The sequence below is a fragment of the Drouetiella sp. genome (assembly GCF_059504425.1).
This window is the reverse complement of sequence record NZ_JCACIN010000019.1, coordinates 27,018-76,178: the sequence shown is the minus strand read 5'-3', so window position 1 is coordinate 76,178 and position 49,161 is coordinate 27,018. Positions and strand designations below refer to the sequence as shown.

The following is a 49,161-nucleotide window of genomic DNA, read 5'->3' as shown; positions in this document are numbered from 1 at the left end:
TGAAATCCAGCTTTTAGGGTTTTGTGGCGCGCTCCGCGCGCCACAAAACCCTAATCGGTGATCTACTAAATACATCTTGAATATATCTGGGAAGCAATTTCTCGACTGTCCCCTGCTGCGCTAAGCTAATTAAGCAGATAGATCTGCCTCCCACTCAACATTTCGACGTTTTTCTAAACATCGCTTCACAAATGGTTGCTAGTCCTCCCCGCCCCATTCGCATTGGTTCTCGCAAAAGCCAGCTTGCCCTAGTACAAACCCATTGGGTGCAAGCACAGCTGCAAAAACATTTTGCCGATCGCACCTTTGAAGTCCATGCTATGAGCACGCAGGGCGACAAGATTCTGGACGTGGCGCTAGCCAAAATTGGCGACAAGGGTCTATTTACCAAAGAGCTAGAAACAGGAATGCTGAAGGGTGAAACAGATTTTGCCGTTCACTCTCTTAAGGATTTGCCCACCCACCTGCCTGAAGGACTGATGCTGGGCTGTGTGACCGAGCGAGAAGATCCGGCGGATGCCTTAGTAGTCCATGCCAAACATCAGGACAAGCAGCTTGAAACACTGCCAGAGGGAGCCGTGATTGGCACCTCCTCTCTACGGCGACTGGCGCAGCTTCGGCACCATTTTCCCCATTTCAGCTTCAAAGATATTCGCGGCAATTTGAACACGCGGCTGCAAAAGCTGGATTCTGGCGAATATGACGCGATTATTTTAGCGGCAGCGGGTTTGCATCGGCTAGAGATGAGCGATCGCATCCACCAGATCATCTCCCCAGAGATTTCGCTGCATGCGGTAGGTCAGGGTGCATTGGGAATCGAGTGTCGCACCGAAGATCCCGAAATTCTGGCGTTGCTGAAGGTCTTGGAACATCAGCCTACGGCGCAACGCTGCTATGCCGAGCGATCGTTCTTGCGGGAGCTAGAAGGCGGCTGTCAGGTGCCAATCGGCGTGAATACAACCCTAGAGGGTGATTCACTGACCTTAGTAGGCATGGTTTCTAGTGTGGATGGTCAGAAGTTTGTGAAAGGTACGCTCACCGGGCTGGCTGTCAATGCTGAGGCGATCGGCATTCAGCTTGCCCAGCAGCTTCGAGCTGAGGGAGCTACCGAAATTCTGGAGCAAATTTTTACCGAAGTTCAGCGCTAGGGGCGATCGTCGGATTCCGAGTCGTAATAGTTCGATCAAGCAGTAGAGAACGTCAACTTTTGTTCCAACTTTGCTGTAGATTGATTAAAGATTGGACAGGAACCTCAGCTCTAGGCAAGGTTAATCGTTCAGGCTTGATCCATTGCGGGGCACGGAGAGATTAGTATGCGAATTCTGTTTGTTGCGGCAGAAGCAGTTCCTGTCGCCAAAGTAGGCGGTATGGGAGATGTGGTTGGCGCTTTACCCAAAGTGCTGCGAGCCATGGGACATGATGTCCGGATCTTCATGCCCTACTATGGCTTTCTGCCAGACAAGATGAAGATCCCCAAGCTGCCTGTCTGGGAAGGCTCGGCAATGTTTCAAGAGATTAGCGTCTTTGAAGGCGTTCTGCCTGGAACCGATGTTCCTCTCTACTTATTCAGCCATCCTTCCTTTGCACCTCGACGTGTCTATTCTGGAGAAGGTGAAGATTGGCGGTTCACGCTATTTGCTAATGGCGCAACTGAGTTTTGCCGTACCTATTCCTGGCGGCCTGAGATTGTACATTGCCACGATTGGCACACGGGCATGATTCCAGTCTGGATGCACGAAACACCGGATATTGCTACGGTCTTTACGATCCATAACCTAGCGTATCAAGGTCCTTGGCGGTGGCGACTGGAACAGATCACCTGGTGCCCCTGGTATATGCAGGGACATAACACAATGGCGGCTGCCGTGCAGTTTGCCGATCTGGTAACGACCGTATCGCCTACCTATGCCGAGCAGATTCGCACCCCCGCCTATGGTGAAAATTTAGATGGCTTGCTGTCTTTCATCAGCGGCAAAACGGTGGGTATTCTGAATGGTATCGATCGCGATCTGTATGATCCCGCAACCGATCGCGGCATCCCTTACAACTACACCGCAGAGACTCTGGATATCAGGGCCAACAATAAAATCGCTCTTCAAGAAGAGCTGGGGCTGGAGGTAAACTCCGGCGCTTTCTTAATTGGCATGGTGTCGCGGTTGGTCGAGCAAAAGGGTTTAGACCTCGTACTCCAGATGATCGATCGCTTCATTGCCTACACAGACGCTCAGTTTGTGGTGCTGGGTACAGGCGATCGTTACTACGAAACCGAATTGTGGCAGTTGGCATCTCGCTATCCAGGTCGAGTGTCAGCCTACCTGCTGCACAACGATACACTTGCCCGCCGCATCTACGCCGGGACAGATGCCTTCTTGATGCCTTCTCGGTTTGAACCTTGCGGCATTAGCCAGCTTTTGGCGTTGCGCTATGGCTGTGTGCCCATTGTGCGGCGAACGGGCGGTCTGGTGGATACCGTTAAGCACTTTGTTCCTGTTACCGATAGCGGCACGGGTTACTGCTTCGATCGCTATGAGCCGCTAGATTTGTATACCTGCATGGTACGAGCTTGGGAAGGGTTCCAGTTTAAGGCAGACTGGCGTAAGCTCCAGCAGCGCGGCATGGCTAAAAACTTTGGTTGGGATCAGTCGGCAGCAGAGTATGTCAAAACCTATCGACGGCTCTTGGGTTTGCCCGAAGTCGCTATACCATCTCAGGACGCTGGAGAGCAAGGGATCGCCGATACGGGCAGCAAATTTCCTGAATTAGTTTAAGCGCACCTATGCCGCTATCTGTCGTTTGGTCTGCCACCTGTCCCACGGACTTGAATCACCCGTTGCAGCAGGTCATACCAGAAAGAGGCACCCATAGATAGCGCAACTCCGGTGACACCCCAGCCGATCGCCCGCTGCAGGAATGGAATTGACCATTGGCGATCGGCAATTTCTTGTTGTTGGGTATTGACAGTATCCCAGCCGATCGGTAGCGGGATTTCATCCAGAGCTTTGTTTACGGAATTCTTGACGCTTTCTAATTTAGCTCCGCTTGCATCCGCAGCTTGCTCAGGCGGTAAGTTGTTTGGTACCGTAGCGGTTTGAACGGTTTGGTTTGCTGCTTGAGCAATGGTTTCACGCAACAGGCTGTCTTTAGATAGACGACTCATCATGTGCAGAGTGTCGGCATTGATCAGCAGAGCCACCAGCAGACCAATGAGCAGAGCCACCCCTTTGGCATTGCGCTTATAAACGCCAGAAGCACGTTCCATGGACTGATCGAACCAATTTGCTACCTCAGTTTCTAGCTGCCGCACCTCAGCTTCAAGACTTTCTGCCTTTAGCCGAGATTGCTCTGCCAGAGACAACAGATTTTGCTTCAAATGTTCGGGCAAATCGCTCACCTGCTTGATCAGTTCAGGCGATTCTCGGTCTAAACTATCGATAATTTTGTTTAGACAAGGAGATGCTTTGAGGGAGCTTCTGCTTGCGCCCATACTTTTCTCGCTCATATTTTTGTCGAATATGAGGCGAAGAACTTCTGTTACTGTTGGCTCCGGTTGCCGCCGCAAAATCATTTGCTTTACGTAAGGCAGACGCTTACGAATAATTTCTTGACAAGGATGATCCTGCTCTAGCAAGGTTTCAGTATTGTTAATAAATTGAATTAATTGTTCTGAAACCTGCTCGATATTGCTAGACAGCGTGGCTCTGCCGCTGATGAAATCATCCATACTTTCTTGGAGGCAGTTCTGCAAGTGTCTGAACTCATTTTCTAAAAGCGCATTATCGCCCAGGCTATTTCTCAGATCGTTCAAGATATTTCTTAGCAGTAGCAGCCGTTCTTCACTAAATTTTCGGGCTGTTAGCTCACTTACTTTCTGGCTAAGTTGTTCAATATTTAGCTTTTGCAAAAGCGCTACTGAAAAAGTCTCTGCGGGGATATAAGAGGGGGCACTTTTCTGTTGACCAAATATGTTTCGAGTGCCTGTAGTTGAGTGATAGAGACGGCTCAGGCTATAGGTTATTTGGCGAAAAGCGTTTGCGAAAAGCCCTTTTGCCTCTTGATTAAGCGATCGCAGTAGTGGGCTATCGTACAGCTCATCTACAAATTTTTGATGGAGCGGATCATCAATATTTTCTCCTGTTAGTAAATTCTCAACTGATTTTCTGAGATGTTCGGCTCGCCACTGAAGCAAGATAGCAATCAGTTCTTGAATTTCTGATGTTAATAAACTGAGGGTGAGATAGATAAATACTAAACCGATCGCAATCTCAATTACCACAGGCAGATTCATCCTTCAACAAGCTCCTCAGCTTCAAAAAATGGTAGTGATACTTAGGTAGGGCTTTTTTGTTGCATAGGCAACACCCACGCAACAAAAAAGCCTTACCCCTCAAGGACTACCCAAAAATAAGCAGCAAGTCCATAATATTACCGACCTAGGCAATGTTATGTAGCTGTCACCAGTTTGCTTAGGACATTTATGGTGGGGCGCGAAGCGCCCCACCATAAATGTCCCTGTCCTAGCCGCCTTGGCGGTTGCTATAAATATCCTACGAGTACAAAGATAGCTCAATCAAAAAAAATCCCCCTAGTTTAGGAGGATTTTTTTTGATTTTGTAGCGCTTGCGTGGGAAGAATGAACCAGAATTCGCTGACACGCGATCTAATTCCATCCCATTTAAGGTCATACCCGATCGAGTAATTCTGTCAAACTGTCTAGCTGTTTGGCTTTAGAGCGGGCATGAGCGATCGCCGATCTCAAGTTAGGCATCTCTCGATGGCAATGAGAGCAAAACCAGTAAATATGTCCATGGCGCGCGTGACGAAGCAGCATATCAGAACAGCAGGGACAGACATCTAGAGTATTCATATGCTTTGTTGCACCAAATAAATTATGAAAAAGTTTTGCGAGTAGAGTATTTAAACAACAAAAATTATGCGTCGGAAATGAGGTTTGAGGAGTCCGACCACAGAGCCAAAATTGCAAATCTGTTGTAAATCCAGAGAATTATATTTGCATCAAGGTTATGAATGATTCAAAATTGCACCTGTAAATCTAAACTTTTTAAAACAGCGGAAGCCGCAGTTTTCCTTATCTCCTCTCAATCCTAAAATAATCCTAAAACAGTACAAATAGACTTTTATCCATCCAAGGATTGATCTCCATAGGTAAATCTCTGTAGCTCGATTCTCCAACTTGATCCCTAAATAACTGTTTCAATGTTCACAGTTTAGAAAACAAAAAATTACTAGCGATCAGAGAAAATTCATTTTTAACAATTGTTTTGAAATGCTTTTATTTAAGTGTTTAAGATTACTTTTGAACAATTAAAAACAAGTTTTGCTAAGTCAAATAAAGTTTTCTAACACTTCTAATTTTCACAAGCTTCAATTCACTTTTTTCATTGCTACATGAGTTATCCCAGCTTCGTCAAATTCTTCACCATAGGGTTCAAATCCCAGCTTTCTATAGAACTCCTTAGCATGGACTTGGGCGTTTAAGTGAATCTCAGAAATGTTTTGAGCTTTGGCAAAAGCGATCGCGGCCTGTACTAGCGCTTTGCCAATCCCCTGACCTCGGTAAGCTGACAGAACCGCCATTCGCTCTAGCTTGACTTTGTGGAGCTCAAGGCTACGAATCCGAGCTGTCCCCACGGGTTCATTCTGGTAATAGGCAATGAGATGAGGCACGATATCATCTAGCCCGTCAAAGTCCAAGTCTGGTTCAACGTTTTGCTCCTGCTGAAATACCTGATGGCGAATTGTCTGGATAGCCGCCTTTGCCTCTGAGAACGAAACAACCTGTACACAATTGCTCACCCTATTCTCCACACTCTTGCCTATTCTCCACATCCCAAGCAGCTTCTCGATCTTAGCCTCTCAATCTTAGACAATGGCTCAACCCTTTAGACACTGAGAATGCCGCACTCTCTGAGTACGGCATTCTCCACTCGCTCACAAGCGAGGCGCTAGAAGTTAAATCACGCTGCTAAATACGGTTTTGATAATTTGCCTTACAGGTAGACAGAATGCGTTGATCGTTACTGCTAAGGTTTTCTAGCCGATGAAATCCCTCTAGGGTAACGGGAGATGCGATCTCGCCACCCGCCATAGCAATCGGCTCGCCAGATTCTAACGCCACAGCGTAAGGGTGCGGACTTTGCGCATAGCTATCTACTACCGTCAGCGCCATGCGATCGGCTTCCAAGTTGCCATAGAAACAGTCGAACGAAGAGCGAGGCATGTAGAAAGCACCCAGCAGCTTGCCTTGGTTCACTTCAAATACCATGTATGCCGAGCCGAGCTGCTCAGTAGCTTGCGCCTGACCATACAAATATGTACCATCTGCAAGAGCATGAGAAGACTGGAGGGGGACTGCTCCGTCTTGAGTTGCCGGAGTATTAGCGTTGGCAGGAAAGGCGCTCAACCCGGCGATCGCAAATCCTGCGCCCAAAACTAAACTAGCCACCGATCGCTTGATTAGCTGCGCTGCTGATTGTTTGAATCGCCCTGCTGGGGTGTGCGAGGCTCTGGAAGGGTTGATAGATGGATGAAGCACCGCAGTTTCCTCCGTTGGTATCAGAAACAACTAAAACAAGTGAATAAGTTCACTTTACTGGGGAGACTGTATCCCCTAGCACATCTGCTTAAAAGACTTCACAAAGACCGTTACATGCCGTTTCAATTGATGAAACTCAATCGATAAGGGGAAGCCAGTTTATTCTTCCCTTGGCTTTATGTAACTACACTGAACGCAGGTGAGATTCCAGAAAAAGATTCGACTCTCTTCAAATAGGCTGGAACTTTCAACAGGGTCGAGCTGTTGGGGTGAAGAGGTAGATGCAGCTTGCTAAATCAACTTATCTGCATATTCTAGGTAAAGTCATCACTACTCTGCCTCCACCTTCAGTCTGAATCGATCGGGCGATCTCTCCTCCTGAGCAACATTTTCTGAAGTAATGATGTGAAAGAGTCGTCGTTCAAATCTAAAGTCTAAGACCCAAAACGGCACGGGTTGGGAAACCTCACCAAAAGAGGTACAGTTCCCCTCACTGTCTCTCTGCTATGGCTGCGGCACCATAAAAACATGAACATGAACCACAGACAACAGTCGAAAGGGAGAGACGCAATGATTATTCGTTACTGGCAACCCTGGCGTGAAATGGAAACCCTACGTCAACAAGTCGATCGCCTGTTTGATGATTTAGTCGAGAATAGCGATCGCCCCACATGGACTCCAGCGATCGAGCTTAAGGATACTGGCGATACCTTCGTATTACGCGCTCAGATCCCAGGCGTAGATGCTAAAGATGTCAACGTAGAAGTGACGAAGGCAGCGGTTTCCATCTCAGGTGAGCACCGTTATGAACCGCAAAATCAGGAAAATGGACAGTATCGATCGGAATTTCGCTATGGCAAGTTTCATCGCGTAGTGTCTTTACCTGCTGCCGTTCAGAACGATCGGGTGCAAGCTGAGTACAAAGATGGTATTCTCAACTTAACATTGCCAAAGGTGACTGAAGTTCTTAACAAAGTGGTCAAGATCAACTTGGCTGAGTTGCATTCAGTAGATGACTCTAAGCCCTCTGTTGATAGCCCTGCCCCAGAAACTTCGGATAGCAGCACTTCAGCGAGTAGCGATGTTTCTGCTGACGCTTGGAATAACTAGCTTTGGCTGAATATTGGAACCCTTAGCCTCAAGTATCGTCGTTAGGAGAAATATCTCCGATCGATCTTTGCTTGAAGCATGAGTCAAAAGATTTGAGTTGATGAGATAGCTCCTTGGATGGCGAGGTAAGTAGTAATGCTTACCCCGCTTTTTTATGCTTGCTAATCATTTACATTGGGCAGAGGATGGTGAAGCTATGATGAGCTACCTCTGCTCAGAAACAGTGAACCAGTCGCTTCAGAAACCCCAGCCAAAGAACCCCAGCCAAAGGGCAGAAGCTCTGGATAAAGTGACAAGAACTTATACCAATTTATTGGTGTAAAGCGACATAAAACGTAGGGTAGCCATCGTGCTGACTACGATCGATAATGTGCAGCCTCTCATAAATTTGGCATCAACCCGCTGAAATCTTATTTTGAGGGTACAAAAGTGATAGTGCTGTTATGGCGCTAAGCGCTTAGATCCAATAAGTTATTTTTTGAGAGCTGCGCTCCGCGCAGCTCTCAAAAAATAACTTGTCCTAACTCGATTACATAGTGCTATACCCGTCAGCTAGGACAGAATTATGCTAAATCAGACGACACTCTTGGGATCGACGTTGTTTATTCCCCACGGGCATTGCTACCTCTGGAAGCCAGAGCTTGTGGGACTGCATATTCTGTCTGATGGGCTGATTGGTCTTGCCTACTACTCCATTCCGCTAACGCTATTTTATTTTGTCCGTAGACGGCAAGATCTTCCCTTTACCTGGGTTTTTCTGCTGTTTAGCGCCTTCATTGTTGCCTGTGGCACCACGCATCTGCTGGAGATCTGGACGCTATGGTATCCGACCTACTGGCTGTCTGGTGTCGTGAAGCTGATCACAGCGGCAATTTCGCTGGCAACAGCAGTGGTGCTGGTACTGATTGTGCCCAAAGCGCTGGCGTTGCCCAGTCCAGCGCAGCTAGAAGCCGCAAACCAGTCATTATCTCGATTGGCAGCGATCGTAGAATCATCGGGTGATGCCATTATCGGCAAGTCTTTAGAAGGTGTGATTACAAGCTGGAATGCGAGTGCTGAGAGGCTTTTTGGCTACACCGCAGCGGAGGCAATCGGACAACCGATCGCTATCCTCTTTCCGCCAGACCATGTAGATGAATTGTCGCAAGTTTTAGAGCAGATCAAACAGGGCGAAACCATCGAAAGTTATGAAGCCGTGCGGGTACGAAAAGATGGACAGCGTATTGATATTGCGGCAACAATTTCGCCGATTAAAGATGCAGCCGGACGGGTCATAGGTGCAGCGAAGATTGCCCATGACATTACCCCTCGCAAACAGGCTGAAGCGGCGCTCCAGGAAAGCGAAGCTCGTTTCCAGTCTATCGTGACGAATATGGCAGGAATGATTTATCGATACTTCCCTGGCGAAGATGGGGCTGGGAAGTTTACCTATGTCAGTCTTGGAGCTTACGAGTTACTGGAGCTAGAACCCGATCAAATTCTCCAAAATGCAAACTCTGTCTGGACTTTGATCCATCCAGAGGATCTATTATCTTTGCAAACCTCTGTTGCCACTGCCGTTCAGAACCGTGCCCATTGGCACTGGGAAGGTCAATTGACTACTCCATCGGGACAGCTCAAATGGATTCAAGGGAATTCTCGGCCGCAAACTACCTCGGATGGATTAGTTTGGGATGGCTTGCTAATCGATATTAGCGATCGCAAACAGGCTGAAGAAGCCTTAAGAGAGAGCGATCATCGCTTTCGAGCCATCTTCAACACTATGTTCCAATTTATGGGACTGCTCACCCCTGAAGGCATTCTCCTAGAAGCCAATCAGGCGGCGCTGGAGTTCGCTGGATTAATGCCTGAAGATGTGGTCGGCCGACCGTTTTGGGAAATCCGCTGGTGGACAATTTCAGCCGCCACGCAAGCCCAGCTTCAAGACGCGATCGCCCAAGCTGCAACCGGACAATTTATTCGCTATGAAGTGGATGTGTTAGGGATAGGAGATACGGTTATTACCATCGATTTTTCGTTGAAACCCATCCGAGATGAGGCAGGTCAGGTGGTGCTACTCATTCCTGAAGGACGCGATATCAGCGATCGCAAACGGACTGAAGCAGCCTTACGCTACAGCGAAGCGACCAATCGAGCCATTATCAGCGCCATTCCAGATTTTCTGTTTCAGCTAAATCGAGACGGCAACTATCTGCATCTGATCAACACAAACCACGTCCCAGGACTCTGTGTAGGAGATATGGTGCCAGGGGTGAATATTTATGACGTTCTGCCATTCGACAAAGCTCAAGAGCGCATGGGTTACGTCGAACGCGCACTAGAAACCAGAAAACTGCAAATTTATGACTATGAGTTTGCAGTTGAAGGAGAAGTTTACTGCGAGGAAGCTCGAATTTCACCCATTAGCGAGCAAGAAGTATTGATTATGGTGCGCGATATCACCGATCGCCGTCGGGCAGAAGTGGAGATAGAGCTGCAAAGCATCATAGTCAGGAACATGGCTGAGGGTGTTTGCATGGTCAAAGTAAGCGATGGGCTGTTTGTTTACACCAATCCCAAATTTGAGCGGATGTTTGGTTATGAGACTGACGAACTCATCGGTCAACATGTGGCGATCGTCAATTACGAAGACAAAAACACCCACACCACAGCGCTTTATGAAAAACTCGCCAAAGTCATTCTGGCTCAGGGCGAAGCCATCTATGAAATTCGCAATGTCAGAAAAGATGGAACTTCCTTCTGGTGTCAAGCCACCGCCACTGTCTTTGAGCATCCCAATCACGGTGCCGTCTTTGTTGTGGTGCAACAGGACATTACCGAGCGCAAGCAGGCAGAAAGTATGGTTCAAGCCTCTCTGAAAGAAAAAGAAGTGCTGCTCAAAGAAATTCATCACCGGGTGAAGAATAATCTGGGTGTGGTGGATGGACTGCTGCAAATGCAGGCGCGGCGATCGCCCCATCCTCAAGTGGTCGAAACTCTGAAAGAAAGCCAGAACCGGATTGCCTCGATCGCCCTAGTGCACGAAAAGCTTTATGGCTCTAAAGATCTGGCAAATATTGACTTTGCTCAATATATTGCCGATCTGACTGCCCACCTGTTTGACTCTTACAACACGCATTCCAGCCAGATTAAGCTAATCACTCAAATTGATGACATTCCGCTCGATATTGACACCGCGATTCCCTGTGGCTTAATCATCAATGAACTGGTGTCCAATGCCCTGAAGTATGCCTTCCCCAAGGCTCAGGGTGAAATCCACGTTACATTTCGTCAACATGAGGATCAATTGATATCCCTAACGGTGCGAGATAATGGAATTGGTCTCCCTTCAGGCTTCAACCTCAAGCAAACAAAAACTCTCGGAATGTCTTTAATTCGAGGCTTGGTAAAGCAGATTCAGGGCACATTAGAGATTAGTGGTGGTTCGGGAACTACGGTTACACTAAGATTTGCAAGAGGTAAATAGTGAACGCAATTAGCACAGACTTTTCAGGCACCATCCCCTCCGAAACGATTCAAATTCTGATTGCTGAGGATGAGTACGTCATTGCTGCCAATTTACAGGAAAATCTGGAGACTTTAGGCTATGGCGTTGCAGATATCGCTAGCTCGGCGGTGGAAGCCGTTGAAAAAGCGGCGGAACTACGCCCAGACTTGGTGCTGATGGATATTCAGCTAAGAGGCGAAATGGACGGAATTCAGGCGGCAGAACAGATCTGGAACCAACTGCAAATCCCTGTAATTTACGTGACCGGACATTCTGACAAAAGCACCCTAGATCGGGCAAAAGTCACCTTTCCCTTTGGCTACATCCTCAAGCCCGTCAAAGGCAAGGAACTGTATGTAGCGATCGAAACTGCGCTGAGCCGCTACAAACGCGATGAGATGATGACGACCGCCTTCAGAAGTATCGGTGATGGCATGATTGTCACCAATACCCAAGGTCAAATTCTGTCTCTCAACCGCGCCGCCGAGTTGCTGACGGGTTGGCAGCAAGCGGAAGCGATCGATCGGGAATTGACCGAAGTGTTCAATGTGGTAGATGAAGAGACCCATCTGCCGATCGGCAATGTGGCTGTGACTGCCGTTCAGCAAAACGCCATCATTTCCCTAGGCGATCGCGTCCTGCTGATCACCAAAGCGGGGACATCCCTGCCCATTACAGAGAGTATTGCGCCCATCCAGAACTCTAAAGGATTGACCACTGGAGCCGTGTTGATTTTTCGAGATGATACCCAACGCAGCCTCCAGGAAGCGTATAATCAGACGCTTGAATATGCCCAACTTGTGATGCTGCAAAAGGAAGAACTTCAGCGTCTAAACCAACTTAAAGATGATTTTCTGAGTACGGTTTCCCATGAACTGCGATCGCCGTTAAACAATATCAAAATGGCGATTCGGATGTTAGAAGTGACGCTCGATCAACAGCAAGGCGGACTCGACACAGAAACGAATCCTGAACCCAATCGCCTGACTCGCTACATGAATATCCTGCGCGACCAGTGCAATCAGGAATTGGCTTTGGTCAACAACTTGCTAGAACTATTGCAGCTTGAGGCAGGCGAGCATCTAGTGGAATGGGTCTCTATTCCCCTCAGCGAGTGGGTTTTTCAAGTCGTCGCTACTTTTCAGGAACGTGCTCAAAGCCGTCAGCAACAGTTACGGGTCGTTACGCCAGTCGTTACGCCAGCGGATCTTCCAGTGCTGGTTTCTGATCGATCGATTCTGACCCACATTCTCACAGAATTACTGACGAATGCCTGTAAATACACGCCTTCGGGTGGAGAAATTGCAGTGACTGTTCACCTTCAGCCTGAAAATCGGATGCAGATCGTGGTTTGCAACAGTGGAAACGAAATTCCGGCTGATGAGCTAACGCGCATTTTTGACAAGTTCTATCGAATGCCGACGAGCGATCGCTGGAAGCATGGCGGAACCGGATTAGGCTTAGCCTTGATCAAAAAACAGTCTGCCTACTTGGGGGGAACTATTCGGGCTGAAAGCACTGCTGGACAGAACCGCTTCATCGTTGAGCTACCTCTCTCGCCGCCCAGTGAGTTTGGTTAGAGTGCAATCTGCAAAGGCTGAAAATGAGGGGAGTCCTTACCTAAATACCACTACCCCTCTCTGAAAGTGAATAAAGTGCAACTGTATCTAGTAACTGTATCTAGTAAAAGTAGAGAGAACTATCCCTGTACGAATCCAGTAAACTCTGGCAGGATAACGGGCATCTCAAGCTTTTCAATTTAGATTGCACCCACTCATGAATCCTGATAAAAGAATCGTTTTCCTGCTTGCCCTTTGTCAGGCGCTCGCCATGGCTGGCAGTATCATTCTGTTTACTATTGCGGCACTGATCGGTTCGACAATTGCCGCAGATAAATCTCTTGCCACCTTGCCCTTGGCACTCTTGCAATTGGCAACGATGCTGACTACTATTCCAGCTGCATTCATTCTGAAGCGAGGACGTAAGCTCGGCTTCATGACAGGGGCGTTAATCGGGCTGATGGGATCATGCTTGGGCATCTATGCCGTCCTTATGGGAAATTTTGCTCTGTTTAGCCTCTCGACGATCCTCTATGGCATCTCTAACGGATTTGTTGGCTATTACCGCTTTACTGCTGCGGATGTAGCAACAGAAGCGTTCCGTTCGCGCGCCATTTCTTTCGTGATTGCAGGCGGCATCCTAGCTGCCCTGATTGGGCCTGAACTCGCTACCTGGACAAAGGACTGGCTGCCAGTCACCTTTGCAGGGGGCTTCGTGGCGATCGCCCTTCTCCAGCTTCTGACGCTGCTAGTCTTGAGCGCACTCAATCTGCCACCGCTTTTACAGCAAAAATATCAAGAGCATGGACGTGAATTGGGATCAATCATGCAACAGCCTGTGTTTATCGTCGCAGTGCTGGGCAGTATGATCGGCTATGGTGTGATGGCGCTGTTGATGACGGCAACACCCTTGGCGATGGTTGCAGTTCACCATCCTTTTCACACCGCTGCTTCAGTGATTCAGTGGCATGTATTGGGCATGTTTACTCCATCGCTGTTTACAGGCTATTTGATTGCTCGATTTGGAGTGCTAACCATTATCTCAACGGGTATCTTTCTCAACGGGCTATGTATCGCTGTCAATCTTGCGGGCACAAGTGCACCCCACTTTTTTGGAGCTTTACTGCTATTGGGGATTGGCTGGAACTTTATGTTTATTGGCTCTACCACATTGCTAACTCAAACCTATACACCTGCTGAACGGGCCAAAACCCAGGCAGCTCACGACTTTCTCATGCTTAGCTTTGTGGCGTTCACCACATTTCTATCGGGTCGGTTGCTGAATGATTGGGGGTGGACAGTCGTTAACTACACAGCACTTGCCCTGATCGGAGTCGCTTTAGTTGCAGTCCTGTATTTGGGGCAACGACGATCGGCTTTACAGCCAAAACCGATGGAGTGAATGTACGCGAGAATTCTTAGCAGCATTCCTACGGAATGCTGCTAAGAACAATCTCAAGTGATATTGCAGTTGCTTCTTAATCTCTTAAGCGATGACGCTGCCTAGTCCCCAATCGACGACTACCGTTTTTGGCGCAAAGGAGTTATCAAACCAGCTTACAACCTTCTGTAAATCACTTTTACTGGTTACACCAATACACCCAGCGGTTCCCGGCGAGTAGCTAGCGTTGCTGTCAAGGTGAATCCCAATCGCCGATCGCGACGTACTCATAGTGGGTTCCATACCCATCCAAACAGAGCCTAGCCCTTCTCCCCAGCTAGAGCTATAGTTGCCCTTTCCGCCTGCCCATTCGGGCGAACCCAGCGTCCACTTCCCTTCTGGCAAAGGCTCCATAGACCCTGACTTGCTTTGATTGGGCAACTTGAAGGCTTGCTTTCCGGGCTGACCTGAAATTGTCACGACTTTATCAACTGACTTGTTACCTTTCATCAGCTCTAACTGGAGTTCTACCAAACCATTAGCATTGACGCGGTTGGTTTTAGAAAGGCGTAAATAGGGGGTTGTGCTACTTGAACTACTGCCACTACTAGATCCACTACTAGATCCAGAAGTAGAGCTAGAGCTAGATCCAGAAGAACCGGAGCCAGAAGAATTAGATCCGGAAGAACTAGAGCCATTGTTTGAACTTGAGCCAGATCCGGAATTAGAGCCATTGTTAGAGCTGGAGTTAGAGCCGGAATTAGCTGGGCTAACGACTCCAGTATTCATTTCCAAGGCATAGCGCATACTGCTCCTAGATGCAGTTGCAATTTTGACGTAGTAAGTGCCTACTCCTAGTTGTTTGGTGATTGATTCACCTGCATTGCCGTCAGAATCAGACAGGTCAATCTCATTGCCTCTGCCATCTAGAAGTTGCAGACTTGCATCATTTTTGAGGCTGCCCAACGCTAGCTCTACATTGCTTTTTTCACTCAGATCAAAGCGATAGACATCTACTGAATCCTTGCCCCCAATTATCCGCCGAAACGTGCGATTCGTTCGGGTCAAATTACCTGCATCTAGCGCCGATCGCGTTGCGTTACCCGCATCATTTGCCTGCCCTGTTCCCTTCATGTTCAGAGAATAGGTGGCATCGTTTGAAGAAACCTGCACATAGTAGGTGCCCGATCGCAAGCTGCTGCTAATGCTGCTCCCAACTGACTGCTTGATTTGCGTACCGTTGGCTTTGAGCAACCGCAGATTAGCGCTACCCTGCAAATTATCCAGTGAAAGCGCTACTCGCTGCCCGTTAGACAGACTGAACTTAAAGAAGTCATCTGGGTTGTTAGAGTTCAGCGCATCGCTCCAGCCATAGCTGGTTTTGCCGCTAAAATCCCCAATGTTGTGAGCGCTATTCAGCGTGTTCTTGATAAAGTTGGACGAACCGTTAAGAGACTGAATCTGGGTGTCTAGAGACGATCCTGAATTGCCGAGGCGTAGAAATTGAAAGTTGCCCTTGGTGGATTTGGCGGATTTAGATGCGGCAGATGAGATGCGGGTCGAGAGATTTTGATTAGATTTTTTGAGCGGATTCTGGAAATGCCCCTGATTTGCCTGTAGTCGTAGTTGAGGCTGAGTTTGCAATGTGCGGGATTGCCCTACAGCTACGAAATCTTGCGACATATTGATCCTCCTGATACCTAAGCCAGTTTGTAAGCCAAGCAAACTTGAGCAAACCAGGTGGGCGTAATCCCAATTCCTGCAGGGTTGCTCTATGTTTGCTATGTGACAGTTGAATCTATTGACACAAGGTTGGTCAATTAGTTCCAGTAAATTCAGCCTGATCAAAAAGTTCCGTAAATACCGAAAATTTGGCTCTTAAACTAGGAGCGATCGCTACCTTCCATAACGCTACACGCTGAGATCCAATCCGTTATTTTTAAGAGCCGCGCGGCTCTCAAAAACAATGCGTCCTCACTCAGGTAGGTAGTGCCATACACCTAATTTTTCAATCTGCTGGATCTGGAGAAACTCAAGAGGCATTAAGATCATCTTCAAAGCCTTTCCTTATCGTTTCCCATGCTTCCTGTTCGCCCTAAGCAAACCCTGTCCATGCAGACTCGTGATGGCGTACGGCTTGATGCTGACGTCTATTACCCCGATCGCGAGGACGAATTCCCGGTGCTGCTCATGCGACAGCCTTACGGCAGAGCGATCGCCTCCACCGTTGTCTATGCCCATCCTATTTGGTATGCGGCACAGGGATATATTGTTGTGATTCAAGACGTGCGGGGTCGAGGCTCATCGCAGGGTGAGTTTGAACTGTTTGCTCACGAAGTTGAGGATGGTTTTGACACCGTGCAATGGGCAGCAAGTTTACCCCAAAGCAATGGACAAGTGGGTATGTACGGTTTTTCTTACCAAGGCATGACACAACTTTATGCCGCGATCGCCCAACCCTCTGCCCTCAAGGTGCTTGCCCCTAGCATGGTGGGCTACGACTTGTATCACGACTGGGCATACGAAGGCGGCGCTTTCTGCTATCAGCTCAATTTAGGCTGGGCAATGCAGCTTGCCGCAGAGACAGCACGACGCAAAGGAGACGCAGAAGCTTACCAAACGCTCTACTCTGCTGCTCGCAATCCGCCCTTACATGATCCGGTCTGCCCGCAGTCAGGAATTTTGCGGCAGCTTGCGCCTGATTCTCATTATCATGCTTGGCTCAGTCATGCTGACCCCAGTGATGATTATTGGCAGATCTCGCCCCATTTTCATATGCAGAAGGTTGATCTGCCCATGCTGCATATTGGCGGCTGGTTTGACCCCTATCTACGGGGCACAATGCGGCTCTATAGAGCAATGGCAGCCCGTAGCCAGTTCCCACAGCATCTCATGGTGGCACCCTGGGCGCATTTGCCTTGGGGTCGCAGAACAGGAGCGATCGACTACGGCGCTAACGCCAATAGCGCGATCGATCGCCTACAAATTCAGTGGTTTGATTACTTTCTCAAAGGTGTAGGAGCGCTAGAAGAACTCCCCGTCAGCCTCTTTGAAATGGGGACAAACCGCTGGCGCAAATTTAAACACCTTCCGGCTCACCCCTCAGAAGCTTACTTTCTCTCCAGCACTGGGCTTTCGGCACTGGGCGATCGCGAAGGCTCCCTTACCCCTCACGTTCCACGTCCCACCTTCCCTGATCTACTCATCCATGACCCTTGGCGACCTGTCCCCTCTCTCGGTGGACATGCCACTCTGCCTGCTGGAGCATTCGATCGCGCTGCTTTAGACTGCCGCACTGATATCCTCACCTACACCTCAGAACCCCTAGAGGCAGATTTACACATCGCTGGAGAATCGAGGGTTCAAATCTACTGTACCGCTGACACTCCTAGCTTTGACCTCTGCGCTATTCTCTCTGAGGTCAAGTTCAACAGCAGCGTTTTCAACTTTACCCAAGGCTATCTGCATATTCCCACATCCTCTGCCCTGCCTGCCTCCTATCTCATTACTCTTCAACCCACCTGCATCTGCATTCCCTCAGGCAGTCGCATTCGTCTCAGCATCAGTGCCGCCTCTTTCCCTGCCTACCCCATAAACCCAGGCGCAGAAATGCCCGCTGAGCGTAAGTTAATCAATGCACAGGTCATTACCGTGACGGTGTATGCGGGAGGCGATCGCCCCTCTCAACTCCTATTAGCGATCGAAGAATCCAAAGAACCTGAAGTACCGTACAGATGATCTCTTTCCAGCTCTGAGATCCCTGGATAGGTTACGGAGCATCCCTTTCACAAAAATTCATTCCTAAAATTGGTAACGTTTGGCTTCTATCTATGCCTTAGGGTAGCGACAGCGATCGACAACTAATGTTATGAATTTAGGGTTAAGGGTCTGCCGATAAATATAGATTTTCAACTCGATTCAAACGCGGTGATTACCATGCCTCAAGATACTGAACCTGCTCAAAAAACGGAATATATTAGGGGTCATGCTCAGTCGCTGAGATATACACTAAATCGGATTCTGGTGATGGTCGCGCAACTTATCCTTGCAGGACTATTGCTCAACTTAATTATTCAAGCTTTTAGCCTTAGTTCAGAAGCGGGGGTTAAGAGCTTAGCGGCAACGGCGCTACCGCTATTGATCACGGGGTTTATCTCTTTTTCTAATCGATCGCCGGATAAGCCTAAGAATAATCTCAGTTTGCCCCATGGAATGCTCAATGTCATTCCTTTTGTGCTGTCTGGAATCTGGATTATTTTCCTGATGTTGTTCACACGCTATACCGTTCTCTACTTCAACCGAGGAATTCCTCTGGGAGAAGTTGCGCTATCTATCACCCTCAGCGCTTTCATCTGGATTTCCGGGCAGATTCCCTTTAAATCTCTAGTAGGCTGCGCTTACGGCATTATTTCCGGTTTGCTCATCTACATCTTGATTTTTGGGCTGTCCTTCTAGCGCAGGATTGTGCTTGGGGGCGGAAGTCATTGGGTTTGCTCGATGACCTGCTCGATGACCTGTCTGAGCGCAGGATCGAGATTAGCGATCGCTCTCAAGTTGACACCAAAAACATCCTCAAGCACAGCACGCAATTCTGCAACCGTTGAAAGACTACGTTGTTCGGTGCGACCACTCAAATAATGTGTCCTCAACTGATTGTTGCGCAGTGCATAACGACAATCTGAATCAGGTCTTGCCGCTATGAGGTTTGTCACGAAAAGCGAGTTCGGATGGGTTGAGACATACCAATTACTTGCCTCATAGTCAGGCAGCTTTTGCTCCTGAAGATCGAAGTAATAAAGGGGTTTCCAGACATGAGCCATCATGACCTGCATGGTGTAGGTATTGTTCGCAGCTATCAAGCGAAACTGTTCATGGGGCGTATTTTGCTCAATGTCTGGTATCAAAGCTAGCGGCGCAGTCAGCGTTATTCCTCCAAATCCAACGTCCACAATATGCGGCTCTTTGTCAATTTTCACGCAGAGCAACATATGACTCCGAGGCGTGATTGTCCCTTCTGGAAGATTCCACAGCACTCTAGCCGCCAAATTTGTAACCTTAAAGCCGAGAGCCAGTAAAACCGATCGCAGCAGCAAGTTTTGCTCGAAACAATAGCCCCCACGACCCTCATGAACCAATTTTTGCTGCAACGTAGCTAAATCAAGGAACACAGGTTGTTTGAGCAATGGGCTAAGGTTTTCAAACGGAATGGTCTGGGCGTGCTGTTGATGAATGGCTCGTAAAGTATCGAGTGTTGGACGGCGATCGCCCCCGTAGCCAATGCGTTGAAAATAAGAATCCAGGTCTATCGCATCTGATGTTTGTGGTTTCATAGCGCTAATCCAAACCTAAAGTGTCGCTCGGTTGCCTATTCCGAGCTTACCGCTTTGAATGAAATCAATTATTTTAGATTCAACCCCAGCGGTGTAGGCAGTCCGTCAATACTGATGCAGTTTTTCTGTTGTTGATAGGTGTGAATTCCAGCTTCACCTTTTTTAGCCGCCCATTGCACCATTTCATCGCGCTGCTGCTGATATTCAAATAAGGGCACACCCGTCCCGCAGGAGGTTTGAATGCGATCGATCGTCGCCACAAAAATCTGTCGCGTTCCCGGTAGGTTTGGGAATAGAGCGTAAAATGTTTCCCAATCGGGGGAACCAGGGAGAACCGTGTGTCCTTGCCCAAAAAGGCGCAAAATCATCGGCTTACCGTGAAAGGCGCAAAACATGAAGGTGATGCGCCCATTTTCCTGAAGATGGGCAGAGGTTTCGTTGCCGCTGCCTGTTAGATCCAGATAGGCGACTTGGTGGGGCGAAAAGATACGAAAGCTATCTAGTCCCTTGGGAGAAAGGTTGATGTGCCCGGTGGCGCTCAGGGGTGAGGTGGCGACAAAAAAGACCTGCTGCGCAGCAATAAATTTCTGAAGCTCGTCGGTGATGTGGTCAAAGACTTTAGCCATAAAAGTCAATTTGTGATGTGGGCTACAAGACTGCGGACTATAAACGGGTGGATAAACGAGTAAATTTCAGTTTAAGAGCTAATTTGCAAGAGAGCCAAAGTAGATCTCATGTTTTGACCTTCAAAAGATTGCAATATTAGAAAACAGCCCTTGTAAATCACACTCGTTATGAGTATGACAAGCCTCACGTACTCATAATGAGTATGAATTGAGCTAGCCGATTCAAATATCACTCAGATATCACTAGATATTATTAAGGACTAATCCCTATGAGCGAACGGAAAATCTTGACCACCGCAGACGGCTGCCCGATCGCAGACAACAGAAATTCGCTGACGGCAGGTGAGCGCGGCCCGCTGCTGATGCAGGATGTGCAGCTTCTAGAGCAGATGCAGCACTTTAATCGGGAGCGCACCCCAGAGCGAGTGGTTCATGCCAAAGGTTCTGGAGCCTACGGCACCTTCACCGTGACTCATGCCATTCCTGAGTATACCAAAGCAAAATTTCTCTCGGAAGTCGGCAAACAGACCGAAGTGTTTCTCCGCTTTTCCACCGTTGCTGGAGAGCGGGGTGCAGCGGATGCAGAGCGAGATGTGCGCGGTTTTGCCGTGAAGTTTTACACCGAAGAAGGCAACTGGGATTTGGTGGGAAACAACACCCCTGTTTTCTTTGTGCGCGATCCTTACAAGTTTCAGCAGTTTATTCATACTCAAAAGCGTCACCCACAGACAAACCTGCGCGATCCTAATATGCAGTGGGATTTCTGGTCGCTCAATCCAGAATCGCTGCACCAAGTGACGATTTTGTTTAGCGATCGCGGTATCCCTCTCAGCTACCGTCACATGGATGGGTTTGGTAGCCACACCTTTTCGTTTATCAACGCTCAGGGAGAACGCGTCTGGTGCAAGTTTCACTTCAAAACCCACCAGGGAATCCAATGCATGACGAGCGAAGAATCTGCCCAGCTCATCGGCACAGACCGAGAATCGCACCAGCGGGATTTGTTTGAGGCGATCGATCGGGGCGACTATCCCAAGTGGACGGTGAAGGTGCAGATCATGACGGAAGAACAGGCAAAAACCTTCCGATGGAATCCGTTTGATCTGACCAAAATCTGGCCCCACAGCGAGTATCCGCTGATGGAGGTCGGCGTTTTAGAGCTAAATCGCAATCCTGAAAACTACTTTGCTGAAGTAGAAGAAGCAACCTTTAGCCCCTCAGCTTTCGTTCCAGGCATTTCTGCTAGCCCTGACAAAGTGTTGCAAGCTCGCTTGATGTCCTATGCCGATGCCCATCTTCACCGTGTGGGGACTAACCACAAGCAGCTTCCGGTCAATAAGCCGCGCTGCCCCGTGATGCATTACCAGCGCGATGGCGCAATGTCGGTCGGCTACGGCGGCAGCAGCCCCAACTATTTTCCCAACAGTGATGACAATGCGCCTAAAGAAGCGCCGGAGTACAGAGATCCGGGACTGCCTCTGGGAGATGTCGTTGCCGATCGCTACAACACCCAAGATGACGACAACTATACCCAAGCTGGGATGCTGTGGCGGATTCTAGACGAGGGTCAGAAAGATCGCACGGCAAAGGCGATCGCAACGGCATTGGGCGGCGCAAGACAGGATCTGCAAATGCGCCAACTCTGTCATTTCTTTCGGGCAGATAGGGATTACGGTCAGCGAGTTGCCAAGGCATTGGGCATTGAAATCGATCCAGCTATGCTGGAGCCTCAGACTGTTCATGCCTAGGGAGTCGTTCCTTTATAGCTGTCGCCAGTCTGCCTATGGCATTTAGGGTGGGGCGCTTCGCGCCCCACCCTAAATGTCTTCATCCTAACCACCAAGGCGGTTGCCATAGCTGAAATCAGCTCCAACTATTAAGCGGTCAGAATCGATGATTCTGACCGCTTTTTTCATCTACCCAGCCGTTCCCGAAACATTAGCCGCAGAGAATGAATGCTCTAGATACTCGCTCTTGATACTTTGCGATGGATGAATGCAGCTACTGAGCTTGCAGAGTAGGAGGCAAAAGCACCTTATCGATCGCGTGAATAACACCATTGCTGGCAGTGATGTCTGCTTTGGTGACCTTAGCATCTCCTACCGTAACTTCACCCGCGTTGGTGGTGACATTCACAGGTGCGCCCTCTACAGTCGTAACTTCTCCCGGTGTGATGTCCGCAGAGGTGACGGTGCCCGGTACAACGTGATAGCTCAGCACTTGCTGAAGCTTGGCTTTGTTCTCAGGCAGCAAAAGCTGATCAAGGGTTCCAGCAGGAAGAGCAGCAAATGCCTCGTTGGTAGGAGCAAAGATCGTGTACGGCTCAGTTCCGCTTAAGGTTGCCTCTAAGCCTGCTGCTTGAATGGCAGCCCTCAAGGTGCTAAAAGAACTGTCGTCGGCAACAACTTGGTTCAGAGTATTGGTAGAACCCTGCCCTGTTGCTGAAGTGCCTGCCATAGGGCTATCCGCCATGGGACTTTGTGTTGCTTCCGCGATCGGCGATTCGGTGGCGGTTGTGGAAGCGGAGTCTGTTCCGGCAGTACAGGCTCCGAGTGCTGCGGTCAAGCCTAGCCCTGCTAGTCCAACCAGCAGCTTACTTGAAATTGAGTTTCTTCTGATCATTGCATTCTCCTAACTAAAGTCCAAAAATGAAGTCGCATGAGGCTGCACAATGTGCGGTGCAAAACTTCACATTTGTTTACTTGATTCAAAGGTAAATGATTTCATCCGGGGTAGCCGTCACCCGTCTGATAGAGATTCACGGGTACATAAAGACTTCTCTTGGATGATGCACCCGTAATTAGAAGAAAGGTTTTTAGCTAAAGTCAGCGTTTAAAGTCATACGTATGGCAACCGCCAAGGCGGTTAGGACATCTAGGGCAGGGCGCGAAGATTAGTCCATTTAAATATAAGGTTGATTTTTCAGCATTATTTTCAACAGGACTTGCACAAATTGAAGCGAAATCCGCCCCCCAACCCCCAATTCTGGAGAAGCCGGAGTTCAAAGTCTCCCAGAATTGTGGGATTTGAGGGTCAGATGCGTAAGTCCCATTCAATATTCATGAATCAACTCTCGCAGATGTTGCAGTTGAGATCGCGTTTGAGATTGCTATGATCAGTCACAACTGATTTGGAGCAAGCTATGACCTGGTGGCGCAATCTCAAGCGAAATCCTTTGGCACGAATAGGAGCATCTATCTTGCTGATGTTCTACCTAGTCGTGATTTTTGCAGAATTTGTTGCGCCCTACAGCCCTAAAACTTCTCAACCTGACGGATCGCTGCTGCCACCCACACAGATTCACTGGTTCAGTGAGCAAGGATTTACAGGGCCTCAGGTATATCCCACAACTCAAGGTCCTGTCAGCTTAGAGACTGGCGATCGCGCCCTCAAGATCGATCGCACTCGCCCTTCGCCCTTGCGTCTTTTTGTTCAGGGTGACGAATATCAGTTTTTGCAGGTGAAGCTGCCGCTGCCGACACAGTTTTCCCTCAGCGATCCTAAGCTAGAAGACATAGAGCTGTTTCCGGGGATCAAGAGCAATCTCCACCTGTTTGGCACGACAGGAGAGGGGCGAATCAATCTTTTGGGCACCGATGAACAGGCGCGAGATCAGTTTAGTCGTCTGGTGCATGGAGGACGCATCAGCCTGTTTATCGGTATTGTGGGAACATTGATTACTTTTCCGCTAGGTCTTCTGGTGGGCGGTATTTCAGGCTATTTCGGCGGTGTCGTAGACGTGGTTTTGATGCGAATTGTGGAAGTGCTGATGGTGATTCCTTCTATCTACCTGCTGGTGGCTTTAGGAGGAATACTGCCGCCCGGTTTGACAAGCGCTCAGCGATTTTTGCTAATTGTGATCATTACCTCTTTCGTCAGTTGGTCAGGTCTGGCGCGAGTCGTGCGTGGGCAGGTGCTATCCATTAAGGAGCGGGTGTATGTGCAGGCGGCAAAGGCAATGGGAGGGCGATCGCTCTACATCATTCTTCGTCACATATTGCCGCAAACTGCCACCTACATCATTATTTCTGCCACTTTGACTATCCCTAGCTTTATCGTTGCAGAGGCGGTTCTTAGCCTGATTGGGCTGGGTATTCAGGAGCCTGATCCCTCTTGGGGCAATATGCTGTCGGTTGCTACCAATGCCTCAGTTTTGGTGCTGCAACCTTGGCTGGTATGGTCTCCTGCTATTTTGATTGTGTTGACGGTGCTGGCATTTAACCTTCTAGGAGATGGCTTGCGCGATGCCCTCGATCCACGAAATCTCCAGCGCTAGGATTTTAAGTCTCCCAATGTTTTTGGAAGACCTAAACTGGGCTTTGTCCATAAAAAGGCAGTACGGTTGACCAGTCTGGGCGATCGCCCCGCTGCCAATCTCGATAGGCTAGATCTAAAAGCGCGGGAGTCGTGGTTCCTAGCCCATCTGCGGCAGTCATTAGGTGGTAAGGTCTAGCCCAAGTTTCCAGAGTTTGTTGCCACTGAGCTTGACTCATTACCGTATCTTCTAGCAGCGGTTTCAACTCAGGAGAGTAGATTGCCACATGAACTTCCCCGCGTTGCGCCAGCATTTGCACTGCCAGATCGGGTAGGGTTGTTTCTGAATCTGCGGGTTTAAATGGGCTAGTAAGGTGAGCTTGGGCGATCGCTGCTAGAGTCGAGATGCCAAACAACGGAATTTTGAGCTGCTGGGCGAGAGTGCGTGCGGTGACAACGCCAATGCGAGTGCCCGTAAAGCTTCCGGCTCCTTTGGCGACCGCTAAAAATGCTAAGTCTGACCAGATTTGTGGCGGCAGAAATTCAGCTAAATGCAGATGTAAATGGGTAGAAACCTCTCGACCTAACGCCCAAGTTTGGCAGCGCGTCAGGTCATCAAAATTGCTTAAGGCTAAACCCAGATCAGCACTGGCGGTGTGAATTGCTAAGGCATACATGCGAGAATCGTTGGGCTTCTAATAATTAGCTTCAGCTTTTAACAGTAACACTCTTGTTTTGACGATTAGCAGCTTAATCCACGATGCTTAGATTTGATTTTGCCTCAGATTTTTCAGAAGGACTTGCCGCCGTACGCATAGGCGATCGCTATGCCTACATCGATCGCACCGGAAAAGAGGTAATCACTATAGATCCTAGCTTTGACGGCGTGTCTGCTTTCTCAGAAGGTCGGGCGCTAGTGCGTGTCAACGATGTATGCGGCTATATTGACCGGACGGGAGCTGTAGTCATTCCGCCTCAGTTTCCAGGTGCCAATGCTTTTGCCAACGGGTTGGCGGCGGTGCGCACAGGCAGTCGCTATGGCTATATCAATCTGGCAGGAGAGATGGCGATCGAGCCACAGTTTACGCTCAACAGCGATTTTTCGGAAGGGGTAGCAGCGGTCAAGCTAGACGAGAGCTACGGCTATATTGATCCGCAGGGCAAATGGGCGATCGAGCCACAGTTTGAGGATGCCTGGAGTTTTTCGGAGTCACGGGCAGTCGTGCGGATCGCAGGGCAGCCCGGATATATCGATCGCACGAGCGCTATCGTGATTCCCTCAAGTTTTGATGGAGCCTTTAGCTTCTCTGAGGGGTTGGGACGAATTCGGAAGGGTTCGATCTGGGGATTTTTAGACGTGACGGGAGCTACGGCGATCGCTCCCAAATTTGATTTTGCCTCAGATTTTTCACAAGGACTAGCGGCGGTGTTGGTGGGCAGTCAGTGGGGTTACGCCAATCCCCAGGGAGAGATAGCGATCGCGCCACAGTTTAGCTTTGCCGCCGATTTTGCGTCGGGACTGGCTGCTGTCACTCTCAACGGTCAGATCGGGTACATTGATCGAACTGGAAAAATAGCGATCAAGCCACAGTTTACCCAGGCAGGTTCCTTTGCCGGAGGATTCGCCTGGGTAAAGCTAGACAGTAACTGGCATTTTATCGATCCAGAAGGCAATTTTTTAACTTAAGGTTCTCAACGCGCTCAGCTCAAAATCTCAAGCTTTCCATTCATTCACTGCCTCATCTTTTGTGTTTGCATGATGCACCGGAGTTTCACGGCTAAACCTCATGTGAAGCGATCGCGTCTGCTCACCATCCGCAGCAACGGCAAGAATGGGGTAATCAAAATTGCCGTCTGGAAACATGATTTGAAACCGGAAGGTTCCGTCAGGGCTGAGGCGAACCGTTTGTCCAGCGATCGAGACAGTGGCATCTGGCTCTGTTGCACCATGCACAATTAATTCAGCATCAGCAACAAGCCAAAATTTGCGGGGTTGAAGAGGCGGTATTGAGTTTGAAGAACCCATGCCTGACAAGCCATACAGACCCACACCGGATAGACCATACATACCTATACCGGACAGATTGTACGTGCCTATGCCTGATGCAGTTGCCAAACCTACACCCGATAAGGTGCCGATCCCTGATGTATTTGCAAAACCATTGCTGGACATATTGCCCATACCGGATGCAGTATACATGCCAACACCGGACATGCCAACGCCCGACATAGTGTAGCCAACGCCTGATACACCAGACATACCAACGCCGGACATAGTGTAGCCAATGCCTGATGCGCCGGACATGCCAACGCCGGACATAGTGTAGCCAATGCCTGATGCCCCGGACATACCAACACCAGACATACCAATACCGGACATGATGTAGCCAATGCCCGACATTCCTGCTATTCCTATGCCAGATAAAGTGTACATACCAATACCCGACATGCCAACACCGGACATACCAATGCCGGACATAGTGTAGCCAATGCCTGATGCCCCAGAAATACCAACACCAGACATACCAATACCGGACATACCAGCACCAGACAGGGTATACATACTAATACCCGACATTCCTGCCAGCCCACTACCAGATGCAGTGTACATGCCAATACCCGACATTCCTGCCAATCCCATACCGGATGTCGTATATAGGCTGCCGATACCGGATGCAGTGTACATGCCGATACCCGACATTCCCATACCGGACATGCTGAGCAGAGCGGGAAATGCGCCAATCCCAATGCCCGACATGCCGATGCCCGACATGCCGATGCCCGACATGCCAATGCCCGACATGCCAATGCCCGACATTCTAGAAATACCGATACCTGACATCATGCCTATGCCTGACACAGTGCCCGATATCCCCGGTACGGTAGGCAGCACAAACGAGCTAGGTACCTGCTGCATAGACCCAAATAGCGACCCAGAGATGCGCTGCTCTTGAGCAATCTCAGCCAGTCTAAAAATGCGATCGTAAGAGGGATTCTCAAAGCTAGACCATCGGTAGGGTTCCCCTAACTCTTGAAACACACGGGTACGAATTTCTTCTTCCCAGGGAACCGTAGTGAACTTTTCCTCATACCATTCAGAGGGATAGACAGGCGGAATGCGAACGGGAATCGATCGCGCCAGCATCAGCCAAGTCCCTTCAGAGGTAACGTAACCGATTTCGACGATGTAATCGCGATCGCTGACAGGGACAGGGATGTACCAGTCTCGCGCAGCTTCGTCGCAGTAATACTGTTGAAGGCTATGGGGATTTTGCGTATCTAGACTCACATCAGTGACATCGTAAAAGCGCAGTGCAAGGCTTGTGCCCCCAATCTGCCGTAGCTCCTCCCGCTGTTCAGCAGCAATATCCCAGTAGGCATAAGCCCAGTGAGGATCGCGTGCCATTAGAGTAATACGGCTCTCGTCATAGCCTAGGGGCAGGTCAGGCAAGCCTTCATCTACCGAAGCCAAGTCTTCGCCAGTCAGATTGGGGTAGATTAAATTAGATTTTGCCGCTGGAGGACGATCGCTCCTCATTGCCCAAGGCATACCCAGAAATGCGTATCCTGGCTCTAGCGAAGCGGCTCCAGCAGCTTCATTCACAGGCTCTTCAGCTAAGCCATCATCTTTCTCCGTCACAATGGCAGACTCGCCAGCAACAGGCTCACTCTCTACCAGCAGACTGTCAGCGGCTTCGACAGATCCAGCAGGCGGGATAGGCACCCGAACTGGCTCAGAACGGGCTAGTAGCAGCCATTGGTTATCTGCCGTAAGGTAGCCAATTTCAGCAATATAGTCGCGATCGCCCACCAGAATCGGCAAGTGGCGATCGGTTTCAGTTTCGGCGCAGCTAAACTGCTGAACGTTGTAGGGAATCTGTGTGTTCAAATCCAGACCCGTTACGTCAGCAAGCAACAAAGTCAGTTTTTCACCCCCTTGCTGGCGCAAAGCAGCTTTTGCAGCTTCCGGTGTTTCCCAGTAGGCATAAGCATCTTCAAAATTACGGGGCGTGAGGATAATGCGGCTTGGCGGGATCGGCTCTGATGGAATTGGCGCGCTGATTTCCGGCTCAGCTGTAGGAATCTCAGGTTCGGGTGATAGAGCGCCTAGAGCGGCGGTTGCCAGTGCTGCACCTCCTGCGATCGCCCCCAATCCCAAACCGTTTGTAGATTTTGCTTCAACAGCTTCAACGTCAGAGATAACCGGATCGGGGATAATCGGGTCAGAAATCACCGGATCAGCAACCACCCGCACCGGAGCCGATCGCGCCAGCATCAGCCAGCGATGATCCGCCGTGACGTAACCAACTTCTGCAAGGTAGTCTCGATCGCTCTCAGAAATAGGCACATGCCGATCTTGATCCGTTTCGGCACAGTCATACTGCAAAACGCTGTGGGGCGATTGAGTCTCTAAATCAATATCTGTAACGTCGTAAATGCGTAGCTTTAGCGCTTCGCCTCCCTGGTCTCGCAGTTCAGCTTTGTGGGCTTCAGGTGCTTCCCAATAGGCGTAGGCTTGTTCCGAATTACGGGGCGTGAGAATAATGCGGCTGTTCTGTCGGGCTGTGCTGAGAGCGGCGGCTCCGGCTGCGATCGCGCCCACAGCTCCCACAGCGCCTATAGCTCCTACTGCACCGGGAGAAGGTACAGGCGGCGCTGAACGGGTCGGAGCCACATCCACAGGCGGTACGAGAGGAGCAGGAGTTCTAGCATCTTCTACCCGCAGATCAGGGCGCCGCCGTCCTTTTAGCGCCCAAAACAGCGCCCCCATACCGCCTAATAGAAGCAAAAGAAGCCAGGGTATCCAGTCTCCTGAAGCGGGTGCAGCCACTGGATTGGGTGTAGCTTCTGGATCAGGTGCAGCCACTGGATCGGGTGCAGCCACCACTGCAGGAGCCTCGCTGGGAGCCGCTACAGAAGGACTGGCTAGGGCAGAAGGAACCGCTGAAGAGCCAACCGCCGCGATCGCATCAGAGGCCCTTGCTTGCTCAATCGCCTGTCGATTAGAGGCATCGGTAGCAAAGCCCAGGAAAGCCAGCACTGCCGGACTAGCATTGCCTTTGTAGACATAGGCTAACGGCTGAGAAAAGGGATAGCGTGGGTCGGTAGGCAGGGTCTTGTGCATCGGCACAATTCGCACGTCTTGGCGATCGAGCACTTGATCAGCGATCGCAAAGCCGATGCCATCTGTGCCTAACTGCTGAATGACTGCATCCGTTGTGTCATCTGCTTTGGCAGCATTTGCCCCTGCCTCGAAAGGCGATGCCTTAAAGACCGGGTAGTTGCTAAACGCTAGCCGAGTATCGCTGCTGTCGGGGCGATCGATAAAGCGGATTGCCCCAGGGCTGCCACCCAGCTGCGACCAATTTGTGATTTCTCCTCGAAAGATTTGGGCAAATTGCTGGTAGGAAATGTCGCCTGTGTAAGGATTATCTGGGCTAACTAGAATGGCAATCTTGTGACGGGCGATCGGCACAGCGGTCAAACCCTCAGCTTTTTCTGCGTCGGTCAAGGGGCGACCAATTGCCGCCAGATCTGCCGTGCCATTCAGCACAGATTGAAGCGCTGAGTCTGTTCCAGAGTAGCTGTCTTCTACTTTAGTGCCGTTATAGCGCTGCTGAAAGCGCTGCTTCAGCAACTGGTTAATTGTTTCTAAACTGGTTGAGCCATCAATCTTGACGATCGTATCGTTAGCAACGCTCTCTGGCAACCTGAATGCTGGAGAAGCCGGAGCTTGCGCCAGAATAGGGTCGGTTCTAAATGATGCTGCTGGAGATTTGGGAGCAGCGACCAGGGCAAGGAGCAGAGTCAGGGCAATGACCGGGGAACTTCTTCTGTGAGACATCATTTGGAGTGAATGTTAACCAACCCTAGCTGTTAATCTTTACAAAAGATTTGCCCAAATTATATACCCCTCGTCAAGAGCCGTCTGTTTACCCAGACTTAGGCTTAATTCGTGATAAAGATGGCACAAACCCCAGGGATCGAAGGGATCAAATCCTTGAAAGTTAGGGGATCATAATATCAGGCTTTTGGCACTCATTCATGCGAACTCATTCATGCCGCCCCAAGACTCCTTCAATTCTTCGCCTAGCGGCGCATCGCCCTCCAGCACCGAATCTCACGATCTTGTGTTTCAGCATCAGGTGCGGCGACTGCATCGAACCATAGTCTACGGTCGCTGGACAGTCGTAGGGTTACTGTGGCTAACTTTAGCGCCTCTCAGTCTTTGGGGTTTGCGCTCAGAAATTTCTCTATGGCGCGATCATTTGACTTGGGCGGCTGTTCGCTACGGTTTGATCTACAACCGCCTGTCTGCGATCGGTCTAGGAATCTGCCTTGGCATGACAGTTGCCGCTTTAGTGTGGCACAGCCGCAACCTTCTGCTGGGGCTACCGCAACCCTATCAGGCTTATCTCGAAAAACAGGTTTTGCAGATTCGTCAGCAGGGAAAAACGCACCCTCTGTGGAAGTGGGTATGCGGAGATCAGTCTAACTAGCATTAGTTTAGACAAGCCTTAAGTTAGCCAAGCCTCACTTCTTGGCAGGTTGAACAGCACAGGCTCCAGGTGCGGTTGGCGGCTGACAGTTATTGATATAAAGCTGCTCAATGTAAGGGCTTTGCCAAGCTAGGGGAATCTCCAGGAGATCGCGGGTGCCCGTAAAACCCTGCCCAATAAACAAAAGGAAAGCAAAACTGTTGAGAACAATATGAACATTGCGCCAACGGTGGGTGCGATCGGCATAGATGTCAGGGAAAGTGGCAAGGGAAAAAATCATGAGCAGAGCTGCCAAAATACCGTAGTGGTAGTGAGAGATATACCACTCAGATCCACGCCGATAAATTTCAGGTTGGCAACCCAGCAAAATCAGCCCCATCCCGGTTAGCGTCGCAAAAATACCTCGCCAGAGTTTTGCCCTGGCTTTGTTCAAAAAAATTAAGGAGACGATCGTCAAAACAAACATTAGCATCACAAACCCTGCTCGCAGAGGTTCCGAATTCCAAGTTTGTTTTTCGAGAAATTTGGAGACTATGGGGTATGCCAGCCCCAAGAGCGCCACAGAAACGACCGAGTTACTGAGCAAGCGTCCAAGTTTCAGATGCTCGGTGCCCACCGTCGGCGGAATTTTGCTCTTACCGCCTTCTTCTTGAGTTTTGAGCCGACGGCTACGAGTCAGCGTTGCGAAGTAAACTACCACGCCTATGAGAGGAAATACAAAACCGATCGCGATAAAAGGATGAATCAGGGCAGCAATATCTTTAGAGTCCATACAAAACCTCTGATACCAGGACTTTTACAAGCAGTATAGACATAACCACTTAGACATAACCACTTAGCAATTTACCCTAAGATTTGGAGGTTTCGCTTTAAGTTTAGTAGACCGTCGAGTTAAACCTAGATTCAAGCCTCATACCGATTTAAACGAATTTGTGGGCACATCGAACCTCAGAAGGGGCTTGGCAATGCCAAGCCCATACCGGGATCTGTCGTGGTTCTAATTCAAATTGGTATCAGTAGAGGGCAAATTAGGGTTTTGTGGCGCGCGCCACAAAACCCTAAAAGCTGGATTTCAAAGGCGCTCTGCGCCTTTGAAATCCAGCTTTTAGAAAAATTAGGAGGACTTTGCGATCTCCTGAACCTAGATGCAAGATTAGCTTCTATCGTTGCCGCACTGGATAAGTGACATACAAATCGCGCTGAAGGGTAACTTCTACCGGAGCGGATGGATCATAGTAAGAGAGCGTAGAGTAGCCATAGGCCGCAGCTTGAGGCAGATTTTCTAGGTCGCAAGGAGAAGGGTAAGGAGTAGAGCCTAGAGTGACAGGCATCTCTGCTACTGAGGAGATTTGACTCATCTCTACCTGCATGGCGGTAGCAAGAATCTGTGCCCGATCGCGAGCATCGGCAACAGCAGCAATGTAGGCTTGTGCCTCCATATCATCACAGCTATTCGTAACGTAGCCGATATAGCGATCCTGAAGGTAAAGCTTGTCACTTGTCGCTTCTTGAGCAGCCGCCATGATCTCTTCAACGCGATCGCTCGTCGGTTCAGCCAGATCAAAGGCGATCGCGGCACTGCCTTCACCATAATAGTTGTAGGGGCTTGCACCAGGGACATCACCCATCTCGACCGTGATATCGCTAGCAGGAACCCCAGCGGCCACCAGGGCAGCCACGAAAGGCTTTAGTATCTCCTCAGTCAAAGGGGGAATGGGGGGTGGCTCAGGCAGTTCCGCCCCGCTAGCAGCCGGATCAGAGACAGGATAGGGATTGAATGTGGAGATGTCGTAGCTTAGTACGATCAGCTGAACTGAGGCTTTGTCAGCAGGTCGGCTAATTTTTCCATGCCCAACAACCATCAGTACCTGATGATCGTCAGTAGCAGGGGGATAGAAAAGTTGTGCCACTTGAACAGGCTGGGCGATCGGCGCAGTCACAGATGGCGTGGCATCTAGATCAGGCGAATCGCTGGATGTTGCCGCATTGACGGCTTGAGCGGTCGTGCAAATGGACACTGTGCAGATGGAGAGAGAGGCGATCGCCGCACTCAAGCCCACAGTTAATAGAGACTTCCTCACCATACGTAATTCCTTGGTTCCCTAAATCAGGCGAATTCATCCAAACTAACCTGCATTATTCAAAATTCACCCGCTGAAATGAAAAATGAAACAATATCAACACTTTGCAAAATGAGCGTGAAGGTTTTGGGTTTTGGGATGAGTGGATGAGTGAATGAGTGGATGAGTGGATGAGGAATTTTCTATCTACTCACCTACCCATCTACCCACCTAAACTCTCCCCGATGCCGATCGCTTCTGAAACGCTCCATTCCCCGGACGACCCAGCCAAGCGTCGCCATCTACCACCAGTTCGCCCCGCAGAAATACTTTTTCGACTTTGCCCGTCACCTTGCGCCCTTCGTAGAGGGTGTAGTCGGCGTTGGAGTGATGGGTGCTAGCGCTGAGGGTATGAACCTTGAGCGGATCAAACAGCACCAGATCGGCGTCGCTGCCCACTGCGATCGTCCCTTTGCGGGGGAACAGCCCAAACATTTTAGCGGGAGCGGTGGCGGTGAGCTGTACAAAGCGGTTTAGCGAAATTCTGCCCATGCCCACACCGCCGTCAAACATGAGGGGCAGACGAAACTCTACGCCCGGTGCGCCGTTGGGAATGCGCTCAAAATTGTCGTGTCCAAGCTGCTTAGAGCGGTGGATACCATAAGGGTTTTCATTGAAGCAAAAGGGGCAGTGATCGGTGGAAACAATTTGCAGATCGTCAAACTTGAGTCCGCGCCAAAGCGCCTCCTGGCAGTCGTGATCTCGCAGCGGCGGAGTCATGACAAATTTGGCAGGTTCAAAATCAGGGCGATCGTATTCCTCAATGCCCAGAAACAGATAGTGGGGGCAGGTTTCGGCAAAGGCTGAAATACCGCGATCGCGGGCTTCCACGACCTCCTCCAGTGCCTCTTTTGCCGATAGATGCACCAGATACACTGGAACTTCGGCAAGCTCGGCAAGGCGGATGGCGCGATGGCTGGCTTCCGCCTCCATGATCCGGGGTCGCGTCAGGGCATGAAACTTGGGTGAGGTGTTGCCTTGAGCCAGCGCTTCCTCAATCAGCACTTGAATAACGCTGCCGTTTTCGGCATGGATATTGATCATGCCGCCCTGTGTGCCTACTTTGCGCATTGCCTTAAATATTCCGGCATCGTCCACCATCAGCACGCCAGGGTATGCCATAAACATCTTGAAGCTGGAAATGCCGTCGCGATCGATCAAATCTGGCAGCTCCGCCAGAGCATCGGACGTGATATCTGTGAGGATAATGTGAAAGCTATAATCCACACAGGCTTTAGGTTCTGCTACTGCCATACGGCGATCGAGCGCCTGTTTTGGCGTTTCGCCTCGCTGCTGAAGCGCAAAATCTACGATCGTTGTGGTGCCCCCAAAGGCAGCCGATCGCGTTCCGGTTTCAAACGTGTCGCAGGTGACGGCATCCCCCAAGGGAAACTCCATATGGGTATGCACATCCACTCCGCCCGGAATTACCAGCAGTCCCGCTGCGTTATGGACGATCGCGGACTCTGAAGGAATGTGACGGGCGATCGCCTCAATCTGCCCATTCTTAATCAGCACATCGGCAACATAGTCATCTACAGCCGTGACAATTCTGCCACCCTTAATTAACACGTCCATCATTGCTCCTCGACCCTGCAAAACTGCTGACAACCTACTACATTTGGGGTCAAGCAATAGATCAATGGCGAACTTATTTAGAAGCTGTCATTTGTTTTAATAGGGCAGTACTGCTGTGGGAGAGAGGCTATGAATATCCGGGATGCTCAGGAATCAGATTTACCTGCGATCGTAGAGATCTACAATGCCGCCATTCCAACCCGGATTGCCACTGCCGATCTGGAGCCAATCACGGTAGAAAGCCGCTACCTCTGGTTTAAGCAATATCACCCTGATAAGCGACCGCTATGGGTTTTGGAAGTTGCCAACGAAGGAGGCAAAAACGAAGAAGACAAAGAAATCGCTGCATGGATTAGCCTCACCTCTTTCTACGCGGGTCGCCCCGCATACAGCGCCACGGCCGAAATTAGCATCTATATTGCCCCCCAGCACCAGCGCCAGGGCTACGGCAAACACCTGATCAAACGCCTGATAGAATTCTGTCCTCAGCTGGGCGTGACGACGCTCCTGGCCATGTATTTTGACCACAATATTGGTAGCCAGCGGCTATTTGAAGGACTGGGCTTTCAGCCTCAGGGACACCTCACCAATATTGCCATCTTGGATGGACAGCAGCGGGGACTCATTATCGCAGCGCTCAGAGTTTAGCTTTACTCGGATATGCCAAAGCCGTAGCGCTGAAACACGGCGCTGGCTGGGCTACTGCTCAAAAACTCCACATAGCTTTTGGCGGCTTGTGGATTCTTGCTCTCTTTGAGAACGGCGATCGGGTAAACGATCGGCGAATGTAGCTCATCCGGTGCGGTGGCAACTTGCTTGACCTGAGTTGAGATTAGCCGATCGGTAGTGTAGACAATGCCCGCATCAACATTGCCGCTCTCGACCGCTGCCAGCACGTTACGGACGCTGTTGCCATATATCAGCTTCGATCGCACCTGCGCTAAGATGCCTAAATTTTTAAATAGCTCCTCAGTATATTGCCCGACCGGGACGCTGCGAGGTTCGCCCACGGCAATCTTTTGCACCTTATCTCCCGTCAACTGTCGAAAGCTCGTCAGGTTCAGGCTTGAATTGCTGGGCACAATCAGCACCAGATGGTTGGTCAGCAGATTGCGGCGGGTATCCGTCAAGATCAACCCTTTCTGCTGCAAGGCATCCATTTGGCGTGAGGCAGCGGAGATGAACACGTCAGCAGGTGCGCCCTGTTCAATTTGCTGCTGCAATGCGCCAGAAGATCCAAAATTGTAGTTAACGCCAGCACCAACGGTTTGCTCAGCTTGGGGATCGATCGCCTCCAAGACATTTTGCAAGCTGGCAGCAGCGGAAATTAGTAGACCTCCGCTCGTCTGTGCGGTCACAGAGTCTCTCAAATCCAGAGTCAAACCCCCCAGAGTCGAAACCCTTAGAGTCAAAAGCAAAGTTGCTAGGAGTCCGCCTAAAAAGATGAGAAAGTGTCTCTTTTTCATGTGCCAGTGCCCTAATAGATTTAGATAGATCAGAGTTTGCGACCGTCTTTAGACCACAGCCTTTACATCTCAAATATTTATATTACCAACTAAGTTGGTATTCCCAGCAATGCCCAGAAAACAGCAAGGATGGATTACCTTTCAATCTTCGGAAGAGGAACGGCAGCTTTTGGATCAATATTGTCAACAGTCTCAGCGCAGTAAGACCGAGATCTTGCGGCAGATGATCCGCGATCTAATGCCTCTAGCCCAGGCTTCGACAGAGCGATCGGATCAGGAGGAAGCTATTTTTGAGGAAAGGCTTTCTGAAAACGAGTCCCTAGAGCTAGATTCTGAGCTAAAACCCTTAAAAGTCAGTGCGCGGAACGTTTTGCGAGGCAGGGTGAAACGGCTGATCTTGGGCGTGACTAGCGCTGAGGTTATCGTGGAAATTGCGTCGGGTGCAGAGCTGGTAGCAACCATTACTCGCGCTTCAGCCGAACATCTGGAACTCAGCGAGGGCAAAGACGTTTATGCGGTGATTAAATCTAGCAACATCATGATTGCTAGTGATTAAGCATTTCCCAATCCTCACCATTGCCTCTCGGTATGGCTGCCCGCTGTTTGCGCCTTGCGACAAGGTAAAAACCAGGTAACATGAAAGGTGAGTCAACCCATACAACAGCAGCTATTGTGTTTGTCCTTCACGGTTACGAATATCTCCTGGGATTCGTGATTGTTTGTAGCCTGGTGTGTGCTGCGGCAATCATCCTCTCCACTTTGCTTTCCCCTCGCCGAACGGGCGTAGAGCGGCGCACCACCTACGAATCTGGGATGGAGCCACTGGGCGCAGCCTGGATTCAGTTCAACATCCGCTACTACATGTTTGCCCTAGTATTCGTCATCTTTGATGTGGAGACTGTGTTTCTTTACCCTTGGGCAGTCGCGTTCAATCAGCTTGGTCTGCTGGCGTTTATTGAAGCCCTAGTTTTTATCGGCATTTTACTTATCGGTCTGGTCTACGCTTGGCGTAAAGGAGCACTTGAATGGTCATGAATCCTCCCACTTCCGGTGATGCAGCCGAGAAGCTGTTAAATCCGATCGGTCGTCCTCAAGTGACCCAGGATCTGTCAGAAAACGTGATTCTGACCACGGTAGACGATCTGAACAACTGGGCACGTCTTTCCAGCCTCTGGCCGATGCTCTACGGCACAGCCTGCTGTTTCATTGAGTTCGCGGCACTGATTGGCTCTCGCTTTGACTTCGATCGCTTTGGCTTGCTGCCCCGATCGACCCCGCGTCAGGCAGATCTGATTATTACGGCAGGCACGGTGACGATGAAAATGGCTCCAGCACTGGTGCGCCTCTATGAGGAAATGCCTGATCCCAAGTATGTGATCGCCATGGGAGCCTGCACCATTACGGGGGGTATGTTCAGCATGGATTCACCTTCGGCAGTGCGTGGTGTAGACAAGCTGATCCCGGTGGATGTTTATATTCCGGGCTGTCCTCCCCGACCAGAAGCCATTATTGATGCCATCATCAAGTTGCGCAAAAAAATCTCGAATGAGGCGCTGGCAGAGCGCGGCACGTTTGCCCAAACGCACCGCTACTACAGCACGACCCACAGCATGAAGCCTGTCCCCGATATTCTCACCGGGAAGTATCTCCAGACGGCTGCTCGTCAAGCGCCGCCGAAGGAGCTGATGGAAGCGATGGGCTTACCCGTTTCGCCTGTGGCTCAAGAGTTGCAGCCTGAGAAGGAGGTTGTTGAGCGTGGCTGAAGAAAATTTGGCTCCTGAAACTGCAACTCCTGAAACTGCCATCGTTGAAGTGGGTAGCACCTCTCGTTGGCTCACCGAAAATGACTTTGAGCATGAAGTTTTAGAAACTGACCATCTTGGCGTAGAGGTATTGAAGGTCGATCGCGATTTTCTCTTACCCTTTTGCGCGGCGCTGAATGCCTATGGCTTTAATTGCCTTCAGTGTCAGGCGGCCTATGACACGGGGCCGGGCGGCGAGCTGGTTAGCACCTATCACCTGATTAAACTTAGCGATAATGCCGATCGCCCTGAAGAAGTGCGGGTAAAGGTATTCTTGCCCAGAGAAGATCCCAGAGTTCCCTCGGTTTACTGGATTTGGAAAGGAGCCGACTGGCAAGAGCGCGAAAGCTACGATATGTATGGCATTACCTATGAAGGGCATCCTAACCTGAAGCGGCTGCTAATGCCAGAAGACTGGGTGGGCTGGCCTTTACGTAAAGACTACATCTCTCCCGACTTCTACGAGCTTCAAGACGCTTACTAGGGCTTCGCCCAAGGAGTTTAGCAACCGTCAAGGCGGTTAGGACTCAGGACGGGGACATTTAGGGTGGGGCGCTTCACGCCCCGCCCTAAATGTTTTAAACAAACTGGCGACAGCCAGATCTAGATATTTGGGGGCTTTGGATTTTAGAGTCAATCTAGAATTCAAACTCCAAGATCAGGAATAGCGAATCCCTGCCTTATCAAACCGATCGAGCGCTTCCTGAAGGCGATCGCAGTCGGCAATCAAGCTAATCCGCACATAGCCTTCGCCGCCTGCCCCAAAGGCGTTTCCAGGTGTCACCACTACGCCCGTCTGTTGCAGCACCGACAGGGCAAAATCTGTGGAGCCAATGCCGGGAGGGCAGGCAACCCAGAGATACATAGTAGCTTTGGTTTTGGGCACATCCCAGCCCAGCTTTGCCAGCCCTGCAATCAAAAAGTCGCGCCGGGTGCGGTAGCGATCCTGCACGTCATGCAGATAGACATCGGGAAGGTTGAGCGCTGTCTGAGCCGCTGTTTGCAATGCCGCGAAAATGCCATAGTCCAGGTTTGTTTTCAGCGTCCGCAAGCCCTGGATAATGTGGCGATTGCCGACGACAAATCCAACCCGCCAACCTGCCATGTTGTAGGTTTTAGACATGGTATGAAACTCTACGCCAATGTCCTTTGCGCCGGGAATTTCCAGCAGGCTAGTGGGCTGATAGCCGTCGAACGCTAGCTCTGCGTAAGCCTGGTCATGCACCAGCATAATCTCGTGCCGATGGGCAAACGCTACAATTTCCTCGAAAAACTCGCGCGGGGCAACGGCGGCAGTCGGATTGCTGGGATAGTTGAAGTAAAGGATTTTTGCTTGCTGAGCGATCGCGTCAGGAATCGCCTTCAGGTCAATTAGCCAGTCGTTTTCGGGCTTAAGGATCAGCGGATAGATTTTGCCCCCCGCAATCAAAGGTCCCCGAAAATGCGCTGGATAGGACGGACTGGGCACCAGCACCAAGTCACCCGGATTAATGTAGGCGATCGCCAGATGCGCCAACCCTTCTTTTGACCCCAGCAGCGGCAGCGCCTCGCCATCTGGATCAAGCGCGACGTTGTAGCGACGATAGTACCAGTCGGTGATGGCGCGGCGGAAGTCGGCAGTGCCTTCAAAGGGCGGATAGCCATGATTCGCAGGATTTTGGAGAGCGGCGATCGCTGCATCGACGATCGGCTGAGGGGTGGCTCCATCTGGATTTCCCATGCCTAGATCAATTAAATCTAGCCCCTGTTCTCGCGCTCGCGCCTTCAGCTCATCTAGACGAGCAAAGACATAGGGAGGAAGGCTACGGAGGCGATCGGCGGGGGTAATCCAGTCTAGGTTCATGCTGCAAAAGGGATAAAAAATTGAGGGGTTCTGCCCCGGCGCTATTGGTTAGATTCTATGGTTCAGAGTCAACGGATTTGAAGCTTCGATCTGAGCCTGATGCAGCGCCGGAAGCATTGCCAGAGGCAGTCGTAGACACCATTGCCGCCATCAGATGCTCTGGCGTCATGGCAAAGGGCAAATGATGAATATCTGAACCCGGACGACAGGCAAAGACTGCCGCTTGATGCAGCTCAGCCAAGGTGATTTCACCCAGCCCTAAATCATTAAGGCTCTGAGGCAAGCCCATTTCGCCATAAAACTTTAGCAGCTGCTGACGAGAGGTTTCTGCCAAAACGCTGCCCTGCATCAGCTCTTCCAAGCGGAGCTGCACCAGAATGCCATAGGCAACCTTTTCACCATGCAGCACTCCGTGGCTTTGGGGGAGCTGCGTCAAGCCATTGTGAACGGCATGAGCAGCAACTGTACGGCACTGCGCTCCCCCCAATCCACCAATCACCCCGGCTAGCAGCACCGTTGCATCGACCACTTCTCGCCAGACCTCACTCCCTGGAGTCTGCAACGCCGCCGCAGATTTTTGGAACAGCAAATCTCGGAGAATTCTTGCCTGTTGCACGGCAGCAATGATCAGCGTTTGCTCCGAATGTCCGCTGCTGACCGAAGCCTCATACCATTTTGCCAGAGCATCGCCAATACCTGCCACCAGCGTCCGGCGTGAGGCAGTTTGCACTAGGTCATAGTCCAGGATTAGCAGATCGGGACATTTGACCAAGCCCACATCATACAGAAATGCGCCCTGCTCTGAATAAACATTGGAGAGTGCTGTCCAGGCGGCACAAGTTGCGCCAGAGGTAGGAACCGTGACTACAGGTAAATTACAGCGATGTGCCACGAGTTTTGCGGCATCTAGAGCCTTGCCGCCGCCCACGCCAATGATCAGATCAGCTCCATGTTGAGCCACGGCTTCTACCAGGGTTTTCAATCCCGACTCGCTACAATCTGCCCCGTAGGATGCCTGGGCGATCGCCCCTCCCACAGCCTCCAGCGCAGGATACAGCGCATGGACGACTTCTAAAGTTCGATCGCCCCCCACGACCAGAGGACGCTTGCCCAGACGGGCGATCGCTGCCCCTGCCTGAGCCAAAATTCCTGCGCCTCTCATCACCTGCGCAGGAGCCACAGCCAGGATTGGCATTGGCGCTACGGTAGCATCAGCAAGCAGTACTGCGTCAGTCATAATCGGAGAATCTCAGTGGAGATCTGCAAAAGGGAGGAAAACGAAGTAAAGGCAACCTTACAGTAAACACAACTTTACTACATTTGTATTCTAGCTAACTGTCTGTTAAGGATCTTTCAGCGGCAGAGGGCAGTTTCGCCAGGTTTTCGGAGAAAATTTCAATTTCCATTTGGTCATCCTTGCGATCGAAAAGCGATCGCTTCACCTGACCTAAAATGAGCGGCTGAGTCAGCCCTGGCTCTGGATGCACGACTGCTCGTGCCCGAATTGTCAGCTGCTGCCGACCTCGGCTCAGCCGCCCTACCGAAAACAAGTCGCTGGCAGCCTGTCGTAGCGTGGCATCTAGCTCAGATTCGGTAATGGTGGACGAGACAACAATTACTGCCTGATCGGCACCCGAATCATACACGGTTAAAAACCGCACAGCACCCGGTACAACGGTTCGGGTAAAGGGCACAACGCTAAGGGCAAACAAACCGACGGTTAACACAATGCTGAAGCCCGTAATACCCACCAACCGAAACCGAAAGCCCCACTTGAAAAGAAAGCTCAGTCCGGCGATCGCCCCCAAGACCAGCGTAGCGATGCCGACCCATTGGGCGTAGAGTTGAAATGCAGCAGGTGTAAGCATGAAAGAACAAAAATAAAGGGAACTCGGTGAGGCTTTGCTGTGTGACCCTATTCGTTGCTCACTGCCGCTACGGGCTGAGCCTGGGAAGATTCCAGAGCGGCTTTGAGGGTATGCCAAGAGAGATTGGCGCACTTGATGCGAACTGGAAACTGCGCCACGCCCTGCATGACGTTGAGCTTGCGCAAATCTTGAGGAAACTCTGCCTCGCCCCGCATCATCGACTGAAACCGCTGCACCATTTCCAGCGCTTCGTCAGTGGTTTTACCCCGGAGTGCGTCTGCCATTAAATCGGCGGATGCCATCGCGATCGCGCAGCCCTCTCCCTCAAATTTCACATCGTCGATGCGATCGCCCAACTCGCTAAGTTTGACAGTCAGCTCGATCGTGTCGCCACAAGAAGGATTATGACCCTTTTGGTAGCGATCGATCGGGTCAGCCTTGCCGCGATTGCGGGGTTTTTTGTAGCGCTCCAGAATCACCTGTTGATAGAGATCCCGCAAGTTATCCAATGCCATAAAGTAGATTCGTGAGCGTTTACCTCCATCCTACCAGCTTTAATTTGGGCTTTGGTTTAGGGATCGTTACTTCATCCTGTCCCCTTTATTTTGTATGGCGCTACGCGCTTAGATCCAATGAGTTATTTTTTGAGAGCCGCGCGGCTCTCAAAAAATAACTCGTCCTAACTCAATTACGTGATGCCATAAACCTATGCGCCTGATTCTCTACAGCAAGCCCGGTTGCCATCTTTGTGAAGCGCTCCAGCTCAAACTTGAGCAAGTTCAGAACCTCCCGCTTGACCTGGAAATCCGGGATATCACCACCCAAGAGGACTGGTTCCAGGCTTACCAGTACGAAATTCCGGTTCTTTACGCGGTGCGGGATCTAGAGCCAGCGGCTCAGCGCTTCACTCTAACCCCTCTGCCTCGCTTTTCTCCCCGCGCCTCAGTTCAGCAAATTGAGCAGGTTTTGCAGAAATTCTTAGGGGGAAATCCAAAAAATGAGGCAGAATAAGCGCAAGATTAGCCGCTGACAGGCGAGAAAACCAGGCGCAAAAAACAGGCACAAGGAGAGCTGTTGACTATGAAACTTTTTGACATGACGTTGAGAGAGCTACTGGCAACGCTACCCGATGTTTCTTTGCCCCAACACCCTGCCTTAGATCAAAAAGTCACGGGTTTGGCGACCAACTCTCACGCCTGTCAGCCAGGGGATTTGTTCATCGGAATGCCGGGTACAAGGGTCGATGGCGGCGAGTTTTGGTCGGGGGCGATCGCCGCTGGAGCCATTGCCGCTCTGGTTTCGCCTTCAGCGGCACAGAAGGTTTCTGGAGCTGGGCATCAGAATCCTTGCCTTATCACATCTGCCGATATGCCTCACGCCTGTGCCCAAATTGCAACGGCCTTCTACGGCAATCCGGGACAGAAAATGTCGATGGTGGGCGTGACGGGCACCAACGGCAAAACCACTACTACCCACTTAATCGAATTTTTGCTCAACCAGAGCCAGCAGCCTACCGCACTGTTTGGCACGCTCTACAGCCGTTGGGCAGGTCATCAGCAGACTGCTGCCCACACGACTCCCTTTGCGCCAGAGCTACAGGCACAGCTCAGCGAAGCTGTGGATGCAGGCTGCCAGTATGCCGTGATGGAGGTGAGTTCCCATGCCTTGGCGCAGGGGCGCGTCTGGGGCTGTCCGTTTGAGGTGGCGGTTTTCACCAACCTGACCCAAGATCACCTCGACTACCACAAAGATCTGGATGATTACTTTGAAGCCAAGGCACTCTTGTTTAGCTCCGATTACTTAAAGGGACGAGCCATTATTAACCGAGATGATGCCTATGGACGGCAATTGATCGATCGCCTTCCCCCCGATCGAGTTTGGACTTACAGCCTAGCCAGCCTCGAAAATACGGTCGACGAAAATACGGTCGACCTGTGGACCAGTGATTTAGTCTATGCAGCAGAAGGCGTACAGGGAATTTTGCATAGCCCTAACGGGTCACTTGCCTTTCGATCGCCTTTAGTCGGTCAGTTTAACCTAGCAAATCTGCTGGCGGCAGTTGGGGCAGCCTTGCATCTGGGGCTAGATCTGGAGGCGATCGCCCAAGCTTTGCCCCAGTTCACCGGAGTGCCGGGACGCATGGAGCAGGTACAGTTCCAGCCCGATCAGGACATCAGCGTTATTGTAGATTATGCCCATACTCCCGACAGTCTAGAAAACATGCTGAGAGCCGCTCGACCCTTCATTTCGGGTCGAATGATCTGTGTGTTTGGCTGTGGCGGAGATCGCGATCGCACCAAGCGCCCTTTGATGGGCGAGATTGCAGCCCGCCTATCCGATTGGGCAATTGTCACCTCTGACAATCCGCGTACCGAAGATCCAGAACGCATCCTGCAAGATATTCAGGCTGGAATTCCCGCTAGCGCCCACATAACCGTGATGGGCGATCGGGCTGAGGCGATTCGTCTGGCTATTTTGGAGGCGAAACCAGGGGATGGCGTGCTGATCGCGGGCAAAGGTCACGAGGATTATCAGATTTTGGGGACTGAGAAGGTTCACTTTGACGATCGGGAGCAAGCCCGCGAGGCGCTCATGCAACGCTTTGCGCTGATTTAACAATCGGCATTCAAAAATCAGCAAAAAGTAAATTTCTGAGAAAACGGTATTAGATAGAATGAGGGGCATCGTGCTAACACAATTGAGCTTTACATTCATCCCCCTGAAAGCAGAACCCTATGAATCTTTCTCGCTCTCCTGATACCTCCCTTTATGAACTAGCTGCTGATTTCAATCAGACTCCTCAGCCTCTCAAAATTAGCCCAACTACCTTTAAGTCTACGGTTGGGCTAGTTTTTGATTTGCTGATCGAGCGAAAGATTCCAGCAACAGTCTGGTTAAAGCTGCCTAAAGGTGAAGTCTGGCAAGCAGAGGTTCAGCGTTTTTGTCAGCTGGCAACGGCTCCTTACTCGCTATATTGTCTACAAACTCAGCAAGATTTAGAGAAAAGTAAGGGAAGTAAAAGATCGGCTGCAAAATCTGAGGCTCCCTGGGATCTTTCAGAAATGAGTCTGGAAGCAACGGATACAGAACTTGATCAAGTCTTGGGTCAAAGCCGAGAACCGATCGCGCTAGATGAAATCATGCAAGGCTCACAGATTCATTCTTTGCCCTTAGCGGCACAGAGCCAGCTGAAGCGAGAATATTTTTTGCTGGTGGCTGCACCTGAGTTTTATGGATTGATGCTGGTGCATCGTCCGCGATCGGGGTTATCTAAGAGTGAGGGGCGATCGGCAAAAGCCGCCAAGCTGCCGTTAGCAACACCTGCGGTAACGGCAGAATCGCTAGAACAAAAGCATCCGCTCCTAGGTCTTTGTACGTTTGAGGCTGATACGCTACGACAGGTCTTAGATGGAATTAATCGCGCTATTTGCTTTGGTCAGCCTGAAACCCAATCCAGCGACGTTGTGGCAAAGCTGTTAATTACCTGGGAGCAGCTAGTTGAGACTGGAACTGTAACCACGCTGAACCCCGTTCTGTTGGGCGATTTGCTCGTCAAACAAATCCAGCGACAGGAAGATATCTGGCGCAGTGGCGCGACCCACCGCCGACAGTCTGAAAGCGTCTCTACATTGCGGCTAGAAAATGATGAGTTGTTGAACACCGTTCATCAGAAAGATGAGTTCATCAAAATTATGGGGCAAGAGTTGCGTACGCCCTTGACCACTATGAAAACGGCGCTTTCGTTGCTGAACTCACCCAGCATCAAGCCGCCCCAGCGCCAAAGATACATGGATATGCTGAGCCAGGAATGCGATCGCCAGAGTTCGCTAATTACCAGCGTTCTAGATCTCGTACAAATTGAGAGCACGGTCGATCAGGTACCCATGGAGGCTCTACGGCTTTCTGAAATTGTGCCGGGGGTCGTCAGCACCTACCAGCCGCTTGCCCAAGAAAAGGGGATTATGCTGGGCTACACCATTCCGGAGGACTTGCTGCCTGTTTCTTGCATTAGCCCTTGGCTCAAGCAGATTGTGATTAATCTGTTGCACAACAGCATCAAATTCACTTCCAGCGCTGGGCAGGTTTGGGTACGGGCAAAGCAGCAAGGCGACTATGTGCAAATCGAGTTTCGCGATACAGGTGTCGGCATTGCCCAATCGGATTTGCCCAAGATTTTCGATCGCTTCTATCGCATTCGCATTGCCTCCGGTGAGGATTCCAGCGGTTCTGGGTTGGGTTTGTCGATCGTTCAGCAACTTCTCTTGCGCTGCGGCGGATCGATCGCCGTTAAGAGTAAGGTAAATGAAGGGTCTATCTTTACTGTGTTGCTGCCTGTTTTCAACAGGAGCTAATGTAACAAGAGCTAACACATAGGCACAAGCTACCGTAAGTCAAAGGTTTTAGTCACTTCCTGAGTCGGACAACACATCGAGTCATTCGCGCCCTGAGTAACTATGGTAAGTCTGATCTTACCCGGCTCGATCGCCATAGATTTGAACTGAATGCGATCACCCAACAGGACGGGAAACATAGGTTTCAGCACTCCATTTTGATTGATCGAGAGAACCAGGTAGGTGAACACGCCCGAACCTCCTGTATTAACTGATAATAGGCTGACAGCATCTTCAGTCCCATCGTCATTTAGGTCACCAAACACGATCGAGCCTTGCTGACTCACAAAAGTTGCTGATATTTGCTTGGCTCTGTCTTCGTATCTACCGTTGATTAGTTTGACAGCTATCAGTTCGGGAAGAACATAACTCGGACTTTGAGGAATGGTATAAGCGGCATTTCTCAGCGCCTCTACCTTCTTACACCAGGCTTGCTTTTCGGGTGTCCACACTTCGCGTGTCAGACAGTTGTACCAGGGCGCGGTTGGTACGGGTGGCACGGCTGGCACCATCTGCGCTGAGCTAAGCGGTACGTGGCTGCCTGATAATAAGAGTCCGGCGATCGCACTCAGTCCCCATTTAATTTTCATAGAATCTCCCCACGCATATTTAGCCTCATTCAACCACTTTTCTGGCGTTGGCGATTAAGACGGGGACAGTTATGGTGAGGCGCGAAGTAAGGGCTTAGTAGGGGCTTAGCAATGCTAAGCCCTGGCAGCGGATCGGTTGTACAGGTTATCTAATCCACGATCCTAAGCAAACTGGCGACAGCCATATCAAAAGATCAAACGCCCAGAAGATCAGGGAAAGTTCGGTCGATCGTAATTTATCTATACTTATATTAAGCGGGACAAATTAATCTGCTGATATCCTGTAGGGAATCAAAATAGTAAAAACTAGAAATCTGATAGAGTTCCGGCCTCGTAGCGCATCAAAAGCAGCTCATTAAAAGCAGCTCATCAAAAATTACCAAAATTACTAAAAGAGGTTCTTGTGGCTCTATACGCAGAATTACATCGTCATTTAGGGGGTTCCGTTGTTCCTCGTGTGCTGTGGCGCTACTTTCAGCGCAACCAAGCTAACCTAGCCGAGCCTTTTGCGGACTACGAGGCTTTCGAGGATTTCTATACACGCCCGCGCAAAACGCTAGATGAATACCTAGAGCTACATACGCTCGTCGAAAAAGTGCAGACTCAAGACACGCTGCCTTACTTCATCTATCGTTTGATTCGTGGAGCCTATGTATTCGAAAATTTGGCTTATCTAGAGCTGCGCTACACGCCGTACTTGCGAACTCCAGAGCATCTCAGCCAAACGGAGCGGATTGACCAAATGGCGGAGATCGTTGAAACCGTCGGGATTGCGAGTCAGGCGGTGGAATACCCGATCGTCACCAGCCAAATTTTATGTATGCACTCGCGCCTGCCCTACGAGGTGAATAAAGCGATCGTAGACTTAGCAGCAGCTAATGAATATGTTTGCGGCATTGACGTAGCCGGGGGCGATGCTCATTATCGCGCTCGTCTGGGCGAATTTGTGGAGCTATATGCCTATGCGCGATCGCGAGGGCTAAACACCACTGGGCACCTCTATGAAACCACCGAAGGCTGCTATCCAGAGCTATTGCCCTATCTAATGCGCATTGGGCACGGCATTCAGATTCCATTACTGTATCCTGAGCTGTTGCCCCAAATTGCCAGAGAGGGGCAATGTCTGGAGGTTTGCCCCACGACCTACCTTAAAACGGGGACGCTGGAGAGCATTCAGCAGCTTAAAGTCGTGTTCGATCGCTGTCTAGAAGCCGGAGTAGACATTGCTATCTGCACAGACAATGCCGGATTGCACAACATGCGGCTGCCGTTCGAGTACGAGAACCTGCTAACCTACGACATTATTGGCTTTGAGGAGCTGCAAGCCTGTCAGGATGCTGCTTTTCGTCACGCCTTTGCCTGGAAACATAAGCAGCGCCCAGCTTCGATTCTAGAGGGGATTTTGCACCCAGAGCTGAATCTAGTGGGTTAAAGGCTAAAGGGAGCATTGAGTTCTTTGAAAGGTTCGCTCTGCGAACCTTTCAAAAGCTTTGGAGGGGCGATCGCATTGCAAAAACCGATTCTGCTTCACTTCCCAACTCTTCTTCCGCTTCTAATCGAGCTGCCTCCGCTTCTGCCTCATTGCGAGCCTCTAGAATCCGCCAAACCTCTTGCAGCATTGGTTCTAAGCCTGTGCGGGCAACGGCTGAGATGATGAAAATCGGGTCTGAGGTCAGTTCGCGAAGCTGAGTGGCGATCGCTTCTGGCAGGGGATCATCCGCCAGAAAAGCATCTACTTTGTTAATGCCGATCAGCTGAGGACGGTTTTCTAAGCCGCGACCATATGCCGTTAGTTCTGCCTGAATGGTTTGATAGGCGGCGATCGGATCTTCTGAAGTTGCGTCAATTAAATGCAGCAGCACGCGGGTTCGCTCAATGTGCCGGAGAAAATCATGTCCCAGGCCCGTACCTAAGTGCGCTCCCTCAATTAATCCAGGAATATCGGCAAAGACCGTGCCGTCGCCGCTGGGCTTTTGCACCACGCCCAAGTTAGGCACCAGCGTCGTAAACGGATAGTCTGCCACCTTCGGTCGCGCCGCAGACAGGGAAGAGATCAGCGTAGATTTTCCGGCGTTGGGCAAGCCAATAATTCCCACTTCCGCCAATAGCTTTAGCTCTAGTCGAATCGACCAAATTTCTCCCGGAATTCCCGGTAAGGCTCGCTCAGGGGCGCGGTTGCGGTTGCTAAGAAAAGCTTTGTTGCCCAATCCGCCCTTGCCACCCTTAGCCACACACAGCCTTTGCCCTGGCTCTACCAAATCGCCCAAAATTTCACCTGTCTCAGCGTTATAGATGACCGTGCCGCAGGGAACCTCGACCACGCGATCGCTCCCCGAAGCCCCCGTCATGCTTTTGGAGCCACCGCGATCGCCGTCATCTGCCTTAAAAACATGGGCGAATCTAAAGTCCAGCAGGGTTTGCAGCCGCTCTGCCGCCACAAAAATCACCGAGCCACCATGACCGCCATTGCCGCCCGATGGGCCACCCGCAGGTACATATTTCTCTCGGCGGAAGGCAACCATTCCATCGCCTCCATTCCCACCCTGAACTTCAACTTCCGCCTGATCAATAAATTGCATGGATCTTTAAACGAATTGCCTTCTTTGATGGTAATGGAATTGCGTATGGAGTGTGAAATGCAAAGTTGGGTGAAATGCAAAGTTGGGTGAAATGCAAAGTTGGGTGAAATGCAAAGTTGGGTGA

General features: G+C 50.4%; 41 protein-coding genes. 21 read left to right on the top strand and 20 right to left on the bottom strand.

Annotation, left to right across the window (positions count from 1 at the left end; all coding sequences use genetic code 11):
- Positions 1-191: 191 nt before the first annotated feature.
- Both hemC and glgA read left to right on the top strand, forming a co-directional pair.
- On the top strand, positions 192-1,148 hold the full coding sequence (hemC, locus tag AC5JMP_RS04275) for a hydroxymethylbilane synthase (RefSeq protein WP_495850191.1): 957 nt from the start codon (positions 192-194) through the stop codon (positions 1,146-1,148).
- A 165-nt stretch (positions 1,149-1,313) separates the two neighbouring features.
- Positions 1,314-2,768, top strand: a complete 1,455-nt coding sequence (gene glgA / locus AC5JMP_RS04270; RefSeq protein WP_495850190.1) for a glycogen synthase GlgA — start codon at positions 1,314-1,316, stop codon at positions 2,766-2,768.
- 14 nt (positions 2,769-2,782) lie between these two features.
- Here glgA and AC5JMP_RS04265 read toward each other — a convergent pair whose 3' ends face one another.
- The 4 genes from AC5JMP_RS04265 to AC5JMP_RS04250 all read right to left on the bottom strand — a co-directional run bounded on the left by AC5JMP_RS04265 (position 2,783) and on the right by AC5JMP_RS04250 (position 6,553).
- Positions 2,783-4,285, bottom strand: a complete 1,503-nt coding sequence (locus tag AC5JMP_RS04265; protein ID WP_495850189.1) for a hypothetical protein — start codon at positions 4,283-4,285, stop codon at positions 2,783-2,785.
- A 393-nt stretch (positions 4,286-4,678) separates the two neighbouring features.
- A complete protein-coding gene (locus AC5JMP_RS04260; RefSeq protein WP_495850188.1) occupies positions 4,679-4,864 on the bottom strand; it encodes a hypothetical protein in 186 nt (61 codons plus the stop codon).
- Positions 4,865-5,382: 518 nt separating this feature from the next.
- Positions 5,383-5,814: a GNAT family N-acetyltransferase gene (locus AC5JMP_RS04255; RefSeq protein WP_495850187.1), complete on the bottom strand. Its 432-nt coding sequence runs from the start codon at positions 5,812-5,814 to the stop codon at positions 5,383-5,385.
- 169 nt (positions 5,815-5,983) lie between these two features.
- Positions 5,984-6,553 (bottom strand): hypothetical protein, encoded by a 570-nt coding sequence (locus AC5JMP_RS04250; protein ID WP_495850186.1) that lies wholly within the window; start codon positions 6,551-6,553, stop codon positions 5,984-5,986.
- Positions 6,554-7,123: 570 nt separating this feature from the next.
- On the opposite strand from AC5JMP_RS04250, the gene AC5JMP_RS04245 reads away from it, so the two are divergent.
- The 4 genes from AC5JMP_RS04245 (at position 7,124) to AC5JMP_RS04230 (ending at position 14,111) form a co-directional block, all read left to right on the top strand.
- Positions 7,124-7,663, top strand: coding sequence for an Hsp20/alpha crystallin family protein (locus AC5JMP_RS04245; protein ID WP_495850185.1), 540 nt, complete (start codon positions 7,124-7,126; stop codon positions 7,661-7,663).
- A gap of 565 nt (positions 7,664-8,228) precedes the next feature.
- Entirely contained in the window at positions 8,229-11,129 is a 2,901-nt protein-coding gene (locus AC5JMP_RS04240) for a PAS domain S-box protein (protein ID WP_495850184.1), read from the top strand.
- Positions 11,129-12,730 carry a hybrid sensor histidine kinase/response regulator gene (locus AC5JMP_RS04235; RefSeq protein WP_495850183.1) on the top strand — a complete coding sequence of 534 codons (1,602 nt, stop codon included), beginning with the start codon at positions 11,129-11,131 and terminating at the stop codon, positions 12,728-12,730. Before AC5JMP_RS04240 ends, AC5JMP_RS04235 begins: the two co-directional genes overlap by 1 nt.
- A 196-nt stretch (positions 12,731-12,926) precedes the next feature.
- Positions 12,927-14,111, top strand: coding sequence for an MFS transporter (locus AC5JMP_RS04230; RefSeq protein WP_495850182.1), 1,185 nt, complete (start codon positions 12,927-12,929; stop codon positions 14,109-14,111).
- Between the two features lie 84 nt (positions 14,112-14,195).
- Here AC5JMP_RS04230 and AC5JMP_RS04225 read toward each other — a convergent pair whose 3' ends face one another.
- Positions 14,196-15,773 (bottom strand): PPC domain-containing protein, encoded by a 1,578-nt coding sequence (locus AC5JMP_RS04225; RefSeq protein ID WP_495850181.1) that lies wholly within the window; start codon positions 15,771-15,773, stop codon positions 14,196-14,198.
- A 396-nt stretch (positions 15,774-16,169) separates the two neighbouring features.
- On the opposite strand from AC5JMP_RS04225, the gene AC5JMP_RS04220 reads away from it, so the two are divergent.
- Positions 16,170-17,828 carry a CocE/NonD family hydrolase gene (locus tag AC5JMP_RS04220; protein ID WP_495850180.1) on the top strand — a complete coding sequence of 553 codons (1,659 nt, stop codon included), beginning with the start codon at positions 16,170-16,172 and terminating at the stop codon, positions 17,826-17,828.
- Positions 17,829-18,026: 198 nt separating this feature from the next.
- Positions 18,027-18,545: a hypothetical protein gene (locus tag AC5JMP_RS04215; protein ID WP_495850179.1), complete on the top strand. Its 519-nt coding sequence runs from the start codon at positions 18,027-18,029 to the stop codon at positions 18,543-18,545.
- A 26-nt stretch (positions 18,546-18,571) separates the two neighbouring features.
- Here the strand turns inward: AC5JMP_RS04215 and AC5JMP_RS04210 are convergent, their stop codons facing one another.
- Both AC5JMP_RS04210 and AC5JMP_RS04205 read right to left on the bottom strand, forming a co-directional pair.
- Complete coding sequence (locus AC5JMP_RS04210) at positions 18,572-19,420, bottom strand: arylamine N-acetyltransferase family protein (protein ID WP_495850178.1); 849 nt, start codon at positions 19,418-19,420, stop codon at positions 18,572-18,574.
- Between the two features lie 68 nt (positions 19,421-19,488).
- Positions 19,489-20,046 carry a pyridoxamine 5'-phosphate oxidase family protein gene (locus tag AC5JMP_RS04205; protein ID WP_495850177.1) on the bottom strand — a complete coding sequence of 186 codons (558 nt, stop codon included), beginning with the start codon at positions 20,044-20,046 and terminating at the stop codon, positions 19,489-19,491.
- A gap of 269 nt (positions 20,047-20,315) precedes the next feature.
- On the opposite strand from AC5JMP_RS04205, the gene AC5JMP_RS04200 reads away from it, so the two are divergent.
- On the top strand, positions 20,316-21,794 hold the full coding sequence (locus AC5JMP_RS04200; protein ID WP_495850176.1) for a catalase: 1,479 nt from the start codon (positions 20,316-20,318) through the stop codon (positions 21,792-21,794).
- A gap of 253 nt (positions 21,795-22,047) precedes the next feature.
- On the opposite strand, the gene AC5JMP_RS04195 is transcribed toward AC5JMP_RS04200, so the two are convergent.
- The gene (locus tag AC5JMP_RS04195; RefSeq protein ID WP_495850175.1) at positions 22,048-22,668 is read right to left on the bottom strand and encodes a fasciclin domain-containing protein; all 621 of its coding nucleotides are present in this window, start codon (positions 22,666-22,668) and stop codon (positions 22,048-22,050) included.
- A 520-nt stretch (positions 22,669-23,188) separates the two neighbouring features.
- Here AC5JMP_RS04195 and AC5JMP_RS04190 point away from each other — a divergent pair.
- Positions 23,189-24,322, top strand: a complete 1,134-nt coding sequence (locus AC5JMP_RS04190; RefSeq protein WP_495850174.1) for an ABC transporter permease — start codon at positions 23,189-23,191, stop codon at positions 24,320-24,322.
- Positions 24,323-24,353: 31 nt separating this feature from the next.
- Here the strand turns inward: AC5JMP_RS04190 and tsaB are convergent, their stop codons facing one another.
- A complete protein-coding gene (tsaB, locus tag AC5JMP_RS04185) occupies positions 24,354-24,977 on the bottom strand; it encodes a tRNA (adenosine(37)-N6)-threonylcarbamoyltransferase complex dimerization subunit type 1 TsaB (protein WP_495850173.1) in 624 nt (207 codons plus the stop codon).
- Between the two features lie 83 nt (positions 24,978-25,060).
- On the opposite strand from tsaB, the gene AC5JMP_RS04180 reads away from it, so the two are divergent.
- Positions 25,061-25,987, top strand: a complete 927-nt coding sequence (locus AC5JMP_RS04180) for a WG repeat-containing protein (protein ID WP_495850172.1) — start codon at positions 25,061-25,063, stop codon at positions 25,985-25,987.
- A 27-nt stretch (positions 25,988-26,014) separates the two neighbouring features.
- Here the strand turns inward: AC5JMP_RS04180 and AC5JMP_RS04175 are convergent, their stop codons facing one another.
- Entirely contained in the window at positions 26,015-30,148 is a 4,134-nt protein-coding gene (locus AC5JMP_RS04175) for a DUF4912 domain-containing protein (RefSeq protein ID WP_495850171.1), read from the bottom strand.
- 211 nt (positions 30,149-30,359) lie between these two features.
- On the opposite strand from AC5JMP_RS04175, the gene AC5JMP_RS04170 reads away from it, so the two are divergent.
- Positions 30,360-30,800, top strand: a complete 441-nt coding sequence (locus AC5JMP_RS04170; RefSeq protein WP_495850170.1) for a hypothetical protein — start codon at positions 30,360-30,362, stop codon at positions 30,798-30,800.
- A 34-nt stretch (positions 30,801-30,834) separates the two neighbouring features.
- Here AC5JMP_RS04170 and AC5JMP_RS04165 read toward each other — a convergent pair whose 3' ends face one another.
- The 3 genes from AC5JMP_RS04165 to hydA form a co-directional block, all read right to left on the bottom strand.
- The gene (locus tag AC5JMP_RS04165; RefSeq protein WP_495850169.1) at positions 30,835-31,572 is read right to left on the bottom strand and encodes a DUF4079 domain-containing protein; all 738 of its coding nucleotides are present in this window, start codon (positions 31,570-31,572) and stop codon (positions 30,835-30,837) included.
- Between the two features lie 388 nt (positions 31,573-31,960).
- A complete protein-coding gene (locus AC5JMP_RS04160; protein ID WP_495850168.1) occupies positions 31,961-32,884 on the bottom strand; it encodes an SIMPL domain-containing protein in 924 nt (307 codons plus the stop codon).
- Between the two features lie 207 nt (positions 32,885-33,091).
- Positions 33,092-34,501, bottom strand: coding sequence for a dihydropyrimidinase (gene hydA, locus AC5JMP_RS04155; protein WP_495850167.1), 1,410 nt, complete (start codon positions 34,499-34,501; stop codon positions 33,092-33,094).
- 126 nt (positions 34,502-34,627) lie between these two features.
- Here hydA and AC5JMP_RS04150 point away from each other — a divergent pair, with 126 nt between their 5' ends.
- A complete protein-coding gene (locus AC5JMP_RS04150; RefSeq protein WP_495850166.1) occupies positions 34,628-35,146 on the top strand; it encodes a GNAT family N-acetyltransferase in 519 nt (172 codons plus the stop codon).
- Positions 35,147-35,148: 2 nt separating this feature from the next.
- On the opposite strand, the gene modA is transcribed toward AC5JMP_RS04150, so the two are convergent.
- Positions 35,149-35,964, bottom strand: a complete 816-nt coding sequence (modA, locus tag AC5JMP_RS04145) for a molybdate ABC transporter substrate-binding protein (protein WP_495850165.1) — start codon at positions 35,962-35,964, stop codon at positions 35,149-35,151.
- Positions 35,965-36,073: 109 nt separating this feature from the next.
- Between modA and AC5JMP_RS04140 the strand changes: the two genes are divergently transcribed.
- From AC5JMP_RS04140 to AC5JMP_RS04125, 4 genes are all read left to right on the top strand, one after another.
- On the top strand, positions 36,074-36,520 hold the full coding sequence (locus tag AC5JMP_RS04140) for a TOBE domain-containing protein (RefSeq protein ID WP_495850164.1): 447 nt from the start codon (positions 36,074-36,076) through the stop codon (positions 36,518-36,520).
- Positions 36,521-36,636: 116 nt separating this feature from the next.
- Positions 36,637-36,999, top strand: coding sequence for an NAD(P)H-quinone oxidoreductase subunit 3 (locus tag AC5JMP_RS04135; RefSeq protein ID WP_495850194.1), 363 nt, complete (start codon positions 36,637-36,639; stop codon positions 36,997-36,999).
- Complete coding sequence (locus AC5JMP_RS04130) at positions 36,990-37,727, top strand: NADH dehydrogenase subunit K (protein ID WP_495850163.1); 738 nt, start codon at positions 36,990-36,992, stop codon at positions 37,725-37,727. Before AC5JMP_RS04135 ends, AC5JMP_RS04130 begins: the two co-directional genes overlap by 10 nt.
- A complete protein-coding gene (locus tag AC5JMP_RS04125) occupies positions 37,720-38,250 on the top strand; it encodes an NAD(P)H-quinone oxidoreductase subunit J (protein ID WP_495850162.1) in 531 nt (176 codons plus the stop codon). The genes AC5JMP_RS04130 and AC5JMP_RS04125 overlap by 8 nt, the downstream gene beginning before the upstream one ends.
- Before the next feature lie 174 nt (positions 38,251-38,424).
- Here AC5JMP_RS04125 and AC5JMP_RS04120 read toward each other — a convergent pair whose 3' ends face one another.
- From AC5JMP_RS04120 to sufU, 4 genes are all read right to left on the bottom strand, one after another.
- A complete protein-coding gene (locus AC5JMP_RS04120) occupies positions 38,425-39,609 on the bottom strand; it encodes an aspartate aminotransferase (protein WP_495850161.1) in 1,185 nt (394 codons plus the stop codon).
- A gap of 55 nt (positions 39,610-39,664) precedes the next feature.
- Entirely contained in the window at positions 39,665-40,846 is a 1,182-nt protein-coding gene (locus AC5JMP_RS04115) for an iron-containing alcohol dehydrogenase family protein (RefSeq protein ID WP_495850160.1), read from the bottom strand.
- Positions 40,847-40,940: 94 nt separating this feature from the next.
- The gene (locus AC5JMP_RS04110; RefSeq protein WP_495850159.1) at positions 40,941-41,477 is read right to left on the bottom strand and encodes a Ycf51 family protein; all 537 of its coding nucleotides are present in this window, start codon (positions 41,475-41,477) and stop codon (positions 40,941-40,943) included.
- Between the two features lie 47 nt (positions 41,478-41,524).
- A complete protein-coding gene (sufU, locus tag AC5JMP_RS04105; RefSeq protein ID WP_495850158.1) occupies positions 41,525-41,992 on the bottom strand; it encodes a Fe-S cluster assembly sulfur transfer protein SufU in 468 nt (155 codons plus the stop codon).
- A gap of 193 nt (positions 41,993-42,185) precedes the next feature.
- Here sufU and AC5JMP_RS04100 point away from each other — a divergent pair, with 193 nt between their 5' ends.
- From AC5JMP_RS04100 to AC5JMP_RS04090, 3 genes are all read left to right on the top strand, one after another.
- A complete protein-coding gene (locus AC5JMP_RS04100; protein ID WP_495850157.1) occupies positions 42,186-42,488 on the top strand; it encodes a glutaredoxin family protein in 303 nt (100 codons plus the stop codon).
- 84 nt (positions 42,489-42,572) lie between these two features.
- Positions 42,573-44,093 carry a UDP-N-acetylmuramoyl-L-alanyl-D-glutamate--2,6-diaminopimelate ligase gene (locus AC5JMP_RS04095; protein WP_495850193.1) on the top strand — a complete coding sequence of 507 codons (1,521 nt, stop codon included), beginning with the start codon at positions 42,573-42,575 and terminating at the stop codon, positions 44,091-44,093.
- Between the two features lie 119 nt (positions 44,094-44,212).
- The gene (locus AC5JMP_RS04090; RefSeq protein WP_495850156.1) at positions 44,213-45,829 is read left to right on the top strand and encodes an ATP-binding protein; all 1,617 of its coding nucleotides are present in this window, start codon (positions 44,213-44,215) and stop codon (positions 45,827-45,829) included.
- Positions 45,830-45,858: 29 nt separating this feature from the next.
- On the opposite strand, the gene AC5JMP_RS04085 is transcribed toward AC5JMP_RS04090, so the two are convergent.
- Positions 45,859-46,458, bottom strand: a complete 600-nt coding sequence (locus AC5JMP_RS04085) for a hypothetical protein (RefSeq protein WP_495850155.1) — start codon at positions 46,456-46,458, stop codon at positions 45,859-45,861.
- Positions 46,459-46,861: 403 nt separating this feature from the next.
- Between AC5JMP_RS04085 and AC5JMP_RS04080 the strand changes: the two genes are divergently transcribed.
- On the top strand, positions 46,862-47,890 hold the full coding sequence (locus tag AC5JMP_RS04080; protein WP_495850154.1) for an adenosine deaminase: 1,029 nt from the start codon (positions 46,862-46,864) through the stop codon (positions 47,888-47,890).
- A gap of 49 nt (positions 47,891-47,939) precedes the next feature.
- Here the strand turns inward: AC5JMP_RS04080 and obgE are convergent, their stop codons facing one another.
- The gene (gene obgE / locus AC5JMP_RS04075) at positions 47,940-49,037 is read right to left on the bottom strand and encodes a GTPase ObgE (RefSeq protein ID WP_495850153.1); all 1,098 of its coding nucleotides are present in this window, start codon (positions 49,035-49,037) and stop codon (positions 47,940-47,942) included.
- Positions 49,038-49,161 lie beyond the last annotated feature (124 nt).

Bases quoted from the DNA above. Each gene is read 5' to 3' on its own strand.
- AC5JMP_RS04265 (WP_495850189.1), bottom strand. From the start codon at position 4,285: ATGAATCTGCCTGTGGTAATTGAGATTGCGATCGGTTTAGTATTTATC.
- AC5JMP_RS04245 (WP_495850185.1), top strand. From the start codon at position 7,124: ATGATTATTCGTTACTGGCAACCCTGGCGTGAAATGGAAACCCTACGT.
- AC5JMP_RS04215 (WP_495850179.1), top strand. From the start codon at position 18,027: ATGCCTCAAGATACTGAACCTGCTCAAAAAACGGAATATATTAGGGGT.
- AC5JMP_RS04150 (WP_495850166.1), top strand. From the start codon at position 34,628: ATGAATATCCGGGATGCTCAGGAATCAGATTTACCTGCGATCGTAGAG.
- AC5JMP_RS04160 (WP_495850168.1), bottom strand. From the start codon at position 32,884: ATGGTGAGGAAGTCTCTATTAACTGTGGGCTTGAGTGCGGCGATCGCC.
- sufU (WP_495850158.1), bottom strand. From the start codon at position 41,992: ATGGCATTGGATAACTTGCGGGATCTCTATCAACAGGTGATTCTGGAG.
- obgE (WP_495850153.1), bottom strand. From the start codon at position 49,037: ATGCAATTTATTGATCAGGCGGAAGTTGAAGTTCAGGGTGGGAATGGA.
- AC5JMP_RS04130 (WP_495850163.1), top strand. From the start codon at position 36,990: ATGGTCATGAATCCTCCCACTTCCGGTGATGCAGCCGAGAAGCTGTTA.
- AC5JMP_RS04140 (WP_495850164.1), top strand. From the start codon at position 36,074: ATGCCCAGAAAACAGCAAGGATGGATTACCTTTCAATCTTCGGAAGAG.
- AC5JMP_RS04095 (WP_495850193.1), top strand. From the start codon at position 42,573: ATGACGTTGAGAGAGCTACTGGCAACGCTACCCGATGTTTCTTTGCCC.
- AC5JMP_RS04230 (WP_495850182.1), top strand. From the start codon at position 12,927: ATGAATCCTGATAAAAGAATCGTTTTCCTGCTTGCCCTTTGTCAGGCG.
- AC5JMP_RS04175 (WP_495850171.1), bottom strand. From the start codon at position 30,148: ATGATGTCTCACAGAAGAAGTTCCCCGGTCATTGCCCTGACTCTGCTC.
- AC5JMP_RS04200 (WP_495850176.1), top strand. From the start codon at position 20,316: ATGAGCGAACGGAAAATCTTGACCACCGCAGACGGCTGCCCGATCGCA.
- AC5JMP_RS04180 (WP_495850172.1), top strand. From the start codon at position 25,061: ATGCTTAGATTTGATTTTGCCTCAGATTTTTCAGAAGGACTTGCCGCC.
- AC5JMP_RS04085 (WP_495850155.1), bottom strand. From the start codon at position 46,458: ATGAAAATTAAATGGGGACTGAGTGCGATCGCCGGACTCTTATTATCA.
- AC5JMP_RS04190 (WP_495850174.1), top strand. From the start codon at position 23,189: ATGACCTGGTGGCGCAATCTCAAGCGAAATCCTTTGGCACGAATAGGA.
- hydA (WP_495850167.1), bottom strand. From the start codon at position 34,501: ATGATGGACGTGTTAATTAAGGGTGGCAGAATTGTCACGGCTGTAGAT.
- AC5JMP_RS04225 (WP_495850181.1), bottom strand. From the start codon at position 15,773: ATGTCGCAAGATTTCGTAGCTGTAGGGCAATCCCGCACATTGCAAACT.
- AC5JMP_RS04240 (WP_495850184.1), top strand. From the start codon at position 8,229: ATGCTAAATCAGACGACACTCTTGGGATCGACGTTGTTTATTCCCCAC.
- AC5JMP_RS04210 (WP_495850178.1), bottom strand. From the start codon at position 19,420: ATGAAACCACAAACATCAGATGCGATAGACCTGGATTCTTATTTTCAA.
- tsaB (WP_495850173.1), bottom strand. From the start codon at position 24,977: ATGTATGCCTTAGCAATTCACACCGCCAGTGCTGATCTGGGTTTAGCC.
- modA (WP_495850165.1), bottom strand. From the start codon at position 35,964: ATGAAAAAGAGACACTTTCTCATCTTTTTAGGCGGACTCCTAGCAACT.
- AC5JMP_RS04110 (WP_495850159.1), bottom strand. From the start codon at position 41,477: ATGCTTACACCTGCTGCATTTCAACTCTACGCCCAATGGGTCGGCATC.
- AC5JMP_RS04195 (WP_495850175.1), bottom strand. From the start codon at position 22,668: ATGATCAGAAGAAACTCAATTTCAAGTAAGCTGCTGGTTGGACTAGCA.
- hemC (WP_495850191.1), top strand. From the start codon at position 192: ATGGTTGCTAGTCCTCCCCGCCCCATTCGCATTGGTTCTCGCAAAAGC.
- AC5JMP_RS04170 (WP_495850170.1), top strand. From the start codon at position 30,360: ATGCCGCCCCAAGACTCCTTCAATTCTTCGCCTAGCGGCGCATCGCCC.
- AC5JMP_RS04205 (WP_495850177.1), bottom strand. From the start codon at position 20,046: ATGGCTAAAGTCTTTGACCACATCACCGACGAGCTTCAGAAATTTATT.
- AC5JMP_RS04260 (WP_495850188.1), bottom strand. From the start codon at position 4,864: ATGAATACTCTAGATGTCTGTCCCTGCTGTTCTGATATGCTGCTTCGT.
- glgA (WP_495850190.1), top strand. From the start codon at position 1,314: ATGCGAATTCTGTTTGTTGCGGCAGAAGCAGTTCCTGTCGCCAAAGTA.
- AC5JMP_RS04100 (WP_495850157.1), top strand. From the start codon at position 42,186: ATGCGCCTGATTCTCTACAGCAAGCCCGGTTGCCATCTTTGTGAAGCG.
- AC5JMP_RS04115 (WP_495850160.1), bottom strand. From the start codon at position 40,846: ATGACTGACGCAGTACTGCTTGCTGATGCTACCGTAGCGCCAATGCCA.
- AC5JMP_RS04220 (WP_495850180.1), top strand. From the start codon at position 16,170: ATGCTTCCTGTTCGCCCTAAGCAAACCCTGTCCATGCAGACTCGTGAT.
- AC5JMP_RS04090 (WP_495850156.1), top strand. From the start codon at position 44,213: ATGAATCTTTCTCGCTCTCCTGATACCTCCCTTTATGAACTAGCTGCT.
- AC5JMP_RS04165 (WP_495850169.1), bottom strand. From the start codon at position 31,572: ATGGACTCTAAAGATATTGCTGCCCTGATTCATCCTTTTATCGCGATC.
- AC5JMP_RS04120 (WP_495850161.1), bottom strand. From the start codon at position 39,609: ATGAACCTAGACTGGATTACCCCCGCCGATCGCCTCCGTAGCCTTCCT.